This window comes from Streptomyces sp. NPDC057697, from assembly GCF_042799335.1.
Classification (GTDB): Bacteria; Actinomycetota; Actinomycetes; order Streptomycetales; family Streptomycetaceae; genus Streptomyces.
This window is the reverse complement of the sequence record NZ_JBHVJA010000006.1, coordinates 334,144-391,814: the sequence shown is the minus strand read 5'-3', so window position 1 is coordinate 391,814 and position 57,671 is coordinate 334,144. Positions and strand designations below refer to the sequence as shown.

The following is a 57,671-nucleotide window of genomic DNA, read 5'->3' as shown; positions in this document are numbered from 1 at the left end:
AGAGCTGCGCCACGTTCAACCCGCTGGGCCCGGTGCTGGTGACGGCCGACGAGGTCGGCGACCCGCAGCGGCTCCGGCTGCGCAGCCATGTCAACGGCGAGCCCCGGCAGGACTCCGTCACCGCGGACATGATCTTCAGTGTGGCGCACCTGGTGCACCATCTGTCCCAGTACCTGGTGCTGGAGCCCGGTGACGTCATCAACACCGGTACCCCGCAGGGCGTGGCGCTCTCCGGCCGCTTCCCGTATCTGGCGGCGGGCGATGTGATGGAGGTCGAGATCTCGGGCCTCGGCCGGCAGCGCAGCGTCTGCCGGCCCGCGTAGCGGGGCCCGGGGGCCCTCAGTCCTCCGGGAGTTCGACCGGGGCGATGTCGTCGAAGACGTCGCCGGGGCCGGGGTTCGTCGCATCGGTCGCGCCGCCGAACTGGGCCATCACGCCCCAGACGGCGTTGAGCGCGGTCTGTACGGCGCCCTCGGCCCACCCGGCCGTCCAGGAGATGTCGTCGCCCGCGAGGAACAGACCCCGGCGGTCGGCGGGCAGCCGGTCCTGCATGAAGTGGGTGAACAGCCGCCGCTGGTAGCGGTAGTGGCCCGGCAGGTTGGCCTTGAACGCGCCCATGAACCAGGGCTCGTTCTCCCAGGAGACGGTCACCGGGTTGCCGATGATGTGCTTGCGGATGTCGACGTCCGGGTAGATCTCGCCGAGCGACTTGAGCATGACGTCCATGCGCTCGTTCGGGGAGAGCGGCAGCCACTTCAGGCTGTCGTCGCACCAGGTGTACGAGAGGCAGATGACGGCGGGCCGGTCGGGGCCGTCGTCCAGCAGATACGTGCCCCGGGTCATCCGGTCGGTGAGCGTCATCGACATGGTGTCGCGCCCCGTCGCCTCGTTCTCGTCGAGCCAGAACGGCCGGTCGACGGGGACGAAGAGCTTGGACGACTCCATGTAGTGGGTGCGCTCCATCGCCGTCCAGTGGTCGATCGGGAAGAGCGCGTCGTCGCAGTCGATCTTGGAGAGCAGCAGCCAGGACTGGCCGGTGAAGATCGCGGCCGGGTAGGTGCGGATGTCGCCGTCGGCGTCGGTGACGGTGATCCGGTTCCCGGCGGTGCGGTGGAGCCGGGTCACGGCCGGGCGCGGTGTGCCGTCGTGCAGCGAGGAGAGCGAGGTGCCCAGCGGCCAGTGGACGATCTTCTGGGGCTCGCGGTCCCAGAGCCGCAGCGGGAGCTGCTGGCTGCCACCGACGATGCCCCGGTGGTGGTCGTCCGCCTCGGTGTAGACGACGCGCAGGATCTCCAGGATGGAGTTGGGGAAGTCGGTGTCCCAGCCGCCGGTGCCGAAGCCGACCTGGCCGAAGATCTCCCGGTGCCGGAAGGACCTGAAGGCGTCGGAGTCGCAGAGGAATCCGTAGAAGGTCTGGTTGTCGAGCTTCTGGACGAGCTTCGCCCAGATCTCCCGGATGCGCGGTACGTCGCGCTCGCGCATCGCGCGGTTCATGTCGGAGAAGTCCGCGCCCTCCTCCAGGCACCGGTTCCAGGCGTCCATCACATCGCGGTAGACCTGCGGCAGGTCGTCGATGGTCCGCGCGTAGTGCGACTCGCCCTTGAGGTCGACGACGGTCGACGGGGTGGCCGCGGAGAGCGGGTTGGGGAACGGCCTGGTCTCCAGGCCGACCAGGTCGATGTAGTGCTGGAGCGCGGTGGAGGACGGCGGGAAGCGCATCGCGCCCATCTCCGCGGTGAGCCCCGGGTCGCAGCCGTCGAAGCCGACGGTGCGCAGCCGGCCGCCGATCTCGTCCGCCTCGTAGACGACGGGCCTGAGCCCCATCTTCATCAGCTCGTAGGCGGCGACGATGCCGGAGAGCCCGCCGCCGATGACGGCGACCTCGGTGCCGTGCTCGGTCGCCGGTATCTGCCCGATGCCGGCGGGGTGCGCCAGGAAGTCGTCGTAGGCGTAGGGGAAGTCCGGCCCGAACATAGTGATCGGCTCGGTGGCGTCGGTGTGCTGGACGGCGTTGGGCACCGTGGACGTCATGGGGTACGGACTCCTTGCGCGGGTGAAGAGGGGTGACGGGGCGGGCGGGCTCAGCCGAGGGAGCCGTAGAGACCGGGGCGGCGGTCGCGCAGATACGGGTTGGCGGCGCGCGAGGCGCTCAGCAGGACGGGGTCCGCCTCGCCGACGACCAGTTCCTCGCCGCGCCCGGCGCGGGTGCGGACGATGCCGTCGGGACCGGCCAGACAGCTCAGCCCGACGAACTCGAACTCGCCTTCCGGGCCGGTCCGGTTGACGTACGCCACGTACATCTGGTTCTCGAAGGCACGGACCGGTACGACGGACTCGGCGACGAACTGGAAGGGGTGCATCTGGGCGGTGGGCACCAGGAGCAGATCGGTGCCCGCGAGGGCGTGGGCGCGGACGTTCTCCGGGAACTCGACGTCGTAGCAGATCATGATCCCGATGCGTACGCCGTCCAGTTCGGTCTGGACCACGGTCTGCTCGCCCGGGGTGAACCACTCCTGCTCGAAGCCGCCGAAGAGATGGGTCTTGCGGTAGTGCGCGAGCGCCGACCCGTCCGGGCCGAGGAGCTGCGCGGCGTTGAAGATCCGCTCGTCCGCGCGCTCCGGGTAGCCGTAGAGGACGGCGAGTCCGTGCCGTCGGGCGATCGCGCCGATCGCCAGGGCGGAGGGCCCGTCGGCCGGCTCGGCCAGCCGGGGCACGTCGGATCCGATCGCGTATCCGGTGAGGAACAGTTCGGGGCAGACCAGCAGCCGGGCCCCGGCGTCGGCGGCCCGCCGCGCGGCCCGGTCGAGCACCTCGATGTTCTCGTCCACGTGCCCGGGGCGTCCGGAGCTCTGGAGCAGGGCGGTGCGCAACGGCGGCATGGCTGACCTCGGACGGTGCGGGCGGGGCGGGGACATATCGACGGTACGGTCCGTCGCACGTGCCCTACAAGACGCGACCATTGCGTGTGCACCGTCGATCCATTGCGCCCCGGCCACCCTGCGCGGCGATTCGTTGCGTGAGGCGTCTTCGCAGGTCACAGGGGTGATTCAGGTCTCATGCGGGGCGGGGTTCAGTCGGGCGCGCCCGAGGAGTAGCGGCGCAGCAACGGCGAGAGGACCAGTACGGATTTCGTCCGCTCCACGTACGGCTCGCCCGCGATCCGTTCCAGGACCTGCTCGAAGTGGCGCATGTCCGCGGCGAAGACCTGCACGATCGCGTCGGCGTCGCCCGTGACGGTGGAGGCCGAGGCGATCTCCGGATAGCGCGCCAGCCCCTGCTTGATCGCCTCCGGCGAGGTGTTGCGGCTGCAGTAGATCTCGATGAAGCCCTCGGTCTCCCAGCCCAGCGCCGCCGGGTCCACCCGGACGGTGAAGCCGGTGATGGCGCCCTCGGCGCGCAGCCGGTCCACGCGGCGTTTCACGGCGGGCGCGGAGAGACCGATCATCGAGCCGATGTCCGCGTAGGAGCGCCGGGCGTCTTCGGCGAGGGCGTGGACGATGCGTTCGTCGAGGTCGTTCAGGCGCACGGCGGGTGGTTCACTTCTCTGCGATGGGCCGGTGTCGGGGGCGGCGCGGGCCGCCCCCGAAGTAGACCACGACGCGCCCGGCCGGGCGCGCTCGGCGCGGAAGGCGACCGGTCAGAACGGGAAGCGCGAGCGGCCGTACTGCACGGAGATCCACTTCTGGGTGGTGAAGGCCTCGACCATGGCGTCGCCGTTCAGCCGCCCGAGGCCCGAGCTCTTCTCACCGCCGAAGGGGACGATCGGCTCGTCGTGGACGGTGCCGTCATTGATGTGGATCATGCCGGTGCGGATCCGCTGTCCGACCCGGACACCGCGCTCGATGTCACCGGTGTGCACCGCGCCGCTCAGGCCGTACGGGGTGTCGTTGGCGATCCGCACCGCCTCGTCCTCGCCGTCGAAGGGCACGAGCAGCGCGACCGGGCCGAAGATCTCCTGGGACAGCACGGGGGAATCGGCGGCCAGTCCGGTCAGCACGGACGGGCTCACCAGATTGCCCTCGGCCCGGCCGTGCAGCAGGGCCGTCGCGCCGTCCGCCACGGCCTGCTCGACGAGCGAGGAAATGGCCTCGGCCTGCGTGGAGTTGATCAGCGGGCCGATCACGGTGCCGGGGGCGGCCGGGTCGCCGACCGGCAGCGAGGCGACCTTGGCGACGAACTTCTCGGTGAACTCCTTCTCCACCGCCCGGTCGACGAGGATCCGGTTGGCGGCCATGCAGACCTGGCCCTGGTGCACGTATCTGCTGAACACGGCCGCGTCCACGGCGTAGTCCAGATCGGCGTCGTCGAGGACGATCAGCGCGCTGTTGCCGCCCAGTTCGAGCACGGCCCGCTTGAGGTGGGCCGCGCACACCGTGGCGACGTGCCGCCCCACCTTGTCGGAGCCCGTGAAGGAGATGACCTGCGGTACGGGGTGCTCCAGCAGGGCGTCGCCGATCTCGGCGATGTCGGTGACGACGACGTTGAGCAGACCGGCCGGCAGTCCGGCCTCCTCGAACACCTTCGCCACCAGCGTGCCGCCGCAGACCGGGGTGTTCTGGTGCGGCTTGAGCACCACCGCGTTGCCGAGGGCCAGGGCGGGGGCGACCGACTTCAGCGACAGCAGGAACGGGAAGTTGAACGGGCTGATGACCCCCACGACGCCCACGGGCACCCGGTAGACACGGTTCTCCTTGCCCTCGGTCGGCGAGGGCAGTATCTGCCCGGAGGGCCGCAGCGCGAGCTGGACCGACTCGCGCAGGAACTCCTTGGCCAGGTGCAGTTCGAAGGCCGCCTTCAGCCGGGTGCCGCCCAGCTCCGCGACGATCGCGTCACCGATCTCGGCCTCGCGTTCCTCGACGACGCGCAGCGCCTTCTCCAGCACCATCCGGCGGTCGTACGGATTGGTGTCGCCCCACGCCCGCTGGGCCTCCTGCGCGCACCGGTAGGCCTGGTCCACCTCGTCGGCCGTGGCGACCGTGATCGAGGCGAGCTTCTCACCGTTGTACGGGTTGAAGTCGATGATGTCCCAGGAGCCCTTGCCCGGCCTCCACTCTCCGTCGATGTACTGATGGGCCAGATCGGTGAAGAAGGACATGAGATCCCTTACCACGGAGGAACGGGCAACTGATTGGGCTTCATGTTACTTACATTCCAAAGAGGTTGAGGCTGATACGCGCACCCGCCGGGAGGGGGCCGGAGACCCCGTACCTCCCGGCCGTTCGCGCCCAAAGACGCCGGTGCCCCTCCGGGCGCGAACGGCCGGGAGGGGCACGGGTGTCACGGGGTCGGGGGGATCAACTCCAGCTGGCGTGCAGCGGCTTGCCCTCGGCGTATCCGGCGGCGCTCTGCACCCCGACGACCGCCTTCTCGGCGAACTCCGCCAGCGAGGCCGCGCCGGCGTAGGTGCAGGAGGAGCGGACGCCCGCGATGATCGAGTCGATCAGGTCCTCGACGCCGGGCCTGGCCGGGTCGAGGAACATCCGCGAGGTGGAGATGCCCTCCTCGAAGAGCGCCTTGCGGGCCCGGTCGTAGGAGGACTCGTCCGAGGTGCGGTTCTTCACGGCGCGCGCGGACGCCATGCCGAAGGACTCCTTGTAGAAGCGGCCGTCGGCGGACTGCTGGAGGTCGCCGGGCGACTCGTACGTACCGGCGAACCAGGAGCCGATCATCACGTTGGACGCGCCCGCGGCGAGCGCCATGGCGACATCGCGCGGGTGCCGGACGCCGCCGTCCGCCCAGACGTGCTTGCCGTACTTCTTCGCCTCGGCGGCGCACTCCAGGACGGCGGAGAACTGCGGCCTGCCGACTCCGGTCATCATCCGGGTGGTGCACATGGCGCCGGGGCCGACACCGACCTTGATGATGTCCGCGCCGGCCTCGACGAGGTCGCGCACGCCCTCGGCGGCGACGATGTTGCCCGCGACGATCGGGACCTGCGGGTCGAGCGCGCGGACGGCCCGGACCGCGCTGATCATGGATTCCTGGTGGCCGTGGGCGGTGTCCACGACGAGCGTGTCGACACCCGCGTCGAGGAGCTGCTTGGCCTTGCCCGCGACATCGCCGTTGATCCCGACGGCGGCGGCGATCCGCAGCCTGCCCTCGGCGTCGGTGGCGGGGGTGTACAGAGTGGCGCGCAGTGCGGCCTTCCGGGTGAGGATGCCGACGAGCCGCCCCTCCGCGTCGACCGCGGGGGCGAGCTTGCGGTTGGCGCCGTCCAGCTTGGTGAACGCGTCGCGCGGGTCGATGTCCGCGTCCAGCAGCACCAGGTCCTTGGACATGACCTCGGAGAGCTGGGTGAAGCGGTCGACGCCGGTCAGGTCGTGATCGGTGACGACGCCGAGGGGCCGCTGCTCCTCGTCGACGACGACGCCCGCGCCGTGCGCGCGCTTGGGGAGCAGCGAGAGGGCGTCGGCGACGGTCTGGCCCGGGGCCAGCACGATCGGCGTGTCGAGCACCAGGTGGCGCGTCTTCACCCAGGAGATGACGTCGGTGACGACCTCGATCGGGATGTCCTGCGGGATGACGACGAGCCCACCGCGGCGGGCGATCGTTTCGGCCATCCGGCGGCCTGCGATGGCCGTCATGTTCGCGACGACGAGCGGAATGGTGGTGCCGGTGCCGTCGGGCGAGGAGAGGTCGACACCCTGGCGGGAACCGACTGCCGAACGGCCCGGGACCATGAAGACGTCGTCGTAGGTGAGGTCGTACGGGACCGAGGGGGTCTCTGTGTAACGACCAGTACCGGGCTCAAGGAAACGCATATCGCTCATTTTTTCACACGAAACGGAGCAGGTCGCTTCCACGAAGACACAACAAAAGACACCCGCGTTCGTATGTTCCTCCGAAGGAACCGGGCGGGAGTCCCGGGCAAGTGGAACCTGCCTTGCCCGCGGACCCTACCCGAAAGACGTTCGAATCATTCCCGATCATCTTCCCTGGACCTGGCGACGAGGGGTCCGGTAGCTTCAAACCCGCAGGTCCCGTGGGTCTCGTCTGCGCCCCGGGGGAACAGCCGGAAGGGTCACAACTTCCGTCATCCGTACGACCGGAGAGGATCACGACCCACCCGTGGAGAGCGAACTGCCGGACATCTACTGCCCGTTCCCCCAGAGAACCAACCCGCACGTCGGGCACACCAGGGTCCACCTCGACGAATGGACCCGCAACACCGGTCTGGTGCACCGCGATTCGGCCAGGGAACGCTTCGTCCAGGCGGACTTCGGAGCGTTCGTCGGCATGGTGTACCCGACCGCCGACAGCAAGAACCTCGACCTCGTCGCCGACTGGTTCGTCTGGCTGTTTCTCGTCGACGACCAGCTGGACGACGGCCACCTCGGCCGCAGCCCGGAGCGGGTGCGGGACGTGGTGGACCTGATGCGCGCCGTGATCGGGGGCGACACCCCGGGCGCCCTGCCGGACGGTCGGCTTCCGGCCGCGGTGGTCGCCCTGGCCGATCTGTGGGAGCGGACCACGCCGTCCGCCGCCGCGCACTGGCGCACCCGCTTCGGCTGGCATCTCACCACGTACCTCACGACGGCCACCACGTGGGAGGCGGGGAACCGGGCCGCCGGGGTGGTGCCGTCCGAGGAGACGTACATCGCCAAGCGCCGCCACACCGGGGCGATACACGTCTGCATGGACCTGATAGAGATCGTGGCCGGGATCGAGGCTCCCGAGTCGATCCACAACGACTCCCGGTTCATCACCGCGCTGGAAGCCTCGTGCAACGTCGTGTGCTGGGCCAACGACGTGTACTCCTACGAGAAGGAGCAGGTGCTCGGCGAGATCCACAATCTCGTCCATCTGGTCCGGCACCACCGCGGCTACGGCGAGCGGCAGGCGCTCGAACACGTCTGCGCGGAGATCACCACGGAGACGGAGCGCTTCCTCACCGCCGAGGCGGAGCTGCTGGCCGCGTACCCGCAGCTGTCCTGGATGCTCACGCCGTACCTGGACGGCATGCGGAGCTGGATGCGCGGCAACCTGGACTGGTCGCGGGAGACCCCGCGCTACAACCCGGCCGAGGTGAGCCAGTACGAGGAGCCGGAGGAGTACCTGGAGGCGACGGTCCTGGGCGTGGCCCCGGACTGAGCCACCGGACCGGGTCACCGGACGGGACCGCCCGGACGGCCTCTGCGCCGTCCGGGCGGTTCGTCGTGCACCGGGGGCGGTCGCCGCCCCCGGGTTCGTTCAGTCCCCGTCCGGGTCGGCCCGCTCCAGCGCCGGCCGCTGCGGCGCCGCCGACTCCGTCAGCAGGTAGTCGGCCGCCGCCGTGTCCGTCACCAGGCTGGTGACGAGCCCGGACCGCAGCACCGCCCCGATCGCGGCGGCCTTGCGCTGACCGCCCGCGATCGCCACCACCTCGGGGATCCGGCGCAGCCGGTCGGCCTCGACCGTGATGCAGCGCTCGCCCAGGTCCCGGCCGACCCGCCGCCCCTCGGTGTCGAAGAGGTGCGCCGACATCTCCGCCGCGACGCCGAGCGAGGCGTAGTGCGCCCGCTCCTCGTCGCTGAGCATGTCGTGGACGGTCGAGATGCCCGGCTCCCAGGAACCGATGGAGACCGCCGCGACCGTCACCTTGTCGAAGTAGTCGAAGGCGCGGGCGATGCCGGTCTGGTGGCGCAGCGCGGCGGCCGTGGCCGGGTCGGGCAGCAGCATCGGCGCGTAGATGGGGTGGGCCTCGCCGCCGGAGACCTGGGCGGCCCGGCGGACCGCCTCCACCGAGCCGCGCTCGGCCGTCCCCGCGTCGTACACCCCGGTGAGCTGCACGACCGTGCAGGGCGGCAGCCGGTCGAGCGCCGCGGCCATGTGGATGGTGGACCGGCCCCAGGCCAGACCCAGGACATCCCCTTCGTTCACCAGTTCGCCGAGAAGATCGGCCGCGACCTCGCCCAGGTTCTCCGGGTCGGGCGCGTCGTCCTGTTCCTCGGCGGGGGACTCGACGACGACCGCGTGGCGCAGCCCGTAGCGGGCCCGGAGCGCGTCGGAACGCTCGGCGTCCAGTTCGGCGGGGACGCGGATCTCGATCCGTACGAGGTCGCGCTCGAGGGCCGTCTCCAGGACCCGGGCCACCTTGAAGCGGCTGACGCCGAACTCCTCGGCGATCTGGATCTTCGACTTTCCCTCAAGGTAGAAGCGGCGCGCCATGGCCGCCGCCTGGACCAGCTCCGCGGGCCCCATCCGCAGGGCGGACCGTCCCGCCGACATTGCAGACACCGCGATCTCCTCACTGCTGTTCACACTCTCGATACGCCGTTCATCCTGTCAGATCCGGCGTTCCCTGATCGGTCCCGTCGGACCGAGTTCATCTGCCCTTGGCCCGGCCGACCCGCAGGAGCGGACGCCGGCCGGTTCCGGTGTCAGTGGGCGCAGGCCCAGGCCGCCGAGGCGGTGGCCCCGGCCGCCCGGTCGCGCAGGGACCGCACCGCTTCGGCCGGGTCCGCCGCCCCGTAGACCGCCGAACCCGCGACGAAGACGTCCGCCCCGGCCTCGGCGCACCGCTCGATGGTGGCCTCGGAGACGCCGCCGTCGACCTGGAGCCACAGCTCCAGGCCGTGCTTGGAGATCAGCTCTCGGGTGCGGCGGATCTTCGGCAGCATGATGTCCAGGAAGGCCTGGCCGCCGAAGCCCGGCTCCACCGTCATGATCAGCAACATGTCGAGCTCGGGGAGGAGGTCCTCGTACGGCTCGATGGGCGTCGCGGGCCTGAGCGCCATGGAGGCGCGGGCGCCCTTGGCCCGGATCTCCCGCGCCAGCCGCACCGGGGCCGCCGCGGCCTCCACGTGGAAGGTGACGGAACCCGCGCCGGCCTCGACGTACCGGGGGGCCCAGCGGTCCGGGTCCTCGATCATCAGATGGCAGTCCAGCGGGATGTCCGTGGCCCGGCCGAGCGACTCGACGACCGGCACGCCGAGGGTCAGATTGGGCACGAAGTGGTTGTCCATCACATCGACATGGAGCCAGTCGGCGCCTTCGACCGCCTTCGCCTCCTCGGCGAGACGGGAGAAGTCGGCGGACAGGATGCTGGGGTTGATCTGGGCCATGTCCCAAGCCTGCCATGTTCCGCGCCACTTCCCCGCCCCGGTACGGGCCAAAGCCTCACGGGATCATTACAGTTCGCGCGATCGGGGCGCTCCGGCGGCGCGATCCGGGCGTTTCGGGCGGCCCGGTGGCGCGCCAAGCCCCCCGGGGCGCGTCGCGCCGGACGGCCCCGGAGCCCGCCGGACGGCCTGCGGGCGGCCGGGGCCGGGGCACGACGGCTAGCCCCCGGGAACCCGCCGGGAGCTCAGGCGGTGCGCCGCAGCAGGGCCAGGTACATCGCGTCCGTGCCGTGCAGATGCGGCCACAGCTGGACGTCGGGGCCGTCGCCCAGCGCGGGCACGCCCGGCATCAGCGGGCGGGCGTCCACCCACTCGGCCGCGACGGGCCGGTCGCCGCGCCCCTTGAGCACGTCGTCGACGACGACCCGGGTCTCGGCGAGATGCGGCGAGCAGGTCGCGTAGCCGACCACTCCGCCGACCCGTACCGCCTTCAACGCCTCGCGCAGCAGGGCCCGTTGGAGCGGGGCGAAGTTCTCCAGGTCCTCCTTGCGGCGGCGCCAGCGCGCCTCCGGACGGCGGCGCAGGGCGCCGAGGCCCGAGCACGGCACGTCCATCAGCACCCGGTCGAAGCCGCCGGCCGTCCACGGCGGCCGGGTGCCGTCCGCGGTGATCACCTGGTAGGGGCCGGGGTTGCCCGCCAGCGCGCGCTCGACGAGACGGGCCCGGTGCGGCTGCTTCTCGGCGGCGAGCAGGGCGGCGCCGCGTTCGGCGGCGAGCGCGGCGAGCAGGGCGGCCTTGCCGCCGGGGCCCGCGCAGCCGTCGAGCCAACAGCTGTCGCTGCCCTCCAACGGTGCGGCGGCGAGCGCGGCGGCCACCAGCTGGCTGCCCTCGTCCTGGACCCCGGCCCGGCCCTCCTGGACCGCGGTCAGCGCGCCGGGCTCGCCGCCCTCCGCCATCCGTACGGCATACGGCGACCAGCGGCCCGGCAGGCCGTTCTCGTCGCCGAGCGCGGTGAGCAGCTCGTCGGTGGTGGAGCGGCCGGGGCGGGCGACCAGGGTGACCTCCGGCCGCTCGTTGTCCGCTTCGAGGAGGTCCTCGATCCCGGCACGGCCGCCGCCCAGCGCGTCCCACAGCGCCGAGACGATCCAGCGCGGATGCGAGTGCACGACCGCGAGGTGGTCCTCGGCGTCCTCCTCGTACGACGGGGCCACCTTGGCCACCCAGCCGTCGAGGTCGTCCGCCGAGACCTTGCGCAGTACGGCGTTGACGAACTTGGCCCGGCCCTCGCCGAGGACCACCCGGGCCAGCTCCACGCTGGCGGAGACCGCGGCGTGGGTGGGGATGCGGGTGCCCAGCAGCTGGTGCACGCCCATGTTCAGCACGTCCAGGACCGGTGGGTCGACCTCGCGCAGCGGCCGGTCGATGCAGGCGGCGACGATCGCGTCGTACGTTCCCTGGCGGCGCAGCGTGCCGTAGACCAGCTCGGTCGCCAGCGCCGCGTCCCGGTTGTCGAAGTCGCCCTTGGCACGGGCCTTCTTCAGCAGCGGGGGCAGGACGAGGTTGGCGTACGCGTCCCGTTCGTCGACGGCCCTGAGGGCTTCGAAGGCGAGGAACCGGACCGGGTCCTTCCTGGGGCGGCGATGCGGCTTGGCGGGACGGCGACGCTGCTGGTCGTTCACGTGAAAGGTGCTCCGCTGACGGTGAGGGGGCGAACCCTCCCAGCCTACGTCGCCGTCCCCCGGCGGGCCTCAGCTCCCCAGCAGCTCGCCGTGGGCGATGCGCACCCCGCGCGCCCAGTCCGCGGCCCGCATCGGCTTCTTGCCCTGGGGCTGGACCCAGAGCAGCTCGACCGCGTGCGACCCGGTGCCCACGTGGACGTTGTTCTTGGCCGCCGAGAGCTCGCCGGGCGCCAGGTCGGTGCGGTCCAGGACGGGGACCGCCTGGATCAGCTTGAGGCGTTCGCCGCGGAACAGCGTCCACGCGCCGGGGGCGGGGGTGCAGCCGCGCACCACCCGGTCGACCCGCAGGGCGGGAGCCGACCACCGCACCTGTGCGTCCTCGACGGTGATCTTCGGTGCGAGGGTGACGCCCTCGGCCGGCTGCGGCACGGCGTGCAGGGTGCCGTCCTCGATGCCGTCCATCGTCGCGACGAGCAGCCCCGCGCCGGCGAACGCCAGCCGGGTGAGCAGATCGCCGCTGGTGTCGGTGGGGCGCACCTCCTCGGTGAGGACGCCGTACACCGGGCCGGAGTCCAGCCCCTCCTCGATCAGGAAGGTCGACGCGCCGGTGACCTCGTCCCCGGCCATGACCGAGTGCTGCACCGGGGCCGCGCCGCGCCAGGCGGGCAGCAGCGAGAAGTGCAGGTTGACCCAGCCGCGGGCGGGGACGGCGAGCGCCTCCTTGGGGAGCAGCGCCCCGTAGGCGACGACCGGGCAGCAGTCGGGGGCGATCTCCCCCAGCCGGGCGAGGAAGTCCGCCTCGCGCGGCCGGGCGGGCTTGAGCACCTCGATGCCGGCCTCCTCGGCGCGCTCGGCGACGGGGCTGGCGACCAGGCGGCGCCCCCGCCCGGCGGGGGCGTCGGGGCGGGTCACCACGGCGGCCACCTCGTGCCGGTCGGAGGCGATCAGGGCGTCCAGGGCGGGTACGGCGACCTCGGGGGTGCCTGCGAAGACGAGCTTCATGGGTGGCTGACTGCCTCTCGGGCCGAAACGTGCGGTGACGAGCAACGCACCAGTCTATGGGCCGGGCGGCCGGGGGGCGTACGCATGGCCGCGCGCCCCTTTGAAGGGCGCATGCGCCCCTGAAGCGTGACCAGATCCACAGCTGAGGCGTTGGTCAAGAGAGATTGACCGAAGCGAGCCGCCACGGTGCGGCCCGATCCCTTTCAACGCCGGTTCGAGAGGCTTCTTCATGGCCGACCACGCAACCCACGACGCCCAAGCGAGGGCCAGTCTGCATCTGTTGGTGCGGGACATCGAGCGGGTCCGGCGGCAGGTGGACGCGCTGCGCACGCTCACCGCCCAACTGGGCAACGTCTACCGTCCGCGCCGCTCCGGCCCGTCCACGGGCTTCGTCGTCTACGGCAGGGCCCCGGCCCCCACCGTCAGGCTGGCCCAGGAACTGCGCGACAGCGTCGAGACCCTGGTCACCGCCGCGGTCGACTTCGACCGCTCGCTGGGCTTCTCCTGGGACGCGGTGGGCTCCGCGCTCGGGGTCACCAAGCAGGCCGTGCACCGCCGCTACGGCGCACGGCGCAACGCCCGGCAGTCGGGGGCCGAGACCACCGGGGAGGCGGCGGTACCGCGCCCCCTGCCCGTCGTGCCCGGCTCCGGCGGCGCCCCCGCGCTGCCGGCCGTACCCGCCGCACGCTCCATGCCGCCCCAGCCTTCGGCGGACCGCCCGTCGCTGCGCGAGGACGTGCGTCCCGGCGCCTTCCCCGGCCCGCGCAACGGCTGACCGTCCCTCCCGTCCCCCGCCCGTCCCCTGCCCCGCCGCGCCCGACGCACGGCGGGGCAGCCGCATCTCCGCACCGTCATCCGATGTCCGGCGGGTCCACCCTGATCCGGACCTGCTCGGCGCTCCCCCGGGACATCCGCGCCGCCTGCGCGGCCTTCAGCGCGGCCGCGAGCGCCGCCCCGCTGCCCGGCGGCACCCTGAGCAGCGCCCGTTCCCAGGACTCCCCCGCGGGGGAGTCCCCGGGTCTGCGGGGCCTGCCCGGCCCGGTGACCGGCACCGGGACCGGGCCCAGCACCTCGGCCTCCGGCGGCAGTGCGGCCGCCGCGAGAAACGCGGCCAGCGCCTCCGGCGTGCCGGTCACCGAAGCCATCCGGGAGACCGGGGGGAAGCCGAGCTCGGCCCGCTCCGCCAGCTCACGGCGGGCGTGCCCGACCGGGTCCCAGCGCACCAGGGCCTGCACGGGCCTCAGCGTCGGCTCGGCGACGACCACCACCGTGCCGCCCTCCGGCTGCCCGCGCACCAGCGCGGCCGCGGCCGTCCAGCGGCGCAGCGCCTCCTCACCCGCCCGCAGATCGGGGCGGCCCACCATCGCCCAGCCGTCCAGCAGCAGCGCGGCCGCGTAACCGCCCTCGGCCGGCGGCTCGGCGCCGGGGGTGCTGACGACCAGCGCGGGCGTGTTGGGCACCGAGTCGAGGATGTGGTCGCGGCCCGACGTCCGCACCGGCACGGCGGGAAAGGCCCGGCCCAGCTCCTCGGCGGTGCGGCGGGCGCCGACGACCCGGGCCCGCAGCCGGGAGGAGCCGCAGGCGGCGCAGTGCCAGGCGGTCTCGGGCCGCCCGCACCAGGCGCAGTCGAGATCCCGCTGGTCCGGCGCCTGGAGCGGCCCGGCGCAGTGCCTGCACCTGGCGGGCTCGCGGCAGCGCTCGCAGGCCAGCCTCGGCGCGTATCCCCGGCGTGGCACCTGGACCAGGACCGGGCCGCGGCGCAGCCCGTCCCGTACCGTCTGCCAGGCCAGGCTGGGCAGCCGCGCGGCGCGCGCCGCGCCGTCCCGGGCCAGCTCCCCGTCGTCGACCGTGCGCACCAGGGGCGCCGCGATCCGCAGCTGCTCCCGGTCGGCGCGCAGCGGCAGCGCCCAGCCGCTCTCCACCAGCTGGGCGGCCTCCACCGTGCAGTTCGTACCGCCGAGCAGGAAGGCGCACCGGCCGTGCGCGGCCCGTAGTTCGAGCACTTCGCGGACGTGCGGGAAGGGGGCGTTGTCGTCGCTGTGGCTGGCGTCCCCGTCGTCCCAGACGGCGACCAGGCCGAGGTCGGCGACCGGGGCGAACATCGCCGCCCTGGTGCCGACGACCGCCCGCACCGAGCCGCGCCGGACGGCGAGCCACTCGCGGTAGCGCTTCTCCGGTCCGGAGTCGGCGGTCAGCAGGGCGTGGCGTCCCGGGCCGAGCAGCCCGGTGAGCGCGGCGTCCACCCGCGCGGCGGCGCGGCCGTCGGGGACGACGACGAGGGCGCCGCGCCCGGACGCGAGCGTCGCGGCCATGGCGCGGGCGATCTCCTCGGGCCAGTGGGGTCCGGGCAGCGCGGTCCACACGGCCCGGGGCGCGCCGCCCTCGGCCAGCGCCCGCAGGAACGCCGGGCCCTGTGCGTACCGCTCCCAGCTCCCGGCCGGCGGGGCGGGCGGGGGCGGCAGGGGCTCGGGCGAGGGCCGGGACTCGGCCCTGCCGTTCCGGGGCGGCACGGCGAGCTGGAGCACATCGGCGAGGCTGCCCGCGTAGCGGTCGGCGACGGCGCGCGAGAGGGCGAGCAGCTCCGGCCCGAGCACGGGCTCGGGCGAGACGACGTAGGCGAGGGCCGCGAGGGCGCCGGGGTAGTCGGACTCGGCGCGCCGCTCCACCAGGAAGCCATCGATGAGCCCGCCGCCCTCCCGCCGGCCGCCGCGCACATTGCGCCCCCCGGCCCCGAAGCGCACCCGCACCCGCACCCCGGGCCGGGCCTCGGCGTCGAGCTCCTCGGGCACCGCGTAGTCGAAGTACTGGTCGAGATGGAGCACGCCCTTGTTGACCAGCACCCGGGCGACCGGCAGTTCCTTGGCGAGCGCGGCGCCGCGCCAGGTGCGCGGCTTGGCCCGCGGCACCTTGGCCTGGCGCACCGTCTCCCGGATCAGGGCAAGCTGCTCCGGGGCCTCGTCCCCGGGGTCCGCGGACCGCTCGTCGTCGCTGCTCACAGCCACATACCTACCAGACACCACCGACAGCGGCCCCGACGAGGCGGTGCCGGGGCCCGGACGTACCGGGGCCCGGACACCCTGTGCGGTGTCCGGGCCCCGGCATACGGACGAAGCAGCGGCGGTCCTACAGACCGGCCGCCGCGCGCAGCGCGTCCACGCGGTCGGTGCGCTCCCAGGTGAAGTCGGGGAGTTCACGGCCGAAGTGGCCGTAGGCCGCGGTCTGGGCGTAGATCGGGCGGAGCAGGTCGAGGTCGCGGATGATCGCGGCCGGGCGGAGGTCGAAGACCTCGCCGATGGCGTGCTCGATCTTCTCGGTCTCGACCGCGGCGGTGCCGAAGGTCTCGACGAAGAGACCGACCGGCTCGGCCTTGCCGATGGCGTACGCGACCTGCACCTCGCAACGGGCGGCGAGGCCCGCGGCGACGACGTTCTTGGCGACCCAGCGCATGGCGTAGGCGGCCGAGCGGTCCACCTTCGACGGGTCCTTGCCCGAGAAGGCGCCGCCGCCGTGGCGGGCCATGCCGCCGTAGGTGTCGATGATGATCTTGCGGCCGGTCAGTCCGGCGTCGCCCATCGGGCCGCCGATCTCGAAGCGCCCGGTCGGGTTGACCAGCAGCCGGTAGCCGTCGGTGTCCAGCTTGATGCCGTCCTCGATCAGCTGCCCCAGCACGTGCTCGACGACGAACTCGCGGATGTCGGGCGCGAGCAGCGAGTCGAGGTCGATGTCGCTGGCGTGCTGCGAGGAGACGACGACCGTGTCGAGGCGGATGGCCTTGTCGCCGTCGTACTCGATGGTGACCTGGGTCTTGCCGTCGGGGCGCAGGTACGGGATGGTCCCGTTCTTGCGGACCTCGGAGAGCCGGCGGGAGAGCCGGTGCGCGAGGTGGATCGGGAGCGGCATGAGCTCGGGCGTCTCGTCGCAGGCGTAGCCGAACATCAGGCCCTGGTCGCCGGCGCCCTGCTTGTCGAGCTCGTCCTCGTCGCCCTCGACCCGCTGCTCGTACGCGGTGTCGACGCCCTGCGCGATGTCGGGAGACTGCGCCCCGATGGACACCGAGACGCCGCAGGAAGCGCCGTCGAAGCCCTTCTTGGAGGAGTCGTAACCGATCTCCAGGACCTTGTTGCGTACGAGGGTCGGGATGTCGGCGTAGGCCTTGGTCGTGACCTCACCCGCAACATGCACCAGACCGGTGGTGATCAAGGTCTCGACGGCGACGCGGGACCGGGGGTCCTCGCGGAGCAGCGCGTCGAGAATGGTGTCGCTGATCTGGTCAGCGATCTTGTCGGGGTGACCCTCGGTAACGGATTCCGAGGTGAAGAGACGGCGGGACACATCGCTCCCTGGGGTTGCAGCGGCTGCTGGCTGATCATTTGGCGGACCGCCGGGAGCTGCGCCCGGCATGGTCCGGCCCCAGTTTATCGGTCGCTTTCGTTCGGCGGACAACATGTCTCGCCCTTTGGGAGTTCTGTGACCTGCGGCACGGCCCGCCGACGCGTACCGGCCACCCCGGGACGACGTCATTTACGCCCATATTTCAAGGGTTTCGGCCCCGTCCCGGGCGCGTCACAAGATTTTCATCCGAGACGCGACGACACGAGATCCCAGACCGTGTCGGCGAGTGCCTCCTTGGGGCCGTACGGCACCTGGGTCTCGCCGCCGTCGGCCGCGAGCACCACCGCCTCGTTCTCCTCGGCGCCGAAGGTCCGGCGCTCCCCCACCTCGTTGACGACGAGGAGGTCGCAGCCCTTGCGGCGCAGCTTCTCCCGCCCGTTGGCGAGGACGTCGTCGGTCTCGGCGGCGAACCCGACGACGAGCTGGCCCGGCCGGGCGCGCTCGCGGGCCACCTCGGCGAGAATGTCCGGATTGCGGACGAGCGCGATGGGCGCGGGTTCCTGGCCGTCCTTCTTCTTGATCTTCCCCGTCGCGTACTCGGCGGGCCTGAAGTCGGCGACCGCCGCCGCCATCACGACCACATCGGCGTCCGCGGCGGCCTTCAGCACGGCCTCGCGCAGCTGCACGGCGGTCCCCGCGCGCAGCACGTCGGCTCCGGCCGGGTCGGGCAGCCCGGTGTTGGCCTCGACGAGGGTGACCCGGGCACCGCGGGCGACCGCGGTGCGGGCCAGGGCGTAGCCCTGCTTGCCGGAGGAGCGGTTGCCGAGGAAGCGCACCGGGTCGAGCGGTTCGCGCGTACCGCCCGCGCTGATGACGACATGGCGCCCGGCCAGGTCGGCCGCGACGGGCCCCCGGGCCAGCACCCGGCGGCAGACCTCGAAGATCTCCCCGGGGTCGGGCAGCCGGCCCTTGCCGGTGTCGACGCCGGTGAGCCGGCCGACGGCGGGCTCGATGACGACGGCGCCCCGGCGGCGCAGGGTGGCGACGTTCTCCCGGGTGGCGGGGTGCTCCCACATCTCGGTGTGCATGGCGGGTGCGAAGACGACCGGACAGCGTGCGGTGAGCAGCGTGTTGGTGAGCAGGTCGTCGGCGAGGCCGTGGGCGGCCCTGGCGAGCAGGTCGGCGGTGGCCGGAGCGACGACCACCAGGTCGGCTTCCTGCCCGATCCTGACGTGCGGCACCTCGTGGACGTCGTTCCAGACCTCGGTGGAGACCGGGTGGCCGGAGAGCGCCGACCAGGTGGCCGCGCCCACGAAGTGCAGCGACGACGCGGTCGGCACGACCCGTACATCGTGACCGGACTCGGTCAGCCGGCGCAGCAGTTCGCACGCCTTGTACGCGGCGATGCCGCCGCTGACCCCCAGAACGACCTTCGGCTTGTCCACTGCGTCTCCCCGCACTCGGATACGAACAACCCCATGCTGCCTCACCCCGGCGGGCCCGGTGCCGTCGCCCCGGGCACACCTCAGGCCCGGCAGCGGTGGCCGCCGGGCCTGAGGTGAGGATGCATTCCTGCTTACTGCGCGGGGCCCTCGATGGCCTCGGAGGTGAGCAGGCCCGCGTTGATCTCGCGGAGCGCGATCGAGAGCGGCTTCTCGTGCACGTGGGTGTCGACGAGCGGACCGACGTACTCCAGGAGACCCTCGCCGAGCTGCGAGTAGTACGCGTTGATCTGGCGCGCGCGCTTGGCGGCGTAGATCACGAGGCTGTACTTCGAGTCGGTGGCCTCGAGGAGCTCATCAATCGGCGGGTTGATGATGCCCTCGGGCGTGGTGATGGAAGAGGACACTCTCTGCCTTCCGAAGGGGGTAAAGATCAAAGAAATCTTTGACGATGCGGAGGTCCGCGGTGGCCGTGCGTACCGACGTCGTCAGTCGCTGTCGGCACGGTGGCCGGAAACCTCCAGCATCAAGGCTAGCAGTTCACGGGCCACATCCTCGACGGAGGTGTTGACCAGCGTCGTATCGAACTCGGACTCGGCGGCCAGTTCGACACGGGCGGCGGCGAGCCTGCGCTCGATCACCTCGGGCGCCTCGGTCCCGCGGCCGGTGAGCCGGCGGACCAGCTCCTCCCAGCTCGGCGGGGCCAGGAAGACCAGCTGGGCGTCCGGCATCGACTGCCGGACCAGCCGGGCGCCCTGGAGGTCGATCTCCAGGAGCACCGGCTCACCCGCCTCCAGGCGGTCGAGCACGGCACGGCGGGGCGTGCCGTAGCGGTTGCCCGCGAACTCGGCCCACTCCAGCAGCTCGCCGTTGGCGATCAGCTTGTCGAACTCCTCGTCGTCCACGAAGAAGTAGTGGACGCCGTTGCGCTCGCCGGGGCGCGGCCTGCGGGTCGTCGCCGACACCGAGAGCCAGACCTCCGGGTGGACCTTGCGCATATGAGCGACGACCGTGCTCTTGCCGACCCCGGAGGGGCCGGAGAGCACGGTCAGCCGCGGACGTACGTCCGGGGGTACGGGGGACGTCCCCCGGGATGTTGCAGCCATGGAGCGATTATCCAGGTTCTCAGGAGTGCCTGAGAACGTCAGGCGGGGCTGCCGCCGAACTCACGCTCCAGGGATGCGATCTGGTTGGAGCCGAGACCCCGGACCCGGCGGCTCTCGGAGATGCCGAGCCGCTCCATGATCTGCTTGGCGCGGACCTTGCCCACGCCCGGCAGGGACTCCAGCAGTGCGGAGACCTTCATCTTGCCGATGACGTCGTTCTCCTGGCCCTGCTTGATGACCTCGTGGAGGGAGGCGCCGGAGTGCTTGAGTCGATTCTTGACCTCGGCCCGCTCCCGGCGAGCCGCGGCGGCCTTTTCGAGCGCGGCTGCGCGCTGTTCAGGGGTAAGGGGCGGAAGAGCCACGCCTACGTCACCTCGGATGTCGATCTGTCGGATACGGACCGGTGAGGAAGCTGAGCGCTCCACACCAGGTGAGCGACGGGCACCTCGTGCACGTCGGCTCTCGACGGAGACTAGCGGCCAGGGCCGCCGGAGTCAGCGAGAACCAACGAAAAGTCCTGGTCAGCCTTGGCCGACCAGGACATTTCAGGCATAACAACCGAGTTTTTTGGTCAGGAAAGAGTCAACACCCCGTTACGTGGCATGCTCACCTACCCGCCACGGCTGCCCGGATCTCGTCCGTGAGCCGTTCGGCCGCCTCGCGCAGTCCCGCCACGTGCGGTCCCCGGCTCAGCACGCCCCGGCTCACGCTGGGCACCACGTTGCCCACCGAGGCGCCGAAGACACCGGGCAGGTCCGCGGGCGTCGCGCCCTGTGCCCCGATCCCGGGGGCGAGCAGCGGACCGTTGATCGCCAGGTCCGCCCCCGCGTCCCCGAGCGTGGCTCCGACCACCGCGCCGACGGAGCCGAGCGGGGCCGCCCCCTCGTTCTCGGCGGCCATGTGGTCGAGCATGAGCTGGGCCAGCGAACGGCCGTCGGCGGCGGTGGCGCGCTGCACCTCGGCGCCCTCCGGGTTGGAGGTGAGGGCGAGCACGAAGACGCCCGCCCCGGAGAGGACCGCCGCGTCGAGCGCCGGGCGCAGCGAGCCGAAGCCGAGGTACGGCGAGACGGTGACCGCGTCCGAGAACAGCGGCGAGCCCGGCTCCAGGTAGGTCGCCGCGTAGGCGCCCATGGTGGAGCCGATGTCGCCCCGCTTGGCGTCCATCAGCACCAGCGCGCCGGCCGCCCGCGCCTCCTCGACCGCCTTCTCCAGGACGGCGATGCCGCGCGAGCCGAAGCGCTCGAAGAACGCGGACTGCGGCTTGAGCACGGCGACCCGGTCGGCCAGGGCCTCGACGGTCGTACGTGTGAAGCGTTCCAGCCCGGCGACGTCGTCGCCCAGGCCCCAGGCGGTGAGCAGCGAGGCGTGCGGGTCGATGCCGACGCACAGCGGACCGCGGGTGTCCATGGCGCGGCGCAGGCGCGCGCCGAACGGTTCGGGGCTCATGCGGTGGCCTTCCTGGTCTCTGCGCCGACGGCCTCGGCGAGGGTGGCGTACGGGGAGGCGGCCAGGCGCGCGGCCAAGCCCTTGTGGATCGCCCTGGCGTAGAACGGGCCCTCGTAGATGAAGGCGCTGTAGCCCTGGACGAGCGTGGCGCCCGCGAGGATGCGCTGCCAGGCGTCCTCGGCGGTCTCGACGCCCCCGACACCGACCAGGGTGATCCGGTCGCCCACGCGTGCGTACAGGCGGCTCAGCACCTCCAGGGAACGTGCCTTGAGAGGGGCTCCGGAGAGCCCGCCGGTCTCCGCGGTCAGGGACGGCGAGGAGCGCAGGCCGAGGCCGTCGCGGGCGATGGTGGTGTTGGTCGCGATGATGCCGTCGAGGCCGAGCTCGACCGCGAGGTCGGCGACGGCGTCGACGTCCTCGTCCGCGAGGTCCGGGGCGATCTTGACGAGCAGCGGCACCCGCCGTCCGGTGACGGTGCGGTCCGCGGCCTCGCGCACCGCGCCGAGCAGGGGACGCAGCGCCTCGGTGGCCTGGAGGTTGCGCAGCCCCGGGGTGTTGGGCGAGGAGACGTTCACGACCAGGTAGTCGGCGTGCGCGGCGAGGCGCTCGGTGGACTTCACGTAGTCGTCGGCGGCCTCGGCCTCCGGCACGACCTTGGTCTTGCCGATGTTGACGCCGACGGTGGTCCGGAAGACCGGCTCACGGGCGGCCAGGCGCGCGGCCACGGCCGCGGAGCCCTCGTTGTTGAAGCCCATGCGGTTGATCAGCGCGCGGTCCGCGACGAGGCGGAACAGGCGCTTCTTGGGGTTGCCCGGCTGGGGTTCGCCGGTGACCGTGCCGATCTCGACGTGGTCGAAGCCGAGCATCGCCATGCCGTCGATCGCGACGGCGTTCTTGTCGAAGCCGGCGGCGAGGCCGAAGGGGCCGTGCATCCGCAGGCCGAGGGCCTCGGTGCGCAGCTCTTCGTAGCGGGGCGCGAGCGCGGCCGCGACGAAGGTGCGCAGCACGGGGACGCGGGCGGCGAGGCGGATCCACCGGAAGGCCAGGTGGTGGGCCTGTTCCGCGTCCATCCGCTTGAAGACCAGCCGGAAGAAGAACTTGTACATCGGGAGTGTCCTCACGGAGAGGGGGACACCGTTTCCGGTGTCCCCCCTGTCGGTCTGCTAGTCGCGGGCCGCGGTCAGATGTTCCGCGTGTTCCTGGAGGGAACCGACGCCGACGCCTCCGTTGGTGAGCGCGTCGATGCCCTGGACGGCGGCGGCGAGCGCCTGGACCGTCGTCAGGCACGGCACGGACCGGGCCACGGCCGCGGTACGGATCTCGTAGCCGTCGAGGCGGCCGCCCGTGCCGTACGGCGTGTTGACGATGAGGTCGACCTCGCCGTCGTGGATCAGCTGGACGATGGTCCGCTCGCCCTGCGGGCCGACGCCCTCGGACTGCTTGCGCACGATCGTGGCGTTGATGCCGTTGCGCTTGAGGACCTCGGCGGTGCCGGAGGTGGCGAGCAGCTCGAAGCCGTGGGCGACGAGTTCGCGCGCCGGGAAGATCATCGAGCGCTTGTCGCGGTTGGCGACCGAGATGAACGCGCGGCCCGTGGTGGGCAGCGGGCCGTAGGCGCCGGCCTGCGACTTGGCGTACGCCGTGCCGAAGACCGAGTCGATGCCCATGACCTCACCGGTGGAGCGCATCTCCGGGCCGAGGACGGTGTCGACGCCGCGGCCGTGGATGTCACGGAAGCGCGACCACGGCATGACGGCCTCCTTGACGGAGATCGGCGCGTCCATCGGGAGGGTGCCGCCGTCGCCGTTCGCCGGGAGGAGCCCCTCCGCGCGCAGCTCGGCGATGGTCGCGCCCAGCGAGATGCGGGCGGCGGCCTTGGCGAGCGGGACCGCGGTCGCCTTCGAGGTGAAGGGGACGGTGCGCGAGGCGCGCGGGTTGGCCTCCAGGACGTAGAGGATGTCGCCGGAGAGCGCGAACTGGATGTTGATCAGCCCGCGTACGCCGACGCCCTTGGCGATGCCCTCGGTGGAGGCCCTCAGCCGCTTGATGTCGTGGCCGCCGAGGGTGATCGGGGGCAGCGCGCAGGCGGAGTCGCCGGAGTGGATGCCGGCTTCCTCGATGTGCTCCATCACGCCGCCGAGGTAGAGCTCGGTGCCGTCGTAGAGCGCGTCGACGTCGATCTCGATCGCGTCGTCGAGGAAGCGGTCGACCAGGACCGGCCGGGTGGGGCTGATCTCGGTGGACTCGGCGATGTACGAGGAGAGCCGGGTCTCGTCGTAGACGATCTCCATGCCGCGGCCGCCGAGCACGTAGCTGGGGCGGACGAGGACGGGGTAGCCGATCTCGTCGGCGATGGCCTTGGCCTCGTCGAAGGTGGTGGCCGTGCCGTGCTTCGGGGCCGGGAGTCCGGCCTCGGCCAGGACGCGGCCGAAGGCGCCGCGGTCCTCGGCGGCGTGGATCGCCTCCGGGGACGTGCCGACGACCGGGACGCCGTTGTCCTTGAGCGCCTGCGAGAGACCCAGCGGGGTCTGGCCGCCAAGCTGGACGATGACACCGGCGACCGGGCCCGCGAGGGTCTCGGCGTGCACGATCTCCAGCACGTCCTCCAGCGTCAGCGGCTCGAAGTACAGGCGGTCGGAGGTGTCGTAGTCGGTGGAGACGGTCTCCGGGTTGCAGTTGACCATCACGGTCTCGTAGCCCGCGTCGCTCAGCGCGAAGGAGGCGTGGACGCAGGAGTAGTCGAACTCGATGCCCTGGCCGATGCGGTTGGGGCCGGAGCCGAGGATGATCACCGCGGGCCTGGTGCGGGCCGCGACCTCGCTCTCCTCGTCGTAGCTGGAGTAGAAGTACGGCGTCTTCGCGGCGAACTCGGCGGCGCAGGTGTCGACCGTCTTGTAGACCGGGCGGATGCCCAGCGCGTGCCGGACCTCGCGCACGACGTCCTCGCGCAGGCTGCGGATGTCGGCGATCTGGGCGTCGGAGAAGCCGTGCCGCTTGGCCTCGGCGAGCAGCTCGGGGCCCAGCTCGTCGGCGGCGGCGAGCTCGTCGGCGATCTCCTTGATCAGGAAGAGCTGGTCGACGAACCAGGGGTCGATCCTCGTGGCGTCGAAGACCTCCTCCTGGGTGGCGCCGGCCCGGATCGCCTGCATGACGGTGTTGATCCGGCCGTCGGTCGGGCGGACCGCCTCGGCCAGCAGCGCGGCCTTGTCGCCGGGCTCGCCGGTGAAGGCGAACTGCGAGCCCTTCTTCTCCAGCGAGCGGAGCGCCTTCTGGAGCGCCTCGGTGAAGTTCCGGCCGATCGCCATGGCCTCGCCCACCGACTTCATGGTGGTGGTGAGGGTGGAGTCGGCGGAGGGGAACTTCTCGAAGGCGAAGCGGGGGGCCTTGACGACGACGTAGTCGAGGGTCGGCTCGAAGGAGGCCGGGGTCTTCTCGGTGATGTCGTTGGGGATCTCGTCGAGGGTGTAGCCGACGGCGAGCTTGGCGGCGATCTTGGCGATCGGGAAGCCGGTGGCCTTCGAGGCGAGCGCCGAGGAGCGGGAGACGCGCGGGTTCATCTCGATCACGATGACCCGGCCGTCGGTCGGGTCGATGGCGAACTGGATGTTGCAGCCGCCGGTGTCGACGCCGACCTCGCGGATGATCGCGATGCCGATGTCGCGCAGCCGCTGGTACTCGCGGTCGGTGAGCGTCATCGCCGGGGCGACGGTGATCGAGTCACCGGTGTGGACGCCCATCGGGTCGAAGTTCTCGATGGAGCAGACGACCACGACGTTGTCGTTGCGGTCGCGCATCAGCTCCAGCTCGTACTCCTTCCAGCCGAGGATGGACTCCTCCAGGAGCACCTCGGTGGTCGGCGAGAGGGTGAGGCCCTGGCCGGCGATGCGGCGCAGCTCGTCCTCGTCGTGGGCGAAGCCGGACCCGGCGCCGCCCATGGTGAAGGAGGGGCGGACGACGACGGGGTAGCCGCCGAGCGTCTCGACGCCCGCGAGGACGTCGTCCATGGAGTGGCAGATGACCGAGCGGGCGGACTCGCCGTAGCCGATCTTCGCCTTGACGGCCTCGACGACGCCCTTGAAGAGGTCGCGGTCCTCGCCCTTGTGGATGGCCTCGACGTTGGCGCCGATGAGCTCGACGCCGTACTTCTCCAGGACACCGTTCTCGTGCATGGAGATCGCGGTGTTGAGCGCGGTCTGGCCGCCCAGGGTGGGCAGGAGCGCGTCGGGGCGCTCCTTGGCGATGATCTTCTCGACGAACTCGGGGGTGATCGGCTCGACGTACGTGGCGTCGGCGATCTCCGGGTCGGTCATGATCGTCGCCGGGTTGGAGTTCACCAGGACGACGCGCAGGCCCTCGGCCTTGAGCACGCGGCACGCCTGGGTGCCGGAGTAGTCGAACTCGGCGGCCTGCCCGATGACGATCGGGCCGGAGCCGATGACCAGGACGGACTGGATATCGGAGCGCTTAGGCACGCTGGCCCTCCATCAGGGAGACGAAACGGTCGAAGAGGTACGCGGCGTCGTGCGGGCCGGCAGCTGCTTCGGGGTGGTACTGGACGCTGAAGGCGGGCTGGTCGAGGAGGTGGAGCCCCTCGACGACCTGGTCGTTCAGACAGACGTGGGAGACCTCGGCGCGGCCGAACTCGGTGTCGGACACCTTGTCGAGCGGGGCGTCGACGGCGAAGCCGTGGTTGTGCGCGGTGACCTCGACCTTGCCGGTGGTGCGGTCCTGCACGGGCTGGTTGATGCCGCGGTGGCCGTACTTCAGCTTGTAGGTGCCGAAGCCGAGGGCGCGGCCCAGGATCTGGTTGCCGAAGCAGATGCCGAAGAGCGGGGTCTTCCGCTCCAGGACGCCCCGCATGACGGAGACCGGGTGGTCGGCGGTGGCGGGGTCGCCGGGGCCGTTGGAGAAGAAGACGCCGTCGGGGCCGACCGCGTAGACGTCCTCCAGGGTGGCGGTGGCGGGCAGCACATGGACCTCGATGCCGCGCTCGGCCATCCGGCGCGGGGTCATGCCCTTGATGCCGAGGTCGATCGCGGCGACGGTGAACCGCTTGGTGCCGACGGCGGGGACGACGTACGCCTCCTTGGTGGCGACCTCGGCGGCGAGGTCGGCGCCGACCATCCCGGGGGCCTGCTGGACGCGGGCGAGCAGCGTGGCGTCGTCGGCGATCGCGTCACCGGAGAAGATGCCGACGCGCATGGCGCCGCGCTCGCGCAGGTGGCGGGTGAGGGCGCGGGTGTCGATGCCGCTGATGCCGACGACGCCCTGGCGCTCCAGTTCCTCGTCGAGCGAGCGCCGCGAGCGCCAGTTGGAGGGCACCCGGGCGGGGTCGCGGACGACGTAGCCGGAGACCCAGATCCGTCCGGACTCGGGGTCCTCGTCGTTCACCCCGGTGTTCCCGACGTGCGGGGCGGTCATCACGACGACCTGGCGGTGGTACGAGGGGTCGGTCAGCGTCTCCTGGTAGCCGGTCATGCCGGTGGAGAAAACCGCCTCGCCGAAGGTCTCCCCCACGGCCCCGTAGGCGCGGCCGCGGAAGGCGCGGCCGTCCTCCAGGACGAGTACGGCGGGAGCCTGGGCGGCTCCCCGGGTGGAGATCGTCATCGTGCGGTGCCTTCCGTAGTTCTGGTGAGTCGGTCGATGGCCTCGACCCAGGCGGGGTGCTCGGCGGAGTGGTCGGAGCGGAAGCCGGAGTCGATCAGCTTGTCGCCGTGGGCCCAGGTGATGATCAGCAGGCCGCCCTCGGGGAGGACCTTGCCGGCGATTCCCTTGTCGAGCCGGGCCTCGCGCAGCGCGGCGGCCGGCACGAAGAAGTCGGCCGCGCCGGGGCGTACGACGTCGAGGCCCTGGGCGGTCAGGGTGAGCTCGACGCGGCTGCGGGTGCCGAGGCCGCGGGCGACGATCCGGTCGAGCCACTGTCCGGCGGTGGTCGAGGCGTGGTACCGGCCGGTCAGTGTGAGCAGTTTCTCGCCGTCCGCGAACCCTTCCGGGGTGGCGGCGAGTTCCGGCAGGTCGGACTGGAGGCTGCCCCGCCACTTCCATCCCTGGCGCATCAGCCAGTAGACGAAGGCGATGAGGACGATCAGTCCGACGACCCAGCTGATCCGGGCGGACCAGTCGGTCACCTCTGCCGACTTCTGTTCGGCAGCGAGCTGGTGCAGGGGGATGAGTGATGTCACGCGAGCTTCCCGTCGACGACCGTTGCACGGCCCCGCAGGAAGGTGTGGGTGACTCGGCCCGGCAGCTCGCGCCCCTCGTACGGAGTGTTGCGGCTGCGGGACGCGAAGCCCGCGGGGTCCACGACACCACGGTATGCCGGATCGACCAGGGTGAGGTTGGCGGGTTCACCGGCCGAGACGGGCCGGCCGTGTCCTTCGAGCCGGCCGATGGCGGCCGGCCGGAACGACATCCGGTCGGCGACGCCCGCCCAGTCGATGAGCCCGGTGTCGACCATCGTCTGCTGGACCACGGAGAGCGCGGTCTCCAGGCCCACCATGCCCATGGCGGCGGCGGCCCACTCGCAGTCCTTGTCCTCGTGCGGGTGCGGGGCGTGGTCGGTGGCGACGCAGTCGATGGTGCCGTCGGCGAGCGCCTCGCGCAGCGCCCTGACGTCGGCCTCGGTGCGCAGCGGCGGGTTCACCTTGTAGACCGGGTCGTAGGACCGTACGAGCTCGTCGGTGAGGAGGAGGTGGTGCGGGGTGACCTCGGCGGTGACGTTCCAGCCCTTGGACTTGGCCCAGCGGACGATCTCGACGGAACCGGCGGTCGACAGGTGGCAGATGTGCACCCGGGAGCCGACGTGGGCGGCGAGCAGGACGTCGCGGGCGATGATCGACTCCTCGGCGACGGCGGGCCAGCCGCCGAGGCCGAGTTCGGCGGAGACGACGCCCTCGTTCATCTGGGCGCCCTCGGTGAGGCGGGGCTCCTGGGCGTGCTGGGCGACGACGCCGTCGAAGGCCTTCACGTACTCCAGCGCACGGCGCATGATCACCGCGTCGTCCACGCACTTGCCGTCGTCGGAGAAGACCTTCACCCCGGCGGCCGAGTCGTGCATGGCGCCGAGCTCGGCGAGCTTCCTGCCCTCCAGGCCGACCGTGACGGCGCCGATCGGCTGCACGTCGCAGTAGCCGGACTCCTTGCCGAGCCGCCAGACCTGCTCGACGACGCCGGCGGTGTCGGCGACGGGGAAGGTGTTCGCCATGGCGTGCACGGCGGTGAAGCCGCCGACGGCCGCGGCCTTGGTGCCGGTGAGGACGGTCTCGGAGTCCTCGCGGCCGGGCTCGCGCAGATGGGTGTGGAGGTCGACCAGGCCGGGCAGCAGGATCCGGCCCTCCGCCTCGACGACGGTCGCGTCCCCGGCGTCGAGGCCGGTGCCGACCGCCGCGACGGTCTCGCCGTCGATGAGGACGTCCTGGGGGTCGCCGCCGAGGATCCTCGCGCCGCGGATAAGGATCTTGCTCATGGTCACTTGTTCTCCTCGGTACGGGACGGGGCGGCGGGGGCGGCGGATTCGTACCCCCCGAGCAGCAGGTACAGGACGGCCATGCGGATCGAGACTCCGTTGGCGACCTGCTCGACGGCCGTGCAGCGGTCGGAGTCGGCGACCTCGGCGGTGATCTCCATGCCGCGCACCATCGGGCCGGGGTGCATGACGACGGCGTGTTCCGGCATCCGCGCCATGCGGTCGGCGTCCAGCCCGTAGCGGCGGGAGTACTCGCGCTCGGTCGGGAAGTACGCGGCGTTCATCCGTTCACGCTGCACACGCAGCATCATCACCGCGTCGGACTCCGGCAGCACCTCGTCGAGGCCGTAGCTGACCTCGCAGGGCCACTGCTCGACGCCGACCGGGACGAGGGTCGGCGGGGCCACCAGGGTGACGTGGGCGCCGAGGGTGTGCAGCAGGTGGACGTTGGAGCGGGCCACCCGGCTGTGCAGGATGTCCCCGACGACGGTGATCCGGCGGCCTTCGAGGTCCCGGCCGAGACCGCTGTCGGCCCCGACCAGGCGGCGGCGCATCGTGAAGGCGTCCAGGAGGGCCTGGGTGGGGTGCTCGTGGGTGCCGTCACCGGCGTTGACGACGGCGCCGTCGATCCAGCCGGAGGTGGCGAGGCGGTACGGGGCACCGGAGGCGCCGTGCCGGATGACGACGGCGTCGGCGCCCATCGCCTCCAGCGTCAGCGCGGTGTCCTTGAGCGACTCGCCCTTGGAGACGGACGAGCCCTTCGCGGAGAAGTTGATGACATCGGCGGAGAGCCGCTTGGCGGCGGCCTCGAAGGAGATGCGGGTACGCGTCGAGTCCTCGAAGAAGAGGTTGACGACGGTACGGCCGCGCAGGGTCGGGAGCTTCTTGATCGGCCGGTCCGCGACCCTGGCCATCTCCTCGGCGGTGTCGAGGATCAGGACGGCGTCGTCGCGGGTGAGATCGGCGGCCGAGATGAGGTGGCGCTTCATCTGGGTGTTCTCCGGGGGCTGGAGGATTCAGGCGTGCGGGCGTGCGGAAGCAGCCGTACGGGCCCGTCGGGGGCCGTACGGGTGGGGTGGAGCTACTGCCCGCCCGCCGGGGCGGTCCGCTCGACGCCGAGCAGCACGGCGTCCCGGCCGTCCTCCTCGGCGAGCTGGACCTTGACCGTCTCCCGCAGCGACGTGGGGAGGTTCTTGCCGACGTAGTCGGCACGGATCGGGAGTTCGCGGTGGCCGCGGTCGACGAGGACCGCGAGCTGCACGGCGCGGGGCCGGCCGATGTCGCCCAGGGCGTCGAGCGCGGCGCGGATCGTGCGTCCCGAGAAGAGGACGTCGTCGACGAGGACGACCAGGCGGTCCTCGATGCCCTCGCCGGGGATGTCGGTGCGGGCCAGGGCGCGCGCCGGGCGCAGCCGCAGGTCGTCGCGGTACATGGTGATGTCGAGGGAGCCGACCGGCATCTTTCCGCCGGTGATCTCTTCGAGCTTTTCGGCGAGCCTGCGGGCGAGGAACACGCCTCGCGTCGGGATGCCGAGGAGCACCACGTCGTCGGCGCCCTTGGCGCGTTCGACGATCTCGTGGGCGATCCGGGTGAGTACCCGGGCGATGTCGGGAGCCTCCAGAACGGGGCGTGCCGCATTGCCGGTGGCGTCGTGCTGTGCGTCCATAAGAAACGGACCTCCTTCTCCGCCTCACGGGACGGACCTTAAAGGACGTCGAAATTGCGTCAACCACGTTACCAGGGCTTGCGCCGCCCTCCGTCCCCACCCCCGGGAGACGCCGGTCCGGACCATTCGGCTTGACGCATCCAAGTAACGCTGCGTAACCTCACAGTGAGTTACCAGCAACGCGGCGGAGCCGCGAAATGTCCCAGCGTCCGGGGAGCCTTATGTCCAGCGAATACGCAAAACAGCTCGGGGCCAAACTCCGTGCCATCCGCACCCAGCAGGGCCTCTCCCTCCATGGCGTGGAAGAGAAGTCCCAGGGCCGCTGGAAGGCCGTCGTCGTCGGTTCGTACGAGCGCGGCGACCGCGCCGTGACCGTGCAGCGCCTCGCTGAGCTCGCGGACTTCTACGGGGTTCCGGTGCAGGAGCTGCTGCCCGGCACGACGCCCGGAGGGGCCGCCGAGCCGCCGCCGAAGCTGGTGCTGGACCTGGAGCGCCTCGCCCACGTCCCGCCGGAGAAGGCCGGTCCGCTGCAGCGCTACGCGGCGACGATCCAGAGCCAGCGCGGCGACTACAACGGCAAGGTGCTCTCGATCCGCCAGGACGACCTGCGCACCCTGGCCGTGATCTACGACCAGTCGCCGTCCGTGCTCACGGAGCAGCTGATCAGCTGGGGCGTGCTGGACGCCGACGCGCGTCGCGCCGTGGCCCACGAAGAGGGCTGAGGCCCCACAGAAGAAACGTGCCGCCGTGCCGGTGCGGGTTCACTCCTTCGGGTGCCCGCGCCGGCACGGTTTTTTGGTGCGCGCCGACCGGCTCCCGGTCCTCCGCCCGATGCCGAAGCGCCCGCGGTCACCTGACCGCGGGCGCTTCGGAGGCCGAACGTCGCCGGAGGCTACTGCTCCCGGCGGAGGTTCGGCTTGAGGTCCTTGAAGCGGGCCAGCAGCCCGTTCACGAAGGACGGGGAGTCGTCGGTGGAGAACTCCTTGGCGAGCTGGACCGCCTCGTCGATCACCACCGCGTCCGGGGTGCCGTCCACCCAGATCAGCTCGTAGGCACCGAGCCGCAGGATGTTCCGGTCGACGACCGGCATGCGGTCGATCTCCCAGTCCACCGCGTAGGTCACGATGAGGTCGTCGATCCGGTCCGCGTACTGCGCGTACCCCTCGACGAGCTCCATCGTGTACTCGGTGACCGGCGGCTGACGGTCGTCGGCCCGCGAGTGCCGCACCCAGTCCGCGAGGACCGTCTGCACGGATTCGCCGCGCTGGTCGGCCTCGAAGAGGATCTGGAAGGCGCGCTTGCGGGCCTTGTTCCGGGCAGCCACGGTTAGCTGTTCACCCGGCCGAGGTAGTCGCCCGTGCGGGTGTCGACCTTGATCTTCTCACCGGTGGTGATGAAGAGCGGGACGCCGATCTCGTAGTCGGTCTCCAGCGTGGCGGGCTTGGTGCCACCGGTGGAGCGGTCGCCCTGGACACCCGGGTCGGTGTGCTTGACGGTGAGCTCGACGGCGGCCGGCAGCTCGACGTAGAGCACCTCGCCCTCGTGCTGGGCGACGGAGGCGGTGAAGCCCTCGATCAGGAAGTTGGCGGCGTCGCCGACGGCCTTGCGGTCGACCATGAGCTGGTCGTAGGTGTCCATGTCCATGAAGACGAAGTACTCGCCGTCCATGTACGAGAACTGCATGTCGCGACGGTCGATGGTGGCCGTTTCGACCTTCACGCCGGCGTTGAACGTCTTGTCGACGACCTTGCCGGAGAGCACGTTCTTGAGCTTGGTGCGCACAAAGGCCGGGCCCTTGCCGGGCTTGACGTGCTGGAACTCGACGACGGACCAGAGCTGGCCTCCGTCGAGCTTGAGCACCAGGCCGTTCTTGAGGTCGTTCGTGGAAGCCACGGTTGCGGAATCTCCTGGACTGAAGCTGGTGGAACGGCCGAGGATGCGCGCTAGAGCGCGAGCAGCTCCTTGGTCGTAATGGTGAGTAGCTCGGGTCCGCCGTCCGCCTCGGGGCGCACGACGAGCGTGTCATCGATCCGGACCCCGCCCCGGCCCGGGAGGTGGACCCCCGGTTCGACGGTGACCGGCACACAAGCGTCCAGTTTACCCATGGCCGCAGGTGCCAACTGCGGGTCCTCGTCGATTTCGAGTCCCACCCCGTGCCCGGTCCACGGCGCCAGGCCCCCGCCGTGCCCCGCGGAGTCCAGGAGATACCGGGCGGCGCGGTCCACGTCACGGTAGGCGGCACCCGGTACGAGAGCCTCCCGGCCGGCCCGCTGAGCGGCGAAAACCAGGTCGTAGAGTTCGATCTGCCAGTCCGCCGGCGTCGTCCCGATGACGAACGTGCGGCCGATCTCGCAACGGTAGCCGCGGTAGTTCGCGCCCAGGCAGACGGAGAGGAAATCTCCCTCCTCGACCCGTCGGTCCGAGGGACGGTGGCGGCCCTGACCGGAATTCGGGCCGGTGGCGACGGAGGTGGCGAAGGCCGGGCCGTCGGCGCCGTGGTCCACCAGGCGGCGCTCCAGCTCCAGGGCGAGATGCCGTTCGGTGCGGCCCACCAGAATGGATTCGAGGAGTTCGCCCAGCGCCTGGTCGGTGATCTCGGCGGCGATCCGCAGACAGGCGATCTCCTCCTCGTCCTTGACCACCCGCAGCTGTTCGACGGTGGCCCCGAGGTCGGCCAGCCGGAGCCGCGGGGCGACCGAGCCCATGGCCCGGTGGCGGGAGACCGTCAGATGGTGCTCCTCGACGGCGAGGGACTCCGCGCCGCTGGACGTGGCCAGGTCGGCGGCCGCGACCACCGGGTCGCCCTCGGCGGCGGGCAGCACCGAGACCCGCAGCCGGTCGTCGGTACGGCCGTCGGCGGGATCGCCGCCCGGGGCGCGGGGGGAGAGCAGGACGTCCCCGCCGGGCCCGAGCAGCAGCACGGCCCCAGGAGGCGCCCCGCCCGCGAGATAGCGGACGTTGGCGGGGCGGGAGACCAGGGCTGCCGCGGATCCGACGGCGGCGCACCGGTCGCGGAGCAGCCCGCGGCGGACGGCGTACACCTCTGACATGCCACGAGCCTACGAGCGGTGGCGCGGGCCTGCCCGGTCAGCGCATCCGACCGGGGGGCGCCGTCGGGCCGGGAACGCCGCCCGGTGCGGGGTCACCAGGCCGGGGGGCTGGTGAGCGCGCGGGCGAGTATGTCGTCCAGGACGCGGGCGGTGGTCTCCACGTCGTAGGTCGAGTTGTCGATGATCGGCAGTCCGGAGCCGTACCAGCCGGCCATCCTGCCGTGGATCCTGGCCACCTCCTCGTCGGAGAGGCGGCGGTTCCCGCTGCGGGCGGCGTTGCGCTCCAGGACGATCTCCAGGCCGGGCAGCAGCACGACGGGCAGGAGCCCGGGGCCGACATGACGCTTCCAGCCGCCGAGTCCGACCACCGGCCGGTCGGGGAAGACCGCGTCGTCGAGGATGCAGGAGATGCCGTTGGCGAGGAAGTTGCGCGCGGCGAAGCCGCAGGTGCGGCGGGCGAGGCGGTACTGCGCCTCGGAGTGGTCGTTCCACCCGGCCTGGGGGTCGGCGAAACCGGAACAGACCCATTCGCGGACGTCGTCGAGGCTGACATGGGCGGTGGGCACCCGGCGGCGGCTGGCCCAGAGCTTGGCCACGGTGGTCTTCCCGGCGCCCGCGGGGCCGATCAGCAGGACGGCGAGGGTCGCGCTGCCGGTGCCGGGCCCGGCGGGCGGCGCGGGCAGCGGAACGGGGCCGCCGGGCGGCAGCTGGACATGTCCGGTGGTCTCGCGCGAGGGCGGGCCCGGGGCGTGCTGCGGGACCGGCCCGCTCCATCCGCCGGGCGTGGGAGGGGTGGTGGGCGGCGGGCCCGGGTGGCCGGGGTGCTGGGCCTGGTGCGACCAGCCGACGGGCCCGCTTCCCGGGCCTTGGGGCGGCGGCAGCGGGCCCCCCACTGCGTGCTGCATCCGGTGCCACTCCGTCTCGTACAGGCAACTGGCGCTGGTGGAACGGCAACCGTACCGTCCCCGGCCGCCGCAGTGACAACGGTCGGGGACGCGCCACAGTGCCCGGTCGGCCGGGAAGACCCGGTCCGTCAGTCGGTCAGCTCGTCCGCGAGGGCACGCAGGGCGAGGCGGTAGGAGCCGATGCCGAATCCGGCCACGGTCCCCGTGGCGACCGGCGCGACCACGGAGTTGTGGCGGAATTCCTCCCGCGCGTACGGGTTCGAGATGTGCACCTCGATCAGCGGGGCGGTGCGCTGGGCGGCCGCGTCCCGCATCCCGTACGAGTAGTGGGTGAAGGCGCCCGGGTTGAGAACGACCGGAATTGAACCGTCCGCGGCCTCGTGGAGCCAGCGGATCAGCTCGCCCTCGTCGTTGGTCTCGCGGACGTCCACGTCGAAGCCGAGCTCCTTGCCGAGCGCCCGGCAGGTCTCGACGAGCCCGGCGTAGGAGGTGGCGCCGTACACGTCCGGCTCCCGGGAGCCCAGCCGGCCGAGGTTCGGGCCGTTGAGGACGAATACCCGGCGGGTCACGCCGACACCTCCCCGTAGGCGGCGAGCAGCACGGCCGGATCGGGGCCCTCCAGGACGGTGGGCTTGCCCAGGCCGTCCAGGACGATGAAGCGCAGCAGGTCGCCGCGGGACTTCTTGTCGACCTTCATGTTCTCCAGCAGCTTGGGCCACTGGTCGCCGCGGTAGGTGAGCGGAAGCCCGACGGACTCCAGGACGGTGCGGTGCCGGTCGGCGGTGGCGTCGTCGAGGCGTCCGGCCAGCCGGCCCAGCTCGGCGGCGAAGACCATGCCGACCGAGACGGCCGCGCCGTGCCGCCACTTGTAGCGCTCGTTCTTCTCGATGGCGTGCGCCAGGGTGTGGCCGTAGTTGAGGATCTCGCGCAGCCCGGATTCCTTCAGGTCGCTGGAGACCACCTCGGCCTTGACCCTGATGGCACGCTCGATCAGCTCGGCGGTGTGCGGTCCGTTGGGCGTGCGGGCGCCCTCCGGGTCCGCCTCGACGAGGTCGAGGATGGCCGGGTCGGCGATGAACCCGGCCTTGATCACCTCGGCCATTCCGCTGACGTAGTCGTGGACGGGCAGCGAGTCCAGGGCGGCGAGGTCGCAGAGGACCCCGGCCGGCGGGTGGAAGGCGCCGACCAGGTTCTTGCCCTCGGCGGTGTTGATGCCGGTCTTGCCGCCGACGGCCGCGTCGACCATGCCGAGCACGGTCGTCGGCACGGCGATCCAGCGCACCCCGCGCAGCCAGCTCGCCGCGACGAACCCGGCGACGTCGGTGGTGGCGCCGCCGCCCACGCCGACGATCACGTCGGTGCGGGTGAAGCCGGTCTGCCCGAGCGCCTTCCAGCAGTAGGCGGCGACCTCGACGGTCTTGGCCTCCTCGGCGTTCGGCAGCTGGATCGCGATGGCCTCGTAGCCCTCGTCGGCGAGGTCCTGGCGGACCGCCTCACCGGTCTCCGCGAGCGCCTCGGGGTGGAGCACCGCGACGCGCCTGGCGCGGTCGCCGATGAGCGCGGGCAGCTCGCCCAGCAGCTGCCGGCCGACCAGCACCTCGTACGGGTCGGTGCCCGCGCTGCCTGCGATCGCGATACGGGTGGGGCCCTGTTCGGTCATACGTGTGTTCTCCCGGCCGGAGGGGACGGGCTCGCCCGTTCGCTCCGGCAGTTCCAGTGCGTCGAGGACCGCCTGGGCGACCTCTTCGGGGGTGCGCTCGTCGGTGGCGACGGTCACTCGGGCCACCTCGGTGTACAGGTGGCGGCGGGCGTCCATCAGCTCGCGCCACTGCCGGCGCGGGTTGACGGCGAGCAGCGGGCGGGCGGTGTTCAGGCCGACCCGTCTGACGGCCTCCTCCACGTCCATCGAGAGGTAGACGACGGGGCGCCCGGCGAGCAGGGCGCGGGTCGTGTCGTCGAGCACGGCGCCGCCGCCGAGCGAGAGGACCCCCGTGTGCTCGGCGACGGCGGTGAGCACCGCCTGCCGCTCCAGCGCGCGGAAGTGCTCCTCGCCCTCGTCGTAGAAGATCTCGGAGATCGGCTTGCCCGCCGTGGCCACGACGTCCGCGTCGGTGTCCCGGTAGCCGGTGCCGAGCCGGTCGGCGAGCAGCTCGCCGACCGTGGACTTGCCGACGCCCATCGGGCCGACGAGGACGATCAGGGGGCCGCTCACCGGATCTGGAGGTGGTCGAGGTACGACTGCACGTTGCGGCGGGTCTCGGGGACGCTGTCGCCGCCGAACTTCTCCGCGACGGCGTCGGCCAGGACCAGGGCGACCATCGCCTCGGCGACGATGCCCGCGGCCGGAACGGCGCAGACATCGGAGCGCTGGTGGTGGGCCTTGGCGGCTTCGCCCGTGACGACATCGACGGTGGCGAGCGCGCGCGGCACGGTCGCGATGGGCTTCATCGCGGCACGGACCCGCAGCAGCTCACCGGTGGTCAGGCCGCCCTCGGTGCCGCCGGAGCGGCCGGAGGCGCGCTTGATGCCGTCCTCGGTGACCAGGATCTCGTCGTGCGCCTTGGAGCCGGGGACCCGGGCCAGGTCGAAGCCGTCGCCGACCTCGACCCCCTTGATGGCCTGGATGCCCATCAGCGCGGCGGCGAGCCGGGCGTCGAGCCGGCGGTCCCAGTGGACGTGCGAGCCGAGGCCGACGGGCACGCCGTAGGCCAGCACCTCGACGACGCCGCCGAGGGTGTCGCCGTCCTTGTGGGCCTGGTCGATCTCCGCGACCATCGCCTCGCTCGCGTCGGCGTCCAGGCAGCGCACCGGGTCGGCGTCCAGGCGCTCGACGTCGGCGGGCACCGGGTAGACGCCGTAGGGCGCCTTGGCCGCGGCCAGCTCGACGACATGGCTGACGATCTCGATCCCGGCGGTCTCCTTGAGGTACGACCGGGCGACGGCGCCGAGTGCGACGCGGGCCGCGGTCTCCCGGGCGCTGGCGCGCTCCAGGACCGGCCGGGCCTCGTCGAAGCCGTACTTCTGCATGCCCGCGAGGTCGGCGTGGCCGGGCCTCGGGCGGGTCAGCGGGGCGTTGCGGGCCAGGGCGGCCAGCTCGTCGGGGTCGACCGGGTCGGCCGACATGACCTGCTCCCACTTGGGCCATTCGGTGTTGCCCACCATCACGGCGACCGGGGAGCCCATGGTGAGACCGTGACGCACCCCGCCGAGGAAGGTGACCTCGTCCTTCTCGAACTTCATCCGCGCACCGCGGCCGTAACCGAGCCGGCGCCGGGCGAGTGCGTCCGCCACCATCTCCGTGGTGATCGGGACGCCGGCGGGAAGACCCTCCAGCGTCGCCACGAGTGCGGGGCCGTGCGACTCCCCCGCGGTCAGCCAGCGCAACCTGCTCAACGGTGCTCCTCATGCTCGCGCCTGGAACTGCGACGGCGCGACCGGGTGCGCGGCCCTGGCCCGCCGCCCCCGATCCTCCCACGACCGGGGACCCGGACCGGTCGCCGGTCCAGCAGCCGGACGGATCGCACCGGCGGGCGAGCGGGTTCAGCGGGCGGCGAGCGCCGCTTCCCCGGCCTTCCGCATGGCGGCGAGCGGCGCGGGGGCGCGGCCCGTCATCCGCTCGACCTGGAGGACCGCCTGGTGCACCAGGAGGTCGAGACCTCCGACCACTGCCCCGCCGCGGGCCGCCCAGGCGGCGGCGATCCGGGTGGGCCACGGCTCGTACAGCACGTCGAAGAGCGTGCCCGGGTGCTCCGGTACGGCGTCGGTCAGGGCGTCCGTGGCACCGGCCGGGGTGGTGGCGATGACCAGCGGGGCGTGCAGCGCCCGTTCGGCCTCCGCCCAGTCGGCGATCCGGACGTCGACGCCGAGGCGCTCTCCCCAGCCGCGCATCTCCTGGCCGCGTTCCCGGCTGCGGACATAGGCGGTGACCGGTCCCGTGCAGATCTCGGACAGTGCGGCGAGCGCCGACGAGGCGGTCGCCCCGGCACCGAGGACGGCGGCGGACCCGGTCTTCTCCACGCCGCGTTCGCGCAGCGCGGCGATCATCCCGGGGATGTCGGTGTTGTCGCCGGTCCGCCGGCCGTCCTCGGTGAGGACGACCGTGTTGACGGCCTCCACCGACGACGCGGTCCCGCTGAGGGAGTCGAGCAGCGGGATGACCGCCCGCTTGAGCGGCATGGTCAGCGAGAGCCCGGCCCAGTCGGGGCCGAGCCCCTCGATGAAGCCCGGCAGCGCGGCCTCGTCGATCTCGAACCGCTCGTACGTCCAGTGGGTGAGCCCGAGTTCCGCGTACGCGGCCCGATGCAGGACGGGCGAGAGCGAGTGCGCGATGGGCGAGCCGAGGACGGCCGCCCGGTGGCGCCGGTCAGCCGAGGCCATGGAGTTCCTTGAATTTCTGGTTGAGTTTCTCGTGCTCGTCGGCCGTCTTGGTGAACTGGGTCTTCTTGCCGTCGAGCGAGATGAAGAACATCCACCCGTCACCGGTGGGGTTGAGCGTGGCCCGCAGTGCCTCGTCGCCCGGGTTGCTGATCGGACCCGGCGGAAGGCCCGCATGGTAATAGGTGTTGTACGGGTCCGGGTTGGTCCGGATCTCGTTGGAACCGATCTTGATCTTGCTCTGGTTCTTGAGGTAATTGAACGCGGAGTCGAATTCGAGCTTGCGGTTCGTGGCGGTGTTGTCGGGCTTCAGGCGGTTGTAGACGACTTCGGCCATCTTGCGGAAGTCGTCGTGCGTGAGCCCCTCCGCCTGGACCAGGCTGGCGACCGTGAGGACCTGCCACGGGCCGTCCAGCTTGTACTTCTTGGCCGCCGCTTCGAGGTCGAGCTTGTCGTACTCCTCGTTGGCGCGGGAGACCATCTTCTTCAGAAGGGCCTCCGGCTTGGTCTCCGTGGTGACCGGATAGGCGGCCGGGTACAGGAACCCTTCCAACGGGTCCTTGACGTTCTTGCCGTTGACCGCCCAGCCGGGCAGGCCGAATTCGGACCTCTTGGCCTTGGCGATGTCCTTGGTCGTGCCCATCTTGAGGTCCAGCTTCTTGTCGATCATCTCGTAGACGGCGACATTGCGGAAACCTTCGGGAATCACCAGAAGATTCTGGCTCTTCGGGTCGACCATCATCTTCACGGCCTCGGCCGCCGACATCTTCTCGTGGAGGAGATAGACGCCCGCCTGGATCGACTTCCCCTTGGGGTTCTCGCTCTGCGCGGAGATGAACGCGTCGACGCTCTTGACGACACCCTTCTTCTTCAGGATGTTGCCGATGTCGGAGCCGAAGGAGCCCTTGGGGATCTCCACCTCGACCGACCCCGAGCCGCTGCCCGCGTAGTCGGGCGCCGCGCCGAACTTGTCCTTCCAGTACGTGTAGCCGAAGTAGCTCGCCCCGCCGAGGCCACCGACCAGGACCAGGGAGACGACCAGACAGGCGCAGCCGTTGCGGCTCTTCTTCTTGCCCTTGCCGCGGCGCTCGTTGCCACCGCGGCTGCCGCGGCGCGACGCGCGCGAGTCGTCGTACTCGTCGTCCCCGTCGTCGCCTTTGCCCCCTTTGTCCTCGGGATCGTCGGCGCCCGTGAAGAAGGGGTGCGTCTCCTCCGGCTGGACCTCCGGGTCCCAGTCCGGGTTCTCCGGCGGGGCCTGCTGGGGAGCGGCGGCCTCACGACGGCCGGGCGGCTGCGGCGGCGGATAGGCCTCCGGCGTGCCGTAGTAGTCGTGCGTCTCGCCGTAGCCGGGCTGCCCGGCGTCGTACGGGTCGGCCGGCTGGGGGGCGTACGGCATCGGGGCGGGCTGCTGCCCGGTGCCCCAGCCGCCGTTGTCGTACTGCGGCTGCTGGGGCTGCTGGGGCTGGTGCGCATACGGGTCCTGCGGGACCCCGTAGTCCGGCTGCTGCTGGTAGTGCTGCTGGGCGTACGGGTCGTGCGGCTGCCCGGACTGCTGGGGCTGCTGCTGGGCGTACGGATCGTGCGGCTGCGGCTGCTGGGGGTGCTGCGCGTACGGATCGTGCCCCTGCGGCTGCTGGGGCTGCTGCGCGTACGGGTCCTGGGGGTAGGGCTGCTGCTGGCCGTACTGGTTCTGGCCGTGGGGGGACTGCTGTCCGCCCCATCCCTGGTCCCCGTACAGGGGATCCTCGGGATGCCACGGTTCGGAGCCGGGGCCCCGGCCATACTCAGTCATCGATCCCCTAGAGCCGCGAGACGACGTTCCGTCTCTTGCTGTGCGGTGTTTGTTCGAAGCCACCGCCGCATCGCGCGGAACGTTACCGTATCGCGATCAGGCAACCACTTCGACGCCTTCGCCGGGTGCCCTGCCCGACGCCCGTTCGGACTCCAGAGCGTTCTGAAGGATCACCACAGCGGCAGCTTGGTCGATGACGGATCGGCCTTTCTTGGACTTCACGCCCGAAGCGCGCAGCCCTTGACTGGCCGTCACTGTGGTCATCCTCTCGTCCACCAGCCGTACCGGAATGGGTGCGACCGAGCGGGCGACCTCCTGGGCGAAGACCCGGATCTTGGCCGCGGCGGGTCCCTCGCCGCCGCCGAGGGAGCGCGGCAGACCGATGACGATCTCGATCGGCTCGTACTCCTCGACGATCTGCCCGAGCCGCCGGTGGGCCGCCGGGACATCACGTCCCGGAACGGTCTCCACCGGCGTGGCGAGGATCCCGTCGGGGTCGCACGAGGCGACCCCGATCCGGGCGTCCCCGACGTCGATCGCGAGACGGCGACCGCGGCGCATCTGCGTCATTCCCGTCGTCACGCCGTCTCGGTGACGAGGCGTTCGACGGCGGAGACCGCGGCGCCGATGGCCTCGGGGTCCTGGCCGCCGCCCTGGGCGACGTCCGGCTTGCCGCCACCGCCGCCGCCGAGGGTCTTGGCGGCGGTACGCACCAGGTCACCGGCCTTGAGACCGCGTTCGCGGGCGGCCTCGTTGGTGGCGATGACGGTCAGCGGGCGGCCGTTGGCGGTGGTGAACAGGGCCACGACGGCCGGCCGGCCGCCCTGGATGCGGCCACGGACGTCGAGGACGAGCTTGCGCAGGTCGTCGGCGGTCGTGCCGTCGGGGACCTGGCCGGTGACCAGGGCGACGCCGCGTACGTCCTTGGCGGACCCGGCCAGTCCGGCGGCGGCCTGGAGGACCTTCTCCGCGCGGAACTTCTCGATCTCCTTCTCGGCGTCCTTCAGCTTGCCGAGCATTCCGGCGATCTTCTCCGGCAGCTCCTCGGGGCGGCCCTTGACCAGCTCCTGGAGCTGGGCGACGACCGTGTGCTCCTTGGCGAGGAAGTTGTACGCGTCGACGCCGACGAGGGCCTCGATGCGTCGCACGCCGGAACCGATGGACGACTCACCGAGCAGCTTCACCAGACCCAGCTGGGCGGTGTTGTGGACGTGCGTACCGCCGCAGAGCTCCTTGGAGAAGTCCCCGATGGTGACGACCCGGACCCGCTCGCCGTACTTCTCGCCGAACTCGGCGATGGCGCCCTGCTTCTTGGCCTCGTCGATCGACATGACCTCGGCCTGGACGTCGAGTTCGCGCGAGAGCACGTCGTTGATCTTCTGCTCGACGTCGGTCATGACCGAGCCGGGGACGGCGTTGGGCGAGCCGAAGTCGAAGCGGAAGCGGCCGGGCTGGTTCTCGGAACCGGCCTGGGCGGCCGTCGGGCCGAGCGCGTCGCGCAGGGCCTGGTGCGTGAGGTGCGTGGCGGAGTGGGCGCGGGCGATGGCACGGCGGCGCTTGACGTCGATCGACGCGAAGGCCGGAGCACCGACGGTGACCTCGCCGACCTGGACGACGCCCTTGTGGACGTGGACCCCGGGCACCGGCTTCTGGACGTCGCGGACCTCGATGACGGCGCCGGTGTCGAGCCGGATCCGGCCCTGGTCGGCGATCTGGCCGCCGCCCTCGGCGTAGAACGGGGTGCGGTCGAGCACGACCTCGACCTCGTCGCCCTCGGAGGCGGCCGGGGAGGACACGCCGTCGACGAGGAGGCCGACGATGGTCGACTCGCCCTCGGTGGTCGTGTAGCCGGTGAAGTCGGTGGCGCCGGAGTTGTCGGCGACCTCGCGGTAGGCCGACAGGTCGGCGTGACCGGTCTTCTTGGCACGGGCGTCCGCCTTGGCGCGGTCGCGCTGCTCCTTCATCAGGCGGCGGAAGCCGTCCTCGTCCACCGAGAGGCCCTGTTCGGCGGCCATCTCCAGGGTGAGGTCGATCGGGAAGCCCCAGGTGTCGTGGAGCAGGAACGCCTTGTCGCCGGCGAGCACCTTGCCGCCGGCGGCCTTGGTTTCGGTGACGGCGGTGTCGAGGATGTTGGTGCCGCCCTTGAGCGCCTTGAGGAAGGCGCCCTCCTCGGCGAGGGCGACGGTCTCGATGCGCTTGCGGTCGGTGATCAGCTCCGGGTACTGCTGCCCCATCGTGTCAATCACGACGTCGACCAGGTCCTTGACGACCGGTCCGGTGGCGCCCAGCAGCCGCATGTTGCGGATGGCCCGGCGCATGATGCGGCGCAGGACGTAGCCGCGGCCCTCGTTGCCCGGCGTGACGCCGTCGCCGATGAGCATCACGGAGGTGCGGATGTGGTCGGCGACCACGCGGAGCGAGACGTCCGAGCCGTGGTCGGCGCCGTACCGGACGCCGGTCAGTTCGGTGGCCTTGTCCATGACGACGCGCAGGGTGTCGGTCTCGTACATGTTCTGTACGCCCTGGAGGATCATGGCGAGGCGTTCCAGGCCCAGACCCGTGTCGATGTTCTTCGACGGCAGGTCGCCGAGGATCGGGAAGTCCTCCTTGCCGTCACCGGCGCCCCGCTCGTACTGCATGAAGACCAGGTTCCAGATCTCCACGTACCGCTCGTCGTTGACGGCCGGGCCGCCCTCGACACCGAACTCGGGGCCGCGGTCGTAGTTGATCTCGGAGCAGGGGCCGCAGGGGCCGGGGACGCCCATGGACCAGAAGTTGTCCTTCTTGCCCAGGCGCTGGATGCGCTCGGCGGGAACGCCGATCTTGTCGCGCCAGATGGCCTCGGCCTCGTCGTCGTCGAGGTAGACCGTGATCCACAGCCGCTCGGGGTCGAGGCCGTAGCCGCCCTCCGCCACGGGGCTCGTCAGAGCCTCCCAGGCGTAGGAGATGGCGCCTTCCTTGAAGTAGTCGCCGAAGGAGAAGTTGCCGCACATCTGGAAGAACGTGCCGTGCCGGGTGGTCTTGCCGACCTCTTCGATGTCCGGCGTACGGACGCACTTCTGCACGCTGGTGACGCGCGGGGCGGGCGGCTTGACCTCACCGAGGAAGTACGGCTTGAAGGGGACCATGCCCGCGGGGACCAGCAGCAGAGTCGGGTCGTCCGCGATGAGCGACGCCGAAGGGACGACGGTGTGACCGCGCTCCTCGAAGAAGCTCAGCCAGCGGCGACGAATTTCAGCCGACTCCATCAGTGGTCCTCATTCCGGTTGTACGACGTGTAGGGGAGCTTGCGGTGTGCGGTGGCCTTGAGGGCCCGGTGGGGCCCGACGGGATCGGACGCCTCGACGACGTAGTGCGGGCGGACCGGGAGGTCCTGGTCGACCGGCGCCGCCAGACCGAGCGCCTCGCCCAGTTCCGCTTCGCGCCGGGCCATGGACTCCCGGACGTCCAGGGCGAAGTCCTTGAGCTTGTGCCCGGTCTCGATCGCCCTGTCCGCGGCCTGCGCCGCCAGGCTCTCGGGGGTCAGCTGCTTGAGCTTCCGGTTGACCTTGGTGGTGGCCCAGACACCGGCGGCGGCACCGGCGGTGAACCAGAACGTACGGCGGAACATGGCTGCGTCAGTCCTTCGGTCCGCGGGGGTTTCTGCCGTTGCGCTTCCTGCCGCGCGCGGACGGCACGGTGCGGCCGACCAGCACCGAACGGCGGGTGGTCTCCGGCTCGGGGTCGGACTTGCGGCCGATGGCCCGCCGTACCCCGTAGCCGAAGGCGGCGACCTTGACGAGCGGGCCGCCGAACGTCGAGGCGACGGTGGTGGAGAGCGCGGAGGCGTTCGAGGTGACTTCCTGGACGTCCGTCGCGATCGCGTCGACCTTGTCGAGCTGGGTCCGCGCGGAGCGCACCGTGTCGGAGGCGTCGGCGAGCAGCGGGACGGCCTGCTCGGTCACGTCCGCCACGAGCTTGGTGGTCGCCCTGAGCGTCTGGGCCAGCCTCACCAGAACGACGGCGAGGAACGAAACCAGGATCGCCCAGAAGACGGCCACCAGGATCCCGGCCACCTCTCCACCGGACACAGTGCACCGCTCTCTAGCTTGTCGCTGTCTCTGTGCAGTCTCTGTACTGCCTGCTGCTCTGTTCTTCGGTCCGGCGACGGCCGTCGCGACAGCCGATCGTCGTCCCCCGAGCCTATCGCGCCGGTGGTCGCACCCCGTACCGCATTACCGACGGGACGGGCGGGCATTGCCCCGAGGAGATTGTACGGAGAGCTTCGGTACCAGTACTCTGCGTGTTTCATGCGACGCCCCCAGCGCACCGTTCCCTCCCCCCACGGTCCGAGCGCCCCCGCCGCCCTCGGGAACCTCTCGGCGGAACTGAACAGATTCGTGGGACGGGAGAACGAACTCGTCCGTCTCGCCCAGCTCCTGGAAGAGTCCAGGCTCGTCACCATGGTCGGCGTCGGCGGCGTGGGCAAGACCCGCTGCGCCGGCCGGATCGCCGCGCTTCTGGAGAAACGGTACTGCGACGGCGTCTGGCTGGCCGAGCTCTCCGCCATCCACGACCCCGAGCTGCTGGAACACGCGCTCATCGACGCCCTGGGGCTCACCGATCACACCAGCAGACCGCCGCGCACGACCCTGGTCGACCATCTGGCCGGGCGCCGGCTCCTGCTGGTGGTCGACGGCTTCGAGCATCTCGTGGACGCCTGCGCCGGGCTGGTGCGGGAGCTGCTGCGCCGGGCCCCGGGGCTGCGGGTGCTGGCCGTCGGACGGCTGCCGCTGGAGCTGGACGGGGAGCTCACCTTCACCCTCGCGCCGATGACGGACGAGGACGCGATGCTGCTCTTCGCGGAGCGGGCCGCCGCCGTGCGGCCGGATTTCCGGCTGACCGACGAGACCCGTGCGACCGCCCTGGAGCTCTGCCGCCGTCTGGACGGGATCCCGCTCGCGCTGGAACTGGCCGCCGGGCGGCTGCGCGCCCTGTCCCTCGCCCAGGTGCTGCAACGTCTGGACGACCGCTTCCGGCTGCTGACCGGTTCGAGCCGCAGCGCGCAGGCACGCCATCAGACGCTCCGTACGGCCATCGGCTGGAGCCACGAACTGTGCGCTCCGGAACAGCGGCTGCTCTGGGCGCGGCTCTCGGTGTTCGCCGGGGAGTTCGATCTGGAGGCCGTCGAGTACATCTGCAGCGGCGCCGATCTCCCGGCCGACTCGGTGCTCGACGTGCTCTCCGCGCTGCTGGCGCAGTGCGTCGTGGTGCGCGAGGACGCGGGGCACGGCGCCCGCTACCGGATGCTGGACACGGTGCGGGAGTACGGCGCCGAGTGGCTGGCGGCCACCGACGACACGGACCGGCTGCGGCGCCGCCACCGGGACTGGTTCCTGGGCCTCGCGACCTGGTGCGAGCTCGACTGGTTCAGTCCGCGGCAGGCCGAGGTGGCCGCGCGCGCCGGGAGCGAGCTGCCGAACCTGCGGCGGGCGATGGAGTACTCGCTGGAGAGTCCGGGCGAGGCCCATCTCGCCCAGTACCTGGCGGGCACGCTGTGGTTCCTCTGGGTGGGCTGCGGGCGGCTCTCGGAGGGCCGGCACTGGCTGGACCACGTGCTGGAGGAGGACACCCCGTACGACTCCTCGCGGCTGAAGGCGCTGTGGGTGCTCGGCTACGTGGCCGTGCTCCAGGGCGACGCGGTCGGCGCCGTCTCCGCGCTGCAGGAGTGCCGGGACGGGGCGGAGCGGGCCGACGACGCCGCGGCGCTCGCCTACGCGGTGCACCGGCAGGGGTGCCTGGCGCTCGTCACCGGCGACCTCGCCAGGGCGCAGGAGCTGCTGGAAGACGCGCTGCACCGCTATCGGGAGCTCGGCGAGCTGAACAGCAATGTGCTGATGGGGCAGGTCGAACTCGCGATGGCGGTCGGCTTCCGCGGGGACCTGGACGGGGCCGCCTCGATCTGCGAGGAGGTCCGGGAGATCTGCGCGGACCACGGGGAGCGCTGGGCGCAGTCGTACGCCCTGTACGTGCTGGCCTTCGCGGCCCTTCAGCGCGAGCGGCCGGACCGGGCGCGGGAACTGCTCGGCCAGTCGCTGACGATCAGCCACGCCTTCCACGATCTGCTCGGGTCGGTGCTCGCCCTGGAGCTGCTGGCGCTGGTCACGGTGGTCGAGGGCGACGCGGCGGAGGCGGCGGTGCTCCAGGGGGCGGCCGACCGGATCTGGCCATCGGTGGGGCTGCCGCTGTTCGGGTCGGCGCACTACGGGCAGCCGCGGGCCCGCTGCGCGGAGCTGTCCCGCCGGGAGCTGGGGGACGAGCGCTACGCGGCGCAGCTGCGCGCGGGCGGACGGCTGGACCCGGACGCGGCGGTGGCCAGGGCCCTGGCGAGCGGCCCCGAGAACGCCCGGGAGACGGCGGCGCGGCCGCCCGGGACGCCGCCGGGCCCGGGGAAAACACGCAGGCCCGCCGCCTCCCGTACTTCCGGGAGGGGCGGGCCCGAGCGCTGATGCGAGTGGCTGCGCCTGGATCAGCGGGCGTAGTACTCGACGACGAGCTGCTCGTCACAGATGACGGGGATTTCCTTGCGGTTCGGGTCCCGGTCAAGGCGGAAGGCCAGGGCCTTCAGGTTCACCTGCAGGTAGCGCGGGGTCTCACCGTCGGTGTCGTAACCACCCTCGCGGGCCACCTGGAAGGGGTGCTTGTCACGGCTGCGCTCGCGGACCATCACGATGTCGTCGGGACGGACGCGGAACGACGGCTTGTCGACCTTGCCACCGTTGACCTCGATGTGGCCGTGCACGACCATCTGACGGGCCTGGTAGATGGTGCGGGCGATGCCCGAACGCAGGACCAGCGCGTCGAGACGGCGCTCCAGCTCGACGACCAGCGCCTCGCCCGTCTTGCCCTCGGCCTTCTTGGCACGGTCGTAGGCACGCGCCATCTGGCGCTCGCTGATGTCGTACTGCGCGCGCAGACGCTGCTTCTCCAGCAGACGGACCTTGTAGTCCGAGTTCTGCTTGCGGCCACGGCCGTGCTCGCCCGGCGGGTAGGGGCGGGCCTCGAAGTACTTGACGGCCTTCGGCGTCAGCGCGATGCCGAGCGCGCGGCTCTTCTTGACCTTGGGACGCGACTGGTTAGGCACGTTCTCCAGACCTCCGTTGTAGGTTAGGTTAGGCTCACCTTACTTGAGGAGATCGCATGTCTCGCCCGGGGAACACCAGTCACATCACGGACAGCACTGACAGCGTCGGCACCGCTCAGGGTGCCGATACGACGGAGGACCGATCAGATCGTGGTCAGCCGCGTCCCGGCGGGCTTGAAAACACTCGGATGCCGTCAGCAGCCGAGCGCACACGAACTCTCGTACAGAGTACCTGCTCGTCGGTACTGCTCGTCCCCGGGCTGGAGGCGGTCGGCTCGGACCAGCTGATGCCGCTGGCCACGAGCGTGGGTCCCGACGGGGATCTGTTCCTGGAACTGCCCGCGGACTCCCCCGTCGTACGGACCGCGACGCACGCCGAGGACGACGAGCTGACGGCCGTGCTGGAGATCACGGACGTCGCCCCGGTCTCCGTCCCGCACCGCATCCGCGGCCGTGCCTGGATCTCGGGCTGGCTCACCACCGTACCCGGACTGTCGGGGCCCGGCCGGACCACGCTCAGGCTGGAGACGGGCGAGGTGTACATCGACGATCTGTGGGGTGCGCAGGACGTGGAGCCGACGGAATTCCGGGACGCGGTGCCCGATCCGCTGGCCGGCCACGAGACGGAACTGCTCCAGCATCTGTACGCGGCGCACGGCGAGCAGCTGGCGACGCTCTGCGCGCTGCTGGGCGAACGTTCGGCCGGTCACTGCCCGGCCCATCCGCCCGCCGTCGTCCCGCTGGCGCTGGACCGTTACGGACTGCGGCTGCGGCTGTGCGAGGTCCGGGGGCAGTGCTACGACGCGCGCTTCGAGTTTCCCGATCCGGTGCGCGACGTCGTCGAGCTGAGCCAGGCCATGCACACGCTCTTCGAGGCCGCCGCGCGCTGAACGGGGGCCGCGGCCCCGCCCGACTCAGCCCGCGGACGGCCCGGCGCCGTCGCCGGCCGTGCGGCCGAGCCGCTCGCGGACCCGCTCCACCACATCCGCGTACCGCGCCTCGGCGCCGTAGCGCGTGGGTCGGTAGTAGTGCTTGTCACGGACCGCGTCCGGTGCGTACTGCTGGGCGGCGATCCCGCCGGGGACGTCGTGCGGATAGACATAGCCCTGGGCGTGGCCCAGCTTGGCGGCGCCCTTGTAATGGCCGTCGCGCAGATGGGCCGGGACGGGCCCCGCGAGGCCGTTGCGCACGTCCTGCTGGGCGGCGGAGATCGCCAGCGTCGCCGCGTTGGACTTGGGAGCGAGGGCCAGGGCGATCGTGGCATGGCTCAGGATGAGCGCCGCCTCCGGGAAGCCGATCATGGCGACCGCCTGGGCGGCCGCCACGGCGGTGGGCAGCGCCGTGGGGTCGGCGAGGCCGATGTCCTCGCTGGCCGAGATCATCAGCCGCCGGCCGATGAACCGGGGGTCCTCCCCCGCCTCGATCATCCGGGCCAGGTAATGCAGCGCGGCGTCCACGTCGGAACCGCGGATCGACTTGATCAACGCGCTCGCCACGTCGTAGTGCTGGTCGCCGTCCCGGTCGTACTTCACGGCCGCCCGGTCGACGGTCTCCTCCAGGGTGAGGAGGCTGATCTCCTCCTCCCGCTTGGACAGCGCGGCACCGGCCGCCGCCTCCAGCGCCGTCAGCGCCCGGCGGGCGTCGCCGCCCGCGATCCGCAGCAGATGCGCCTCGGCCTCCTCCGGGAGCGTCACCGCGCCGCCCAGCCCTCGCTCGTCGGCCAGCGCGCGCCGGAGCAGTCCGCGCAGGTCGTCGTCGGTGAGCGATTCCAGGGTGAGCAGCAGCGAACGGGAGAGCAGCGGCGAGATGATCGAGAAGTAGGGGTTCTCGGTGGTGGCCGCGATCAGCGTCACCCAGCGGTTCTCCACCGCCGGCAGCAGGGAGTCCTGCTGGGCCTTGGAGAAGCGGTGGATCTCGTCGAGGAAGAGGACGGTCTCCTTGCCGTAGCCGCCGGTGGCGCGGCGGGCGCCCTCGATGACGGCGCGCACCTCCTTGACGCCCGCGGTGATCGCGGAGAGCTCGACGAAGCGCTTGTTGGTGGCCTTGCTGACCACGTACGCCAGGGTCGTCTTCCCGATGCCGGGCGGGCCCCAGAGGATCACCGACGACGGGCCCGCCGGCCCGCCGTTCCCTTCACCGACGAGGCGGCGCAGCGGGGAGCCCGGCTTGAGGAGATGCTGCTGACCGACGACCTCGTCGAGGGTGCGCGGGCGCATCCGGACAGCCAGGGGGCTGCTGGACGGGTCCTTCTCCTGGCGGTCTTCGGCTGCTGCGGTAAAGAGGTCGGGCTCCACGTTTCGAAGCCTAAGCCACGGCACCGACATCCTCGCCGGGCCGGTCCCCGTCCGGGAGGGACGGGGAGCCGGTCAGCTGGTCCAGAAGTCCCACCAGCGGGTCAGGATCAGCATGCCGATGATGCCGATCCACAGGACCGGCGGCACCCAGTGGAACTCGGTGAGGCCGTTGCGCAGCCAGTTCGGCGCGGGGATGATCCGGTGCTTGATGTTGTGCGTGGTGATGTAGCAGAACATGAAGATCGTGGCGACCCAGGCCAGGCAGCACCAGAGGCAGAGCGAGTTGATGTTGTAGAGCGACTGGTACTGCAGCCAGGTGCAGAAGCCGACGCCGAAGAGCGCGCCCGCGTTCATCCCGAGCCAGTACCAGCCGCGGAAGCGGGCGCCCGCGAGCAGCGCGAGACCGATCCCGATGATCACGGGGTAGGTGGCCAGACCGAGCATCGGGTTCGGGAAGCCGAAGGCGGCCGCCTGCTCGCTCTTCATGATGTTGCCGCACGCGACGACCGGGTTGAGGCTGCACCCCGGGGTGAAGTTGGGGTCCTCCAGCAGCTTGAACTTGTCGATCGTGATGACCCACGCGGCGAGCAGTCCGGCGGCGCCGGTGATCACCAGCAGCAGTGCGAGCGCGCGGCTGCCGCCGAAGGTCGTCTTCCCGCCGTCCTCGTCCTGTTCGGAGGAGGGATGGTCAACCGCTGCAGTCGTCATATCGCCGTTCCATCAGTGAGTGGCCTGCTGGGCACGGTCATTGTGCCGCACCACGGTACCGATGCTCTGTTCGATGGACATAAAGGTGTGCCCAAAGGCTCGCGCGTTCCCGGCGCCGGATCCCGGGGGCCGGGAAGGGCTCCGCACCACGGCCGAACTCGCGCCGGAGGCGGGCTTTCTGAGGGGGCGCCACGACCGGTCGGCCGCCGTGGGCGGCCCCGACCTGGGGATCCGGCGGGGAAGGGCGTTCGGGACCCTCGCTCCGGACGGGGCCGGGGCGCGGACGGACACGGGGACCGGCAGGTCCGTGGCGGCGGCGCCGGGCGGACGGTTCCGGCGCCCCGCACCGGCCCCGCCCGTGCCGATCGCCGTGGGTGTTCCCGGATCGGCGTCGTCCGGCCGTATGAATCCGTATCCGCCGGGTTGACGGTGTGGGGGCCGGTGGCCGCCCGTCGCCCGCTCCTGCCGCCCCCGGCCGGGCCGGGAGCCGGGGCGGGGAAAGGCCGCGCTCAGGTACGGGTACGGCCGGTGGACGGGGTCCCGTCCACCGGCCGTACCCGGAGGCCCAGGGCCTGTCCGGCCCCCGGTCCTCCGGGGATTCTCTACGCCAGGCGCTCGCGGATCGCCGCGACCACGTCGGGCAGCGGCACGGGCGTCTGCTCGCCGGACTCCATGTCCTTGAGCTGGACGACGCCCTCGGCCAGATCCCGCTCGCCCGCGACGATCGTGAGCCGGGCTCCCGACCTGTTCGCGCTCTTCATCGCGCCCTTGAGGCCACGGCCGCCGAACGCGAAGTCCGCCGCCACGCCTTCGCGGCGCAGCCGCGTGACGACGCCGAAGAGCACCCGTCGGGCCTCCTCGCCGAGCGGCACCGCGAAGACGCTGGTCGCCGCCGGAAGTTCGAGCTCGATGCCCTCGGCCTCCAGCGCGAGCACCGTGCGGTCCACGCCGAGCGCCCAGCCGACCGACGGAAGCGCCGGTCCGCCGATCATCTCGGACAGACCGTCGTAGCGGCCGCCGCCGCCCACCGCGGACTGCGAGCCGAGCCCGTCGTGGACGAACTCGAAGGTGGTGCGGGTGTAGTAGTCGAGGCCGCGGACGAGCTTCTCGTCGTCCTCGTAGACCACGCCCGCCGCCGAGAGGAGGTCGCGCACCTCCTCGTGGTACGCCTTGCAGGCGTCGCAGAGGTAGTCGCGCAGCACCGGGGCGCCGGTCAGCTGCCTCTGCACCTCGGGCCGCTTGTCGTCGAGGACCCTCAGGGGGTTGATCTCGATGCGGCGGCGGGTCTCCTCGTCCAGATCGAGCTCGCGCAGGAAGCCCTGGAGCGCGTCCCGGTAGACGGGGCGGCACTCCTTGTCTCCCAGCGAGTTGAGCAGGATGCGGAAGTCGCGCAGGCCCAGCGCGCGGTACGCCTGGTCGGCCAGGATGATCAACTCGGCGTCCAGCACCGGGTCCTCGGCACCGATCGCCTCGGCACCGACCTGCGAGAAGTGCCGGTAGCGGCCCTTCTGCGGGCGCTCGTAGCGGTAGTACGAGCCGGAGTACCAGAGCTTCACGGGCAGGTTGCCGAGCTTGTGGAGGTTGGCCTCCAGCGCGGCGCGGAGCACGGAGGCGGTGCCTTCGGGGCGCAGCGCCAGCTGGGATCCGCCCTTGGTGGTGAGGGTGTACATCTCCTTGGTCACGATGTCGGTGGACTCGCCGACACCGCGCGAGAAGAGGGCGACGTCCTCGAAACCGGGCGTCTCGATGTAGCCGTAGCCGGAGTTCCTCAGGGGCGCGGCGATGGCCTCGCGCACCGCGAGGTACTTCGCGGAGTCGGGCGGGGTCAGGTCGTACGTGCCCTTGGGGGCCTTGAAAGTGCTCACGGGTCCGTCTCTCGTCACATTCCTCGTCGGGGCGCGTCCATGCCGTTCAGATACGGGTTGGTGGCGCGCTCGCGGCCGATGGTCGTCTGGGGGCCGTGGCCGGACAGCACCACGGTCGAGTCGTCGAGCGGCAGGCACACACGGGCCAGCGACTCCAGCAACTCGGCGTGGTCGCCGCCGGGCAGGTCGGTGCGTCCGACGGAGCCGGCGAAGAGCAGGTCGCCCGAGAAGAGGATCTGCGGAACATCCGCGGCCTCGGGCATCCTGAACGTCACCGACCCCTTGGTATGGCCGGGCGCATGCGCGACGCCGAACTCCAGACCGGCCAGCTCCAGCCGGGCGCCGTCACCCAGTTCCTTGACGTCGTCCGGCTCCCCGATCGTCAGCTCGCCCATGAGCGGCATCCCGATGGAGCGGCCGAGGGCCTTCTCCGGGTCGCTCATCATGTACCGGTCCTCGGGGTGGATCCAGGCGGGGACGTCGTGCGCGCCGCACACCGGGACGACCGAGGCGACGTGGTCGATGTGGCCGTGGGTGAGGACGACGGCGACGGGCTTCAGCCGGTGCTTCTTCAGCGCCTCCTCGACCCCGGCCGCGGCCTGGTGGCCCGGGTCGATGATCACGCACTCCTCGCCCGCGGCGGGGGCGACCAGATAACAGTTGGTCCCCCAGGCCCCTGCGGGGAACCCGGCAATGAGCACGATCGTCCTTAATGGTCGTCCGACGGCGGATCGCGACTGAGAGGGTCGCGGCAGTTCAGAGCCTACCGGCGCTCCTCATTCCACAGCTAACCCATATACGGTACGGGGCAGCCAAGGCCCCATCACACGACCTACAAGGAGATCACCCGGTGGTCAGCAGCGATCAGCGGCGGCGGCAGCTCGCCAGGGAGAAGTTCGAGCGGCAGCAGCAGCGCCGGGAGGAGGCCCGCCGCAGGACCAGGCGGCTGACGGTCGTCATCGCGTCCGCGGTGGCCGTGGTGGCGGTCATAGGCGTGGGCTCGTACCTCGCCCTCGGCGACGACGACACCAAGGACAAGGCGGACCCGGCCGCGAGCCCGTCGGCCCCCGCGTCCCCGTCGCCGAGCGAGAGCAAGGCCCCCGAGCCGGCGATGAAGATCGACAAGAAGGCCTCGTACACGATGTCGCTCAAGACGAGCCAGGGCGACATCGCGTTCACCATGGACGCGGGGAAGACCCCCCACACCACGAACTCCTTCAAGGCACTGGCCGACAAGGGCTTCTTCGACGGCACCAAGTGTCACCGGCTGACCACGGAGGGCATCTTCGTCCTCCAGTGCGGCGACCCCAAGGGCGACGGCACGGGCGGCCCCGGCTACACGATCCCGGACGAGAACCTGACCGCGCTCGGCAAGGCGGGCAAGGACGGCAGGGTGACCTATCCGGCGGGGACGGTGGCGATGGCGAACACCGGCCAGGCGCACACCGGCGGCAGCCAGTTCTTCCTGGTGTACAAGGACAGCAAACTGCCGCCCACGTACACCCCGTTCGGGACGATGGACGAGGCCTCGCTGAAGGCCGTCAAGGACGTCGGGGCGGCGGGCGTGGCGGGCGGTGCCGCCGACGGTGCGCCGAAGAAGGCCGTGGACATCTCGAAGGCCGCCGTCGAGAAGTCGTGACCGCGCGGGGCGGCCGGACCGCGCCGGACGGTCACGACGGGCACGGACCGGATTTTTTTCGGCCGCGCTGAGTGCGGACAGCCGGGCGGCCGGTCGCCTAGATTGGCGTTGTGCAGGGCGGGCGCTGCCCGCCCCAGGAAACTGTGGACGATGCCAGGGGGGCGAACCCCCTCGCGGGCATCAGGTGGAGGAGGCGCTGTGAGCAGCGACCCGTGGGGCCGTGTCGATGAGACCGGCACCGTGTACGTGCGGACAGCCGACGGCGAGCAGGTCGTCGGATCGTGGCAGGCGGGTTCCCCCGAGGAGGCTCTGGCCTACTTCGAGCGCAAGTACGAGGGCATTGTGGTCGAGATCGGCCTCCTCGAACGGCGGGTGAAGACCACCGATCTGTCGGCGAAGGACGCGACGACCGCCATCGAGCACTTGCGTCTGCAGGTGGACGAGCATCACGCCGTCGGTGACCTCGACGCGCTGCGCAAGCGGCTCGACGCGCTCGTCGCGACGGTCGACTCGCGGCGCGAGGAGCGCAAGGCCCAGAAGGCGAAGCAGACCGACGAGGCGAAGCACGCCAAGGAGGCCCTGGTCGCCGAGGCCGAGGAGCTGGCGCAGAGCGAGCAGTGGCGCTCCGCGGGCGAGCGGCTCCGCGCGCTCGTCGACACGTGGAAGGGCCTGCCCCGGCTCGACCGCAAGTCCGACGACGAGCTGTGGCACCGCTTCTCGCACGCCCGCTCGGCGTTCTCCAAGCGCCGCAAGGCCCACTTCGCCTCGCTGGACGCCCAGCGCGAGGAGGCCCGCAAGGCCAAGGAGAAGCTGGTCGTCGAGGCGGAATCGCTCTCCGGTTCCACCGACTGGGGGGCCACGGCCGCCCGTTACCGCGACCTGATGACCGAGTGGAAGGCGGCGGGCCGGGCCCAGCGCGAGGCCGAGGACGATCTGTGGAACCGCTTCCGCGGTGCGCAGGACGTCTTCTTCGCCGCCCGCAGCGGGGTCTTCGCCGAGCGCGACGCGGAGCAGGGCGAGAACCTCAAGCTCAAGGAGGAACTCGCCGTCGAGGCCGAGAAGCTGGTGCCGGTGCGGGACCTGAAGGCGGCCAGGGCCGCGTTCCGGGCCATCAACGAGCGCTGGGAGGCCATCGGCCACGTGCCGCGTGACGCCCGCCCGAAGGTCGAGGGGCGGATGCACGCGGTGGAGCGGGCGCTCCAGGAGGCCGAGGAGTCGGAGTGGCGGCGGACGAACCCTGAGGCGCGTGCGCGTGCCGCGGGTCTGACCGGCCAGCTCCAGGCTGCCGTGGACAAGCTGCGTACGCAGATCGACACGGCCCGTGCCTCGGGCAACAACGCCCGTGCCGACAAGCTGGCCCGTGAGCTGGAGGGCCGGCAGGCGCTGCTGGACCAGGCGCTCAAGGGCCTGGAGGAGTTCGGCGGCTGATCCCCGCCCGGACGACGCGAAGGGCCCCGGTACGCATCGCGTACCGGGGCCCTTCGCCGTGTCGCCGCTACGGCCTGCGGGCCGAGGTCACCCGGTAGACGTCGTAGACGCCCTCCACGCCCCGTACCGCCTTCAGTACGTGGCCGAGGTGCTTCGGGTCGCCCATCTCGAAGGTGAAGCGCGAGGTGGCCACCCGGTCCCGGGAGGTCTGGACGGCCGCCGAGAGGATGTTGACGTGCTGGTCGGACAGGACGCGGGTGACGTCCGAGAGCAGCCGGGACCGGTCGAGGGCCTCGACCTGGATGGCGACCAGGAAGACCGAGGACTGGGTCGGCGCCCACTCGACCTCCAGGATCCGTTCCGGCTGCTGGGACAGCGAGTCGACGTTGACGCAGTCGGCGCGGTGCACGGAGACGCCGCTGCCCCGGGTGACGAAGCCGATGATCGGGTCGCCGGGGACCGGCGTGCAACAGCGCGCGAGCTTGACCCAGACGTCCTCGACGCCCTTGACGACCACGCCCGGATCGGCGTTGGAGCGGCGCTTGTTGCGGCTGCGCGAGGGCGGTGAACTCTCCGCGATGTCCTCGTTGGCCTCGTCCTCGCCGCCGAGCGCCTGGACCAGCTTCTGCACGACTCCGGCGGCGGCGACATGGCCCTCGCCGATCGCCGCGTACAGCGACGAGATGTCGGGATAGCGCATCTCGTGGGCGAGGGTGACCAGGGAGTCGCCGGTGAGGATGCGCTGGATCGGCAGGTTCTGCTTGCGCATGGCGCGCGCGATGGCGTCCTTGCCCTGCTCGATCGCCTCGTCGCGGCGCTCCTTGGAGAACCAGGCGCGGATCTTGTTGCGGGCGCGGGGCGACTTGACGAAGCCCAGCCAGTCCCGGGAGGGTCCGGCGCCGGCCGCCTTGGAGGTGAAGACCTCCACCAGGTCGCCGTTGTCGAGCGTCGATTCGAGCGGTACGAGCCGTCCGTTGACCCGTGCCCCTATGGTCCGGTGGCCGACCTCCGTGTGGACCGCGTACGCGAAGTCGACCGGGGTCGCGCCGGCGGGGAGCGCTATGACGTCGCCCTTGGGCGTGAAGACGAAGACCTCGTTGCGGGAGAGGTCGAAGCGCAGCGACTCCAGGAACTCCCCGGGGTCCTCGGTCTCCTTCTGCCAGTCCAGGAGCTGGCGCAGCCAGGCCATGTCGTTGACGGTGTCCTGGCTGCGGCCGCCGCCGGTGTTCTTCGGGACGTCGGTGCGTACCTTGGAGGCGCCGGCGACGGCCTCCTGCTTGTACTTCCAGTGCGCGGCGATGCCGTACTCGGCGCGGCGGTGCATGTCGAAGGTGCGGATCTGCAGCTCGACGGGCTTGCCGCTGGGACCGATCACCGTGGTGTGCAGCGACTGGTACATGTTGAACTTGGGCATCGCGATGTAGTCCTTGAACCGGCCGGGGACCGGATTCCATCGCGCGTGGACGGTGCCGAGCGCCGCGTAGCAGTCGCGGACCGTGTCGACGAGCACCCGGATTCCCACCAGGTCGTAGATCTCGGCGAAGTCCCGGCCCCGCACGATCATCTTCTGGTAGACGCTGTAGTAGTGCTTCGGCCGTCCCGTGACGGTGGCCTTGATCCGGGCGGCACGCAGGTCGGCCTGGACCTCGTCGGTCACTATGGCGAGGTATTCGTCGCGCTTGGGGGCACGCTCGGCGACCAGACGCACGATCTCGTCGTACATCTTGGGGTAGAGGATCGCGAAGGCGAGGTCCTCCAGCTCCCACTTGATGGTGTTCATGCCCAGGCGGTGGGCCAGCGGGGCGTAGATCTCCAGGGTCTCGCGGGCCTTCTTCTCCTGCTTCTCCCGCTTGAGGTAGCGCATGGTGCGCATGTTGTGCAGCCGGTCGGCGAGCTTGATGACCAGGACCCGGGGGTCCTTGGCCATGGCGACGACCATCTTGCGCACGGTCTCGGCCTGGGCCGCCTCGCCGAACTTGACCTTGTCCAGCTTGGTGACGCCGTCGACGAGCAGGGCGACCTGGTCGCCGAAGTCGCGGCGCAGGGTGTCCAAGCCGTACTCGGTGTCCTCGACGGTGTCGTGGAGCAGCCCGGCCATCAGCGTGGCGGGGTCCATGCCCAGCTCGGCGAGGATCGTGGTGACGGCGAGCGGATGCGTGATGTACGGGTCGCCGCTCTTGCGCTTCTGGCCGCGGTGCCAGCGCTCGGCGACCTGGTAGGCGCGCTCGATCTGGCGCAGCGTGGCCGTCTCGATCTTGGGGTCGTTGCTGCGGACGATGCGCAGCAGCGGTTCGAGCACCGGGTTGTACGGGCTG

Annotated in this window: 50 protein-coding genes (2 of these 50 only partly in view); 8 read left to right on the top strand and 42 right to left on the bottom strand. The window is 71.5% G+C overall.

Features of this window, described 5'->3' with window-relative positions; translation table 11 throughout:
* Positions 1–323: the 3' portion of a fumarylacetoacetate hydrolase family protein gene (locus ACFVFH_RS19270; protein WP_383769886.1), read on the top strand. The gene continues 526 nt to the left of window position 1, outside the view; only the last 323 of its 849 coding nucleotides appear in the window; its start codon lies off the left edge, out of view; the stop codon is at positions 321–323.
* Between the two features lie 16 nt (positions 324–339).
* Here ACFVFH_RS19270 and ACFVFH_RS19265 read toward each other — a convergent pair whose 3' ends face one another.
* From ACFVFH_RS19265 to ACFVFH_RS19245, 5 genes are all read right to left on the bottom strand, one after another.
* Positions 340–2,031 carry a flavin monoamine oxidase family protein gene (locus tag ACFVFH_RS19265; RefSeq protein WP_383769883.1) on the bottom strand — a complete coding sequence of 564 codons (1,692 nt, stop codon included), beginning with the start codon at positions 2,029–2,031 and terminating at the stop codon, positions 340–342.
* 50 nt (positions 2,032–2,081) lie between these two features.
* The gene (locus ACFVFH_RS19260; RefSeq protein WP_383769880.1) at positions 2,082–2,879 is read right to left on the bottom strand and encodes a carbon-nitrogen hydrolase family protein; all 798 of its coding nucleotides are present in this window, start codon (positions 2,877–2,879) and stop codon (positions 2,082–2,084) included.
* Between the two features lie 191 nt (positions 2,880–3,070).
* Positions 3,071–3,526, bottom strand: a complete 456-nt coding sequence (locus tag ACFVFH_RS19255) for an Lrp/AsnC family transcriptional regulator (protein ID WP_383769878.1) — start codon at positions 3,524–3,526, stop codon at positions 3,071–3,073.
* A 111-nt stretch (positions 3,527–3,637) separates the two neighbouring features.
* Complete coding sequence (locus ACFVFH_RS19250; protein ID WP_383769875.1) at positions 3,638–5,095, bottom strand: aldehyde dehydrogenase family protein; 1,458 nt, start codon at positions 5,093–5,095, stop codon at positions 3,638–3,640.
* A 199-nt stretch (positions 5,096–5,294) separates the two neighbouring features.
* Entirely contained in the window at positions 5,295–6,761 is a 1,467-nt protein-coding gene (locus tag ACFVFH_RS19245; RefSeq protein ID WP_383769872.1) for a GuaB1 family IMP dehydrogenase-related protein, read from the bottom strand.
* Between the two features lie 307 nt (positions 6,762–7,068).
* Between ACFVFH_RS19245 and ACFVFH_RS19240 the strand changes: the two genes are divergently transcribed.
* Entirely contained in the window at positions 7,069–8,091 is a 1,023-nt protein-coding gene (locus ACFVFH_RS19240) for a terpene cyclase (protein ID WP_383769869.1), read from the top strand.
* Positions 8,092–8,190: 99 nt separating this feature from the next.
* On the opposite strand, the gene ACFVFH_RS19235 is transcribed toward ACFVFH_RS19240, so the two are convergent.
* From ACFVFH_RS19235 to fmt, 4 genes are all read right to left on the bottom strand, one after another.
* Entirely contained in the window at positions 8,191–9,207 is a 1,017-nt protein-coding gene (locus ACFVFH_RS19235; protein ID WP_093541023.1) for a sugar-binding transcriptional regulator, read from the bottom strand.
* A gap of 152 nt (positions 9,208–9,359) precedes the next feature.
* Complete coding sequence (gene rpe / locus ACFVFH_RS19230; RefSeq protein ID WP_383769865.1) at positions 9,360–10,043, bottom strand: ribulose-phosphate 3-epimerase; 684 nt, start codon at positions 10,041–10,043, stop codon at positions 9,360–9,362.
* A 242-nt stretch (positions 10,044–10,285) separates the two neighbouring features.
* The gene (locus ACFVFH_RS19225) at positions 10,286–11,719 is read right to left on the bottom strand and encodes an RsmB/NOP family class I SAM-dependent RNA methyltransferase (protein WP_383769861.1); all 1,434 of its coding nucleotides are present in this window, start codon (positions 11,717–11,719) and stop codon (positions 10,286–10,288) included.
* A gap of 69 nt (positions 11,720–11,788) precedes the next feature.
* Complete coding sequence (gene fmt, locus ACFVFH_RS19220; RefSeq protein WP_383769858.1) at positions 11,789–12,721, bottom strand: methionyl-tRNA formyltransferase; 933 nt, start codon at positions 12,719–12,721, stop codon at positions 11,789–11,791.
* A gap of 229 nt (positions 12,722–12,950) precedes the next feature.
* Between fmt and ACFVFH_RS19215 the strand changes: the two genes are divergently transcribed.
* Positions 12,951–13,496, top strand: coding sequence for a hypothetical protein (locus ACFVFH_RS19215; RefSeq protein WP_383769855.1), 546 nt, complete (start codon positions 12,951–12,953; stop codon positions 13,494–13,496).
* Positions 13,497–13,572: 76 nt separating this feature from the next.
* Here the strand turns inward: ACFVFH_RS19215 and ACFVFH_RS19210 are convergent, their stop codons facing one another.
* From ACFVFH_RS19210 to pyrR, 14 genes are all read right to left on the bottom strand, one after another.
* Positions 13,573–15,717 carry a primosomal protein N' gene (locus ACFVFH_RS19210; protein ID WP_383769852.1) on the bottom strand — a complete coding sequence of 715 codons (2,145 nt, stop codon included), beginning with the start codon at positions 15,715–15,717 and terminating at the stop codon, positions 13,573–13,575.
* Positions 15,718–15,844: 127 nt separating this feature from the next.
* Positions 15,845–17,053: a methionine adenosyltransferase gene (gene metK, locus ACFVFH_RS19205; RefSeq protein WP_383769849.1), complete on the bottom strand. Its 1,209-nt coding sequence runs from the start codon at positions 17,051–17,053 to the stop codon at positions 15,845–15,847.
* Positions 17,054–17,295: 242 nt separating this feature from the next.
* Positions 17,296–18,498 (bottom strand): bifunctional phosphopantothenoylcysteine decarboxylase/phosphopantothenate--cysteine ligase CoaBC, encoded by a 1,203-nt coding sequence (gene coaBC / locus ACFVFH_RS19200; protein WP_383769846.1) that lies wholly within the window; start codon positions 18,496–18,498, stop codon positions 17,296–17,298.
* 131 nt (positions 18,499–18,629) lie between these two features.
* Complete coding sequence (gene rpoZ, locus ACFVFH_RS19195; RefSeq protein WP_003970369.1) at positions 18,630–18,902, bottom strand: DNA-directed RNA polymerase subunit omega; 273 nt, start codon at positions 18,900–18,902, stop codon at positions 18,630–18,632.
* Between the two features lie 81 nt (positions 18,903–18,983).
* A complete protein-coding gene (gene gmk / locus ACFVFH_RS19190; RefSeq protein ID WP_329200486.1) occupies positions 18,984–19,601 on the bottom strand; it encodes a guanylate kinase in 618 nt (205 codons plus the stop codon).
* Between the two features lie 38 nt (positions 19,602–19,639).
* Positions 19,640–19,963: an integration host factor gene (locus ACFVFH_RS19185; protein ID WP_003970367.1), complete on the bottom strand. Its 324-nt coding sequence runs from the start codon at positions 19,961–19,963 to the stop codon at positions 19,640–19,642.
* Between the two features lie 244 nt (positions 19,964–20,207).
* A complete protein-coding gene (pyrF, locus tag ACFVFH_RS19180) occupies positions 20,208–21,047 on the bottom strand; it encodes an orotidine-5'-phosphate decarboxylase (RefSeq protein ID WP_383769843.1) in 840 nt (279 codons plus the stop codon).
* Complete coding sequence (locus ACFVFH_RS19175; protein WP_383769840.1) at positions 21,044–22,153, bottom strand: quinone-dependent dihydroorotate dehydrogenase; 1,110 nt, start codon at positions 22,151–22,153, stop codon at positions 21,044–21,046. Before ACFVFH_RS19175 ends, pyrF begins: the two co-directional genes overlap by 4 nt.
* 57 nt (positions 22,154–22,210) lie before the next feature.
* Positions 22,211–25,519, bottom strand: a complete 3,309-nt coding sequence (gene carB / locus ACFVFH_RS19170; RefSeq protein WP_383769837.1) for a carbamoyl-phosphate synthase large subunit — start codon at positions 25,517–25,519, stop codon at positions 22,211–22,213.
* Positions 25,512–26,654 carry a glutamine-hydrolyzing carbamoyl-phosphate synthase small subunit gene (gene carA, locus ACFVFH_RS19165; protein ID WP_383769833.1) on the bottom strand — a complete coding sequence of 381 codons (1,143 nt, stop codon included), beginning with the start codon at positions 26,652–26,654 and terminating at the stop codon, positions 25,512–25,514. Before carA ends, carB begins: the two co-directional genes overlap by 8 nt.
* Entirely contained in the window at positions 26,651–27,229 is a 579-nt protein-coding gene (locus tag ACFVFH_RS19160) for a hypothetical protein (RefSeq protein WP_383769830.1), read from the bottom strand. The genes carA and ACFVFH_RS19160 overlap by 4 nt, the downstream gene beginning before the upstream one ends.
* The gene (locus ACFVFH_RS19155; protein WP_383769828.1) at positions 27,226–28,512 is read right to left on the bottom strand and encodes a dihydroorotase; all 1,287 of its coding nucleotides are present in this window, start codon (positions 28,510–28,512) and stop codon (positions 27,226–27,228) included. The genes ACFVFH_RS19160 and ACFVFH_RS19155 overlap by 4 nt, the downstream gene beginning before the upstream one ends.
* 2 nt (positions 28,513–28,514) lie before the next feature.
* Positions 28,515–29,501: an aspartate carbamoyltransferase catalytic subunit gene (locus tag ACFVFH_RS19150; RefSeq protein ID WP_383769825.1), complete on the bottom strand. Its 987-nt coding sequence runs from the start codon at positions 29,499–29,501 to the stop codon at positions 28,515–28,517.
* Positions 29,502–29,593: 92 nt separating this feature from the next.
* On the bottom strand, positions 29,594–30,178 hold the full coding sequence (pyrR, locus tag ACFVFH_RS19145; RefSeq protein ID WP_383769823.1) for a bifunctional pyr operon transcriptional regulator/uracil phosphoribosyltransferase PyrR: 585 nt from the start codon (positions 30,176–30,178) through the stop codon (positions 29,594–29,596).
* 221 nt (positions 30,179–30,399) lie between these two features.
* Between pyrR and bldD the strand changes: the two genes are divergently transcribed.
* On the top strand, positions 30,400–30,900 hold the full coding sequence (gene bldD / locus ACFVFH_RS19140; RefSeq protein WP_014044812.1) for a transcriptional regulator BldD: 501 nt from the start codon (positions 30,400–30,402) through the stop codon (positions 30,898–30,900).
* A 170-nt stretch (positions 30,901–31,070) separates the two neighbouring features.
* Here bldD and nusB read toward each other — a convergent pair whose 3' ends face one another.
* From nusB to ACFVFH_RS19075, 13 genes are all read right to left on the bottom strand, one after another.
* Positions 31,071–31,502 carry a transcription antitermination factor NusB gene (nusB, locus tag ACFVFH_RS19135; RefSeq protein WP_383769820.1) on the bottom strand — a complete coding sequence of 144 codons (432 nt, stop codon included), beginning with the start codon at positions 31,500–31,502 and terminating at the stop codon, positions 31,071–31,073.
* Between the two features lie 2 nt (positions 31,503–31,504).
* On the bottom strand, positions 31,505–32,071 hold the full coding sequence (efp, locus tag ACFVFH_RS19130; RefSeq protein WP_307128042.1) for an elongation factor P: 567 nt from the start codon (positions 32,069–32,071) through the stop codon (positions 31,505–31,507).
* Between the two features lie 50 nt (positions 32,072–32,121).
* Positions 32,122–33,228 carry an aminopeptidase P family protein gene (locus ACFVFH_RS19125; protein ID WP_383769817.1) on the bottom strand — a complete coding sequence of 369 codons (1,107 nt, stop codon included), beginning with the start codon at positions 33,226–33,228 and terminating at the stop codon, positions 32,122–32,124.
* A gap of 92 nt (positions 33,229–33,320) precedes the next feature.
* Entirely contained in the window at positions 33,321–34,133 is an 813-nt protein-coding gene (locus ACFVFH_RS19120; RefSeq protein WP_383769814.1) for a Pro-rich N-terminal domain-containing protein, read from the bottom strand.
* 128 nt (positions 34,134–34,261) lie between these two features.
* Complete coding sequence (aroQ, locus tag ACFVFH_RS19115) at positions 34,262–34,702, bottom strand: type II 3-dehydroquinate dehydratase (protein WP_329200464.1); 441 nt, start codon at positions 34,700–34,702, stop codon at positions 34,262–34,264.
* Positions 34,699–36,345, bottom strand: a complete 1,647-nt coding sequence (gene aroB / locus ACFVFH_RS19110) for a 3-dehydroquinate synthase (RefSeq protein WP_383769810.1) — start codon at positions 36,343–36,345, stop codon at positions 34,699–34,701. The genes aroQ and aroB overlap by 4 nt, the downstream gene beginning before the upstream one ends.
* Complete coding sequence (gene aroC / locus ACFVFH_RS19105; protein WP_383769808.1) at positions 36,342–37,526, bottom strand: chorismate synthase; 1,185 nt, start codon at positions 37,524–37,526, stop codon at positions 36,342–36,344. The genes aroB and aroC overlap by 4 nt, the downstream gene beginning before the upstream one ends.
* 147 nt (positions 37,527–37,673) lie before the next feature.
* The gene (locus ACFVFH_RS19100; RefSeq protein ID WP_383769805.1) at positions 37,674–38,510 is read right to left on the bottom strand and encodes a shikimate dehydrogenase; all 837 of its coding nucleotides are present in this window, start codon (positions 38,508–38,510) and stop codon (positions 37,674–37,676) included.
* Positions 38,497–40,299: an endolytic transglycosylase MltG gene (gene mltG / locus ACFVFH_RS19095; protein ID WP_383769803.1), complete on the bottom strand. Its 1,803-nt coding sequence runs from the start codon at positions 40,297–40,299 to the stop codon at positions 38,497–38,499. Before mltG ends, ACFVFH_RS19100 begins: the two co-directional genes overlap by 14 nt.
* A gap of 96 nt (positions 40,300–40,395) precedes the next feature.
* On the bottom strand, positions 40,396–40,881 hold the full coding sequence (gene ruvX / locus ACFVFH_RS19090; protein WP_383769800.1) for a Holliday junction resolvase RuvX: 486 nt from the start codon (positions 40,879–40,881) through the stop codon (positions 40,396–40,398).
* The gene (alaS, locus tag ACFVFH_RS19085; protein ID WP_383769798.1) at positions 40,878–43,547 is read right to left on the bottom strand and encodes an alanine--tRNA ligase; all 2,670 of its coding nucleotides are present in this window, start codon (positions 43,545–43,547) and stop codon (positions 40,878–40,880) included. Before alaS ends, ruvX begins: the two co-directional genes overlap by 4 nt.
* Entirely contained in the window at positions 43,547–43,909 is a 363-nt protein-coding gene (locus ACFVFH_RS19080; protein WP_383769795.1) for a DUF6167 family protein, read from the bottom strand. Before ACFVFH_RS19080 ends, alaS begins: the two co-directional genes overlap by 1 nt.
* 7 nt (positions 43,910–43,916) lie before the next feature.
* Complete coding sequence (locus tag ACFVFH_RS19075; protein ID WP_383769954.1) at positions 43,917–44,354, bottom strand: DUF948 domain-containing protein; 438 nt, start codon at positions 44,352–44,354, stop codon at positions 43,917–43,919.
* 234 nt (positions 44,355–44,588) lie between these two features.
* Here ACFVFH_RS19075 and ACFVFH_RS19070 point away from each other — a divergent pair, with 234 nt between their 5' ends.
* Positions 44,589–46,787 carry an ATP-binding protein gene (locus tag ACFVFH_RS19070; protein ID WP_383769792.1) on the top strand — a complete coding sequence of 733 codons (2,199 nt, stop codon included), beginning with the start codon at positions 44,589–44,591 and terminating at the stop codon, positions 46,785–46,787.
* Positions 46,788–46,807: 20 nt separating this feature from the next.
* Here the strand turns inward: ACFVFH_RS19070 and rpsD are convergent, their stop codons facing one another.
* Entirely contained in the window at positions 46,808–47,422 is a 615-nt protein-coding gene (gene rpsD, locus ACFVFH_RS19065; protein WP_093541052.1) for a 30S ribosomal protein S4, read from the bottom strand.
* A 188-nt stretch (positions 47,423–47,610) separates the two neighbouring features.
* On the opposite strand from rpsD, the gene ACFVFH_RS19060 reads away from it, so the two are divergent.
* Positions 47,611–48,312, top strand: coding sequence for a DUF2470 domain-containing protein (locus ACFVFH_RS19060; protein ID WP_383769789.1), 702 nt, complete (start codon positions 47,611–47,613; stop codon positions 48,310–48,312).
* 24 nt (positions 48,313–48,336) lie between these two features.
* On the opposite strand, the gene ACFVFH_RS19055 is transcribed toward ACFVFH_RS19060, so the two are convergent.
* The 4 genes from ACFVFH_RS19055 to ACFVFH_RS19040 all read right to left on the bottom strand — a co-directional run bounded on the left by ACFVFH_RS19055 (position 48,337) and on the right by ACFVFH_RS19040 (position 52,990).
* Complete coding sequence (locus ACFVFH_RS19055) at positions 48,337–49,716, bottom strand: replication-associated recombination protein A (RefSeq protein WP_383769786.1); 1,380 nt, start codon at positions 49,714–49,716, stop codon at positions 48,337–48,339.
* Between the two features lie 72 nt (positions 49,717–49,788).
* Positions 49,789–50,424, bottom strand: a complete 636-nt coding sequence (locus ACFVFH_RS19050; protein ID WP_383769783.1) for a vitamin K epoxide reductase family protein — start codon at positions 50,422–50,424, stop codon at positions 49,789–49,791.
* A gap of 602 nt (positions 50,425–51,026) precedes the next feature.
* The gene (hisS, locus tag ACFVFH_RS19045; RefSeq protein WP_383769780.1) at positions 51,027–52,289 is read right to left on the bottom strand and encodes a histidine--tRNA ligase; all 1,263 of its coding nucleotides are present in this window, start codon (positions 52,287–52,289) and stop codon (positions 51,027–51,029) included.
* 14 nt (positions 52,290–52,303) lie between these two features.
* Positions 52,304–52,990: an MBL fold metallo-hydrolase gene (locus tag ACFVFH_RS19040; RefSeq protein WP_383769777.1), complete on the bottom strand. Its 687-nt coding sequence runs from the start codon at positions 52,988–52,990 to the stop codon at positions 52,304–52,306.
* A 149-nt stretch (positions 52,991–53,139) separates the two neighbouring features.
* Between ACFVFH_RS19040 and ACFVFH_RS19035 the strand changes: the two genes are divergently transcribed.
* Both ACFVFH_RS19035 and ACFVFH_RS19030 read left to right on the top strand, forming a co-directional pair.
* Complete coding sequence (locus ACFVFH_RS19035; protein WP_383769773.1) at positions 53,140–53,928, top strand: peptidylprolyl isomerase; 789 nt, start codon at positions 53,140–53,142, stop codon at positions 53,926–53,928.
* Positions 53,929–54,126: 198 nt separating this feature from the next.
* A complete protein-coding gene (locus ACFVFH_RS19030) occupies positions 54,127–55,356 on the top strand; it encodes a DUF349 domain-containing protein (protein WP_383769770.1) in 1,230 nt (409 codons plus the stop codon).
* Positions 55,357–55,423: 67 nt separating this feature from the next.
* On the opposite strand, the gene ACFVFH_RS19025 is transcribed toward ACFVFH_RS19030, so the two are convergent.
* Positions 55,424–57,671, bottom strand: partial view of a RelA/SpoT family protein gene (locus ACFVFH_RS19025; RefSeq protein WP_383769768.1) — the 3' portion only. 332 nt of this gene lie beyond the right edge of the window; 2,248 of the gene's 2,580 nt are visible here — the last part of the coding sequence; its start codon lies off the right edge, out of view; it ends in the stop codon at positions 55,424–55,426.

Bases quoted from the DNA above. Each gene is read 5' to 3' on its own strand.
- ACFVFH_RS19250 (WP_383769875.1), bottom strand. From the start codon at position 5,095: ATGTCCTTCTTCACCGATCTGGCCCATCAGTACATCGACGGAGAGTGG.
- carA (WP_383769833.1), bottom strand. From the start codon at position 26,654: ATGACGATCTCCACCCGGGGAGCCGCCCAGGCTCCCGCCGTACTCGTC.
- pyrF (WP_383769843.1), bottom strand. From the start codon at position 21,047: ATGAGCCCCGAACCGTTCGGCGCGCGCCTGCGCCGCGCCATGGACACC.
- ACFVFH_RS19260 (WP_383769880.1), bottom strand. From the start codon at position 2,879: ATGCCGCCGTTGCGCACCGCCCTGCTCCAGAGCTCCGGACGCCCCGGG.
- ACFVFH_RS19265 (WP_383769883.1), bottom strand. From the start codon at position 2,031: ATGACGTCCACGGTGCCCAACGCCGTCCAGCACACCGACGCCACCGAG.
- gmk (WP_329200486.1), bottom strand. From the start codon at position 19,601: ATGGCTGCAACATCCCGGGGGACGTCCCCCGTACCCCCGGACGTACGT.
- ACFVFH_RS19070 (WP_383769792.1), top strand. From the start codon at position 44,589: ATGCGACGCCCCCAGCGCACCGTTCCCTCCCCCCACGGTCCGAGCGCC.
- alaS (WP_383769798.1), bottom strand. From the start codon at position 43,547: ATGGAGTCGGCTGAAATTCGTCGCCGCTGGCTGAGCTTCTTCGAGGAG.
- ACFVFH_RS19080 (WP_383769795.1), bottom strand. From the start codon at position 43,909: ATGTTCCGCCGTACGTTCTGGTTCACCGCCGGTGCCGCCGCCGGTGTC.
- ACFVFH_RS19235 (WP_093541023.1), bottom strand. From the start codon at position 9,207: ATGTCGGCGGGACGGTCCGCCCTGCGGATGGGGCCCGCGGAGCTGGTC.
- ACFVFH_RS19150 (WP_383769825.1), bottom strand. From the start codon at position 29,501: ATGAAGCGCCACCTCATCTCGGCCGCCGATCTCACCCGCGACGACGCC.
- ACFVFH_RS19125 (WP_383769817.1), bottom strand. From the start codon at position 33,228: ATGTCAGAGGTGTACGCCGTCCGCCGCGGGCTGCTCCGCGACCGGTGC.
- fmt (WP_383769858.1), bottom strand. From the start codon at position 12,721: ATGAAGCTCGTCTTCGCAGGCACCCCCGAGGTCGCCGTACCCGCCCTG.
- pyrR (WP_383769823.1), bottom strand. From the start codon at position 30,178: ATGGACGCACAGCACGACGCCACCGGCAATGCGGCACGCCCCGTTCTG.
- ACFVFH_RS19120 (WP_383769814.1), bottom strand. From the start codon at position 34,133: ATGCAGCACGCAGTGGGGGGCCCGCTGCCGCCGCCCCAAGGCCCGGGA.
- ACFVFH_RS19050 (WP_383769783.1), bottom strand. From the start codon at position 50,424: ATGACGACTGCAGCGGTTGACCATCCCTCCTCCGAACAGGACGAGGAC.
- bldD (WP_014044812.1), top strand. From the start codon at position 30,400: ATGTCCAGCGAATACGCAAAACAGCTCGGGGCCAAACTCCGTGCCATC.
- ACFVFH_RS19245 (WP_383769872.1), bottom strand. From the start codon at position 6,761: ATGCGTTTCCTTGAGCCCGGTACTGGTCGTTACACAGAGACCCCCTCG.
- ACFVFH_RS19060 (WP_383769789.1), top strand. From the start codon at position 47,611: ATGCCGTCAGCAGCCGAGCGCACACGAACTCTCGTACAGAGTACCTGC.
- ACFVFH_RS19100 (WP_383769805.1), bottom strand. From the start codon at position 38,510: ATGGCCTCGGCTGACCGGCGCCACCGGGCGGCCGTCCTCGGCTCGCCC.
- mltG (WP_383769803.1), bottom strand. From the start codon at position 40,299: ATGACTGAGTATGGCCGGGGCCCCGGCTCCGAACCGTGGCATCCCGAG.
- ACFVFH_RS19215 (WP_383769855.1), top strand. From the start codon at position 12,951: ATGGCCGACCACGCAACCCACGACGCCCAAGCGAGGGCCAGTCTGCAT.
- ACFVFH_RS19175 (WP_383769840.1), bottom strand. From the start codon at position 22,153: ATGTACAAGTTCTTCTTCCGGCTGGTCTTCAAGCGGATGGACGCGGAA.
- rpe (WP_383769865.1), bottom strand. From the start codon at position 10,043: ATGGCCCAGATCAACCCCAGCATCCTGTCCGCCGACTTCTCCCGTCTC.
- ACFVFH_RS19155 (WP_383769828.1), bottom strand. From the start codon at position 28,512: ATGAGCAAGATCCTTATCCGCGGCGCGAGGATCCTCGGCGGCGACCCC.